Source organism: [Flexibacter] sp. ATCC 35103 (assembly GCF_001975985.1).
In the GTDB taxonomy this organism is placed as follows: domain Bacteria; phylum Bacteroidota; class Bacteroidia; order Flavobacteriales; family Flavobacteriaceae; genus Flavobacterium.
The window spans coordinates 390,780-448,450 of record NZ_MTQF01000001.1; the positions used below are offsets into that span (position 1 = coordinate 390,780).

Consider the following 57,671-nt stretch of genomic DNA (forward strand, 5'->3'; position numbering starts at 1 on the left):
AGTTTAAATTTTATTTTCAAAATCAGATTAAATTCCCTCGAAACCCACAAATTTTGACTTTTCTTACGGAGTTTCTTACGAAGATTTCTCCTTCGTCGAAATGACAATATTGTGTCCGAACTTGCGGAATTAGTAGCAAACAAATATATATACTTCTCAAATAAATATATCTCCTCTATCTTAATTTTTTGCTAAATATTTTCCTCTAGATTGGTATATCGGGAAAAGTCGATATATTTGCGTCATGGAACCAATAGAAATCTTTAAGGCACTCTCTAACAAATCCAGATTGCAAATGCTGGAATGGCTAAAGGAACCTGAAATCAATTTTCCGGATCAACTCCAGCATGCAGGATTTGAACACGGGGTTTGCGTTGGACAAATTCAAGCCAAAGCCGGCTTAACGCAATCGACTGTTTCTGAATACTTGTCTATTTTACAACGTGCGGGTTTTATAGAATCTAAACGTGTAGGACAATGGACTTACTATAAACGCAACGAAGGTGCCTTTGAAGCACTCAGTAACTTAATTCAATCTAATTTGTAAATTACTATGAGTACAAACAACCTGTTTTCGCCATTTAACTTAAAAACGTTAAATCTTAAAAACCGAATCGTAATGGCGCCAATGACGCGTTCATTTTCTCCAAACGGAGTCCCAACTGATGAAGTAGCTTCTTACTATGAAAAAAGAGCTGAAGGCGAAGTTGGATTAATATTATCTGAAGGAACTGTAATCGACAGGGCTTCATCATCTAACGATGCTAATGTGCCGCATTTTTATGGCGAAACAGCATTAAACGGATGGAAAAAAGTGATTGATGAAGTTCACGCTGCCGGAGGTTCAATGGGACCACAAATCTGGCATATGGGTATTATGGATAATCACCATTCAGGATGGGTACCGCCAGTTCCTTTTGAAGGACCATCAGGATTAAACCGTCCGGATTTTAGAAACGGAGTTTCAATGACCGAAAAAGATATTGAAGACACAATTCTTGCTTTTGGTAAAGCTGCTGCTGATGCTAAAAAATTAGGTTTTGATACGATCGAAATTCACGGAGCGCACGGTTATTTAATCGATCAGTTCTTTAGAGCCGAAACAAATTTACGTGAAGATATTTATGGCGGAAAAACGTTACCGGAACGTAATCGTTTTGCTATTGAAGTTGTAAAAGAAATTAGAAAACAAGTTGGTAATGATTTCGCTGTAATCATGCGTTTTTCTCAATTTAAACCTTCTGATTACAATTATAAACTGGCAAAAAATCCACAGGAATTAGAAGCATGGCTTACGCCTCTTGTTGATGCAGGAGTAGATATTTTACATTGTTCTCAACGCAGGTTCTGGGAACCTGAATTCGAAGAATCTGATTTGAATTTTGCCGGATGGGCTAAAAAAGTTACAGGAGCACCAACTATTACAGTAGGTTCTGTTGGACTTTCTGGTGATTTCTTTGGTGCATTTGCAGGAGAAAGTTCTCAACCTACTTCTTTAGAGGAATTAAACAGACGTTTCGACAGAGGCGATTTTGATTTGGTTGCTGTAGGAAGACCTCTTTTATCAGATCCTAATTGGGTTTCAAAAATTAAAGCCGGTAAAACTGATGAGTTAAAAGGTTTTAGTAAAGAAGCTTTGGGAGCATTGGTTTTAGAATAAAAAAAGGTACAAAGATGTAATCCCGAAGCTTCGGGACAGAGGAACAAAGGTTTCTTTAATTGAACTAAATATAAAAAGGATGAAACAAATAATGTTTCATCCTTTTTTTGTTTCATGTATGTTTAAATTTTATATTTTTTACGTAATCTATATGTGTAGAGACGCACAGCAGTGCGTCTTCGCTTATAAAGGCTCAAAGTAAAAAGGTTTCCTTAATTTGAACTAAATATAAAAGGGATGAAACTTTAAAAGTTTCATCCCTTTTTTTGAATAGCTAATAACTAACAAAAATTAGAAATTCAATTTCATTATTCTATTGTAACCGATTTTCTTTTTTGAAATCTATTCTGAAGCCAATTGCGTACAGGTTCATCGTAGAATTTCAAGCATAAAAAAGCAATTGTAATACTGGCAATCAAAACTCCTATTCCGGTAACATACCCATCTTTCAGGGATACTTTATTATCGATAACCCAAGCTGTATACCAATAAATTAATGGATAATGTGTAATATAAATGGGATATGAAATATCTCCCAAAACTTTGCAGATCTTAACAGAAAGTGCATTTTTTATCTCTCCTCCTGCACCAATGGCAACAATTATTGGAAACAAAATAATGATACTAAAAGATTCATACAAACCGTTCATCCAGAGACTGCTTTCACCGCCAATTCTAGGTATAGAAAAAATAACAATGATCAAAATGCTGCAAACCCAAAAAGCACCTTTTATATGAATTAATTTTCCTAATCTGGAAAGTAAAACTCCAGCAAAAAACGGATATAACAAACGTGTAAAACCAACATTGAGTTGTTCAAGATTTAAAGACCAGCCGCCTATAACATCTCCTTTTGGTCCATAAACGGTATAATTAATGAGCATTGCCGCAAAAATAAAAACAAAGATTGCAAGAACCTTGTTCGAAAATTTACGGAAGAATAAAGCGTATAAGATGTTGGCAATATATTCAAAAAACAATGACCATGCAGGTCCGTTAAGAGGATGCATTTCGCCCCAGCCTCTAATTTCTAACGATGGCGGAATTGGAAGTAATGTAAAACCAACAACCATTGTTAAAATCACTTTCCAAACTTCCATTCCTGCAATTTGCGGAAAGATACCCGAAGCCTGAAAATAGTAAAAAATAGCACCAACAATCATTCCCATAACAACCATGGGCTGCAAGCGAATTAAGCGTCGTTTGTAAAACTCCCATTGCGACATTTTTCCCCAGCGATCATCGTAAGCATAAGCTACCACAAATCCTGATAGAAGAAAAAAGAAATCTACGGCGAGATAACCGTGATTGATAATCTGTGCAAATCGGCTTCCGCCGTTATGGGCTTCGAATATGTGAAAAATAACTACTAAAATTGCGGCTACTCCTCTTAAGCCGTCCAGAATTTCATAATGTTTTTTTGGTTTAATATCAATAGAAGTTGAGCTCATAAAAATATTTTTTGGTGGTTAAAGGTTAGTTTTATTCTATTTTTTTGGTTTAATGTAAATGTATTGAATTTATTTTCTAACGTGCAACAGCATAGTTTTCAGAATCGTATAATTTAAGAGGTCTTAAAAAAGCAAAGCTGCAACTTTTTACAATTGCAGCTTTACAACCAACCAATTTAGAAATAATGAAACTATTGAAGTGAGAAACTCACTTTAGATTTTATATCTGTAGAAGATGCTCCAACGATTGCTTCAAAAGCACCCGGTTCAGCAACCCAGTCGTGTTTTTTATCATCAAAAAAGCTTAAAGCTGTTTTATCTACCGTAAAAGTTACAGTTTTTTCTTCTCCCGCTTTAAGCGAAACTTTCTCAAATCCTTTTAATTCTTTTATTGGACGTGGCAATGAAGATTTTAAATCACTGATATAAAGCTGCACTACCTCAGAACCTTCTCTTGATCCTGTATTTTTTACTTTAACAGAGAATGTAATTTGATCTCCGGCTGCTATTTGTTTTTTATCAGCGGTTACTTTTCCGTACTCAAAAGTTGTGTAGCTTAATCCGTGACCGAAAGAAAACAATGGTTTTACTTTTTGTTTGTCAGCCCAACGGTATCCTACAAAAATACCTTCGTTGTATTTTACCTCATCTCCACCAGGAAATTCTCCTAAAGCATGTGCACCGTTATCTTCTAATTTTACCGGGAAAGTAAAGGTTAATTTTCCTGAAGGGTTTACATCTCCAACTAAAACATTAGCTAAAGCATTTCCTGCTTCTGTACCTAAAAACCAACCTTGTAAGATTCCCGGAACTTCTTTTACCCACGGCATTGCCACAGCATTTCCTGAAATATTTACAAAAACTACATTTTTATTTACCTTAACTAAATCTGTGATTAATTTATCCTGACCGTATGGAAGTCCTAATTGTTTACGATCATGTCCTTCGTCATCCTGATTTTCGCTTTTATTCAAACCTCCAATAAAAATAACAATATCAGCATCTTTCGCAACTTTCAAGGCTTCTGCAGTCAATTCAGCAGGAGAACGTTTTTCTTCTAAACTTACTTTTGCTATAACTCCGTTATAATTACTTGTTGGATCTCCAACATAACCACGAGCATAAACAATTTCAGCCTGATTACCAATTCTTTTCTTTAATCCTTCAAGAGGTGTAATTTCATATCTGGCTTTAAGCGAAGAACTTCCTCCGCCTACAGTCATCATTTTGATGGCATTTTCTCCAATAACAGCAATTTTCTTTGTTTTAGAAAGGTTAATTGGCAAAATGTTATTATTGTTTTGAAGCAATACAATTCCTTCTTCGGCAATTTTCAAACCTGCTTTAGCGTGTTCTTCTGTACCAAAAGATCCAAAAGGCCTATTTCTGTCCATTGTAGTCAAAAATGCCAAACGTAAAACACGACGTACTTTTTCGTCTAACTCTTTTGTTCCAACTTCTCCTTTTCTGATCATTTCAGAATAAGGTTTTGCTAAGAAATAATTATCATAAGCATTACTTGTTCCCCATGAAAGTCCGTTTGTCCAGGAACCAAATTCCATATCAAGACCATTATGAATGGCTTGTTTGGTATCATTAACTCCACCCCAATCTGAAACTACAACACCTTTGAAACCCCATTCTCCGCGAAGAATATCATTAAGTAAAAATTCGTTATGACAACATTGCTGACCTTTATATTTATTATAAGATCCCATAATTGACCATACTTCACCTTCCTGAACAGCTGCTTTAAAAGCTGGAAGATAAATTTCGTATAAAGCACGATCATCAACAATTACGTTTACTGAATTACGGTTTGTTTCCTGATTATTTAAAGCAAAGTGTTTAACACAGGCAGCAACTCCATTCGACTGAACTCCTTTAATATAAGGAACAACCATTTTTGCGGCTAAGAAAGGATCTTCGCCCATATATTCGAAATTACGACCATTTAATGGGCTTCTGTAGATGTTAACCCCTGGTCCTAATAATACATTTTTGTTACGGTAACGTGCTTCTTCTCCAATTGATTTACCATATAAAGAAGATAATTCTTTGTTCCAGGTTGCAGAAAGTGCTGTAAGAGCTGGAAATGCGATACAAGAATCGTTTGTCCAGCCTGCCTGATCCCATTCATCCCATTTAACTTCAGTACGAATTCCGTGTGGTCCGTCAGTCATCCAGTTTTCCGGAATTCCAAGACGTTTTACACCCGGAGAACTAAATTTAGATTGCGCATGGATTATCGCAATTTTTTCTTCTGTTGTCATTCTTTTAAGCGCATCTTCGACACGCTCATCCATTGTTTTTTTATCGTCCAGATAAACCGGAACTTTGCTCTGTGCATTTACGCCAATCGAGCTCAACAAAAGTAAAACAAGAATTGTTTTAACGTTTTTAAACATAACTATTAATTTATTAAAGCATTTAATTTAAAATCTAAAAGGCAGTATAAAGTCATAAATACCTTTTAATAATATTGTAAAGCTAAAACGTTATAGTTCGTGTTGAATTTTTAAACGAAAAAAAGTAGTGAAATAAAAAATCAATTTATTAATTATCAATTACTTAATAAAAAATAAAGATCAAAAAAAGTAGTGATTTTAAAATAACTATTTAGACTTTTAAAGAAATTAAACCTATTTTCATGACCATTTCTTCAAAATCATTTCGCGAAACTGCAGCTTTATTTCGAGCCCTGGTTCTGTAATTATAAATCGTACTTAAAGAGTAACGAAGGAACGCTGCAATTTTTACACTGTCAGTAATTCCCAAACGAATCAAAGCAAAAATTCGCAATTCAGTATTGAGTAATTCTCCCTGCTTTAGAACGATTTGTTCTTCCTTGATTAAAAGTGCATTGAAATCTTTGACGAAAGTGGGATATAAATTCAGAAAGATGATATCGAAATTCTTATATAATTCTTCGAGTTCATTATCAACCAGAGTAGTTGATTTTAGCATTTTGTAAATCTCATCAAATTGCTTTGCCGTTGCTTTTTTATTTAAAATAATGCGATAATTTTCTAATTTATTGATATATGTCGAGCAAAGACTGAAAAAATGAGCAATATATTCTTCCTTAATATGGTTCGATTCTGATAATTGTGCATTACGTTCCTGCAATTGATTATTAGTTTCTGTGATGTCTTTGTTTAAGCTGGCTAATTTTTGACTGGTTTCATAAAGTTCTCCACGTATTCTGGATACTTTTTTCATTTGCTTGTATACATAAATAATGGCTACTATCAAAAATGCCGAAAGCAAACTAATGCACAAAAGATAAAGCTGCAATTCGGTTTTACGTTGTGCTTCTCTCTCCAGATAAACGGTATTGATGATCGAATAAACCTCTGACATTAATAAAGTACGAAACTGAACGTTGCAATAAAGTGCATCTTCAATTGCTGATTGCGTTAGCTTATATGCCATATCGACATCGCCAACCTGATAAAAAACCAATGCCAGTTCCTGAAGCGAAGCATTGTCTTTATTCGCATTTTTTATATCTGAAGTAGCAGAAAGTGCATAGTATTTTTTTCTTGATTCTAATTGATGGTTTGCCTCATAGATACTTCCTAAAAGATAGGTAATCATCGCATATTGCGGATTATCTTCTTTAATACTGCCAAATAATTGCAACAACTGTTTCTCTGCAAGTTTTAGCTTTTTTTGAGACATGACTTGCTGAATCTTAGTAATCTGGTAATTTAATGTATTAGGATCTAAAACAGTGAGCAAAGAATCACGATAGCTGCGTATTTGCTGCAGATATTTTATATCATAACTATTCGCGGCATAATGTTCGAAAAACTCCCTGTATGCTACATAATAATTTTGAAGCAATGATTTTGAAAGGCTTTTTTTATCAATACTTTTTAAAAGTGCTTCAGATTCACGGTATTTCCCTGAAGAAGAATAAAGGGTCACCAATTGCAGATTTGCTAAGTTCAGCAATTCCTTATTCTGAAGTTCATCAGCAATTTTCAGGTTCTTTTTTACATAAAATATAGCCGAATCTGAATTGAATTTTTGGTATTCTGTATATAATGTCTTGTTGTAATTGTATTCTTGTTCTTTTGTCAGATCGTCTGATTTTATTTTTTTGAAATTCAGAATACGTTCTTCTTTTAAACGAACATAATGCCCTTTGTTTTTAAGAGCGTCATTTAATTTTGCCAAAATAGTATCTGTACTGTCTGACGAATAAACAGGAATACTTAAAAGAACGAAAACCAAAAACAACAGATAATTTTTCAAACCAATTAAAATATAATGAGACTTACAAATATAAGAAAGTGTAAATAGAAAAATGAATTATTTAATAAGTCTCAAATTTTGAATTTTGTAACAGAAAACGAATAAAAGTTACTGTATTATTTCAGATAAAAAATAAATCTATGTTTCTGTGTTTTAGGCCTATTTATACCCATTTGATTTTTGTAAATTTGATTGTAATTCATTTATTATCTCAACTATTTACAAAATGCCTCACTTTATTATTGATTGTTCCGAAAATGTAATTCGATTAAAATCTGCTGATGATATAATGCAGGAAGTTTTTAATGCAGCATTATCAACAGCTCTTTTTACTGAATCTGAAATTAAGATTCGTATTAATCCGTTTACCTACTATAATAACGGAAATTCATTAGATGATTTTATTCACGTTTTCGGATACATTATGGAAGGTCGAAATACAGATCAAAAAGCCAATTTATCGAAAGCAATTGTAACGAAGTTAAACGAAATTCTTCCGGAAGTTTTTGTAATTTCTATTAATATAAAAGATTTTGAAAAGGCAAGTTATTTTAATAAAACAATGATTTAAAACACTTTATGATATAAAATAAATAATAACAAAAGCTTCTTTGTTATTACAAAAGGTTATTTTTTTTGCCACAGATTAAGAGGATTAAAAAAGATTTTTTTTGAAAATATTTTCATAAATGTCATCTCCAGAGACGACAATCTATACGAAAATACTGTTATGAAAATGATTGCCCTAGCCCCGATAGAAGTGGAAATCCTTTTGTGGCGATCCCGATCGGGAGCCACAAAAGATTGGAACGTCCCGAGGCTTCGGGAGCGGGATTAGCTCCTAAAAAAATAGCCACGAATTCACGAATGATTCTCAACAATAGATCAAGAAAAAATTCGTGAATTCGTGGCTAAAAAGCATAAGGCTAAACCTTTATCTAACCGCAATTGGCGCCGCCAGACAACTTTCCGGAATATCAAAAGCATTTACTAAAGAAACCGCGTCTGGTCGAATATCCCAACAAAGCTGATTGACCATTTTACGGATTGCTTTGGTTTTTACGGCTTCCATATAGCCATCTTCAAGATACCAGGCTTTATTTTTCTCGATTTGCGAAAGCGCATATAAATGATTTAGTCTTGTCAGTATTTCTTTTGACTGAACATCTTCAACTTCTTTTATTGCTAATTGAAATTGTTCCAGAACCACTCTTTCTAAATAAGCCTGAGCGACATCGATCATTTGGTGCTGTACAACATTAAAGGCATCGTATGGCTCTAAACCGCCATCAACGAGTTTTTTAATACGTCGCGCAGCTGAAGCCAGAATTGTTTTTTCTCTATGAATAAAAGCCTGCAAATGAAACTCCTGATCTAACAAATGTTCATCATCAGTTTTGCGTGTTGCTATTGGATTTTTTTCTGTAATTGCTGTTTTTGCATTTTCGTATACATAATTAATGATTCCGAGAGATCCCATTTCACCAAACGTTTTTCTGAATTCCGCCAAACGGTTTTTAGCTACCAATTGCATCAAAACAGTATTATCACCTTCAAAAGTGGTATATATTTCGGTATCATTTTTTAAAGCATCGATTCGGTTTTCAGATAAATATCCTTTTCCGCCACAAGCTTCGCGGCATTCCTGCAGAATATCTCTGGTACTCCAGGTCGAATACGATTTCATTCCTGCTGCAAGAGCTTCAATTTCCTGCATTTCTGCTTCGGTTTTATTCAGGAAACGATTTGTTAAGTATTGCAAGGCAAAGTGCACGGCATATGTTTTGGCCAAAGGCGGAATCAATCTGCGTTGGTGCATTCTATAATTCAAAATTGGAACCTCAGAACCTCCTTCGGGACCAAATTGTCTGCGTTGATCGCTATATCGAATGGCGATTGTTAATCCGGATTTGGCTGCAGCCAATGCTGAACGCGGAATCCCGATTCGTCCTCCTACCAAAGTTCCCAACATAGTAAAAAATCGTCTGTTATCGCTTGGGATCGGACTTTCGAATTCGCCTTTGTCATTTACAGAAGCAAAACGATCCAACATGTTTTCTTTTGGAATCACTACATTATCAAAACTAATAGTTCCGTTATCGACTCCGTTTAAGCCCATTTTATGTCCGCAATCGCCAATCGTGATTCCGTTTAGCGTATTTCCGTTTGTATCTCTTAACGGAACAACAAAGGCATTTACACCATAATCATGATCTTCTATAACCAGTTTTGCGAAAACAGTTGCCATTTGTCCATGAACTGCTGCATTACCAATGTATTCTTTTTGAGCATTCTTATTAGGTGTGTGAATCGTAAATGTTTGATCATTATGATTATACGTTGCTGTAGTTTCTAACCCTTTTACGTTTGAGCCGTGATGAGTTTCTGTCATGGCAAAACAACCGGGGATTTTTAATGTTCCAATATCTCTTAGGTATTTGGCATAATGTTTCTCAGTTCCTAATGACTGAACGCTCATTCCCCAAAGTCCAAACTGAACACCAAATTTTATTACCAGACTCAAATCGTGATAACTTAGGGTTTCCATAATCGCAAAATAATCGGCTATGTTTTCTCCTCCTCCATATTGTTTGGGATACGCCATGTTTCCCAGGTTTTCTTCGGCCAGGATTTTACACCAATTATAAACGGTTTGACGATAAACATTGATATCCGTAGAAGTTTCGTAAGCAAATTCAGGTCTCGAAATAACTGATTTTACCTTATTAATTATAGCTGTTTCTTTACCATTTAAAATAGCGGTTATTTTTTGAATATCGAAATCAGCATTGGTTTGTGAATTTGCGGTAAAAGAACTGGCTTTTGTTTTAAAATTCTGAAGTGCTTCTTCTCCTAAAATACCAAGATCATTTTCTAATTTTATAAAACTGGATTGTAATGTCGAAATATCCACATCTTTTTCAGAAAGTGCCACTGCAATATCAAAAATCGATTTTATATCTGTTTTATTCTGAATGCTTTTTTCAATATCCAGTTTCCATTGCTTAAGTTCATTTCGCGAAGGCGGATTTGAAATATCTAATCTTGAAACCAATTGTAGTTTTTCTTCGGGCGAAAGCCAAGTCAGATCATTAATAAATTTCCGGATGGTTGTAAACTCTTTCTGAGTCAGCAAATCATCAGACCACACTAAATAAAATAACGGAATAAAGGCTTGAAGTTTGGTATTTTTCATATAAAATAGTTGTTCGGTTTGTAATTTTTGCCACAGATTACACCAATTAAAATGATTTTTAATTACTGGATGGGACAACTTTTTTTAAATTTTGTTGTATAAAAAAAGCAAGAATGAAAATAATCATTCCTATTCTAATACGCTGTTAAGATTGTGATAATTTAATTAAAATTATGGGGAAATTGAAAAAAGGGTTGCCACGAATTATCACCAATTAAATTTTTTGCTGAAGCGATAACTGATTTGAAGAAAAAAATAATTCGTAAAAATTCGTGTAATTCGTGGCAAAAAAACTTTAACTATATTATAAAAAAAACAGGAATGAGTATTTTCATTCCTGTTCTAAATATCCTGGTAAGATTCGGGTAATTAATATTTCAAACCAATAAAAAAATAAAAACCTCACGTTATTTTAGAATCTTTGGATATTGTGGTAAACTTTTGCTTCATAGCAAAAATATGATGTGAATTAAAAACAATTACTGCCAGAAAAACAATTCCGTATGCAATGATTTGTATGAGTCCAAATTGTTCCTTATACAGAAACATTGCCAGAAGAAAAGCAATCATTGGGTTAATATTTAAAAGCATTCCTACTGTTGATGAATTAATTCCGGAGAGGGCATATAAATTAAGAAACAATGGGAAAATGGTAAATAATATCGCTATTGTTTCGATACAGAAATAAAACTTAAATTCTGTTGGAATCGTACCGCTGTAAGCCGGATAAAACGGTAGTAAAAACAAAGCTGCTAACGAGATATGAAATGTTAGAATTATAAATTTATCAAATCCTTTATTAACACGCTGACTTACTAAATAAGAGGCGTATGTAAAACCTATAATGATGCTAAAAAACATATCCATAATGTTCGCATAGGATAAAAGCAAACAGCCTGAAATGCTCAATCCAACTGCCATCCATTGTGTTTTGCTCAGTTTTTCATGTAAAATAAAATAAGCCAGTAAGGTGGTTAAAATAGGACAGACCAAATACGCCAGTGAAGTCGCTTTTACGCTTACATGGTTCATTACATAAATAAATGTAAACCAGTTTGCCATAAGAAAAACGCTTCCGCCAATGTTTAATAAAACTGTTTTGCGTTTTTCAAAAGCCGACATTGACTTAAAGGTTTCTATGGCTTCTTTCATTCTTTTTCTTTTGAAAGTAAAAGAAATAAGCAACATTAAAATACTACAGCTAAAAACGCGGTAAAATAAAATATCCAAGGAAGGATAATCGTGTATTGGTCTTAAAACCAAACTGAAAAATCCCCATATTACAAAACAAGTAATGGCAGCGAAGTAGTATTTTGTTGTTTTCACGAAATGTGGTTTTGTTTAGTTTTCTTATTAAAGCAAATTTCTAAAAAATAAAACAGCAATACAGATACAGTTTTTGTAAATTGCACCATAACAGTTTTTTTTATGAAAAATCCAAATTACTTATATCTGCAGTTTGCTGACAGGATCGAAAAGCAAATAAAATCCGGTGTTTTAAGCGTGGGCGACAAGTTACCATCTATACGTGAAGTCTGTGCTGAAACAGGTTACAGCATGAGCACGGTAAGTAAAGCCTATTATGAAATAGAAAGCAGATCACTAATCGAATCCAGGCCTCAATCCGGTTATTATGTGAGTAATATTTCGGCCAGAACAATTCCTGAGCCTTCACCAAGCAGTCCAATTTTAAAATGTGCCAATATTGATCGGGAGGATTTAATCGATCAGGTTTATGGTAATATGACAGATCCTAATATTACGATGCTTTCGTTGGGATTTCCTTCAAATGAGCTTCTTCCTATTGCAAAATTAAATAAGGGAATGGTTCAGGCAATGCGTCAACTTCCTAATAGTGGCACCAGTTATGAGCAGGTAAAAGGAAATCCGAATCTAAGAAGGGAAATTGCCAGATGGTCGTTTACCTGGGGCGGATCACTGACTGAAGAAGATATTATTACGATGCCGGGATGTACAAGTGCCATATCGCATTGTTTGATGACGCTTACGCAACCCGGTGATACGATTATAACCGAAAGTCCCGCTTATTTCGGGATTTTACAACTTGCCAAATCATTGGGATTGTACATCATGGAATTGCCTACTAATATGACAACCGGAATAGAACTGGATGCACTGAAAAAGGCACTTTCGTCTAAAAAAGTAAAACTTTGCCTGCTGATGAGTAATTTTAGTAATCCGTCAGGAAGTATGATGCCGGCAGAACATAAAATAGAAGTGGTTAAGCTGATGGAGTTTTACAATATTCCGCTAATTGAAGATGATATTCACGGGGATTTGTATTTTGGCTCAAGCCGACCAACAAATTGTAAAACTTATGACGAAAGCGGCATTGTTCTTTGTTGCAGCTCTGTATCAAAAACATTAGCGCCTGGTTATCGTGTAGGCTGGGTTTCTCCTGGGAAATTCAAAAAACAAATTCTACGAAATAAAATTTATCATTCGCTCTCCTCTCCTACTATAACACATGAAGTTGTGGGTGATTTTCTAAAAAACGGACGATATGAGAATCATCTTAGAAAAATACGTCAGATTTTGATTCATAACTGTAATAATTATATTAATACCGTTCTGGAATCTTTTCCAAAAGGTACGAAAGTGAGTCAGCCTCAAGGTGGATTTTTTCTGTGGATAGAGCTTGATAAAAGTGTTGATACTGCAGCTTTTTATCATTTGGCCATGCAGCATAATATTAGTATTGCGCCGGGAAGAATTTTCTCTTTTCAGGATCAGTTCTCGAATTGTATGCGATTGAGCTTTGGTTTACCATGGACAAATGAGTTGAGAAATTCGATACAAATATTAGGAAGATTGCTTCATCGATAGTTTTTTATTTACCGGACAAACTATATAAATGCTATTCTTTATCAGTATATCTATCCATAAAAAAAGCCGGACAACGGCATGAAAAGCGTTGTCCAGCTAACAAATTGAGAAACCAAAATCAATTTAATTAAATTATAAAACAAAGTAAGCGTTGTTTTCCGCTTTTTTAGGCTCAGGCTGAAGATGAAACTCATTGATGATATCAAATTCGCTTTGGTATTCGTTCAGCATTTGCATGATATTCTTTTCGATTGTATTGGCAATAGCCGTTACTGGTGTATCTGTAGCTCTGTTTTCGAATGGATCCTGCAAATGAATTGCCATTCTTTCGATCAGGAAGAAAGCTGCAGCAATAGCCGTAATTAATGGAATTGCAAACCAGCTAAGCACACTAATTAATCCAAAAGGCAATAACAAAATAAACAAACACAATGTTAATCTGATGTACATACTGTAAGTCGTTGGGAAAATTGTGTTTTTAATACGCTCACATTTACCCATTTCATCACACAATCTCGATAATGTATTATCAATTTCTACTTGCTGGTACATATTAATACGTTTGTCATTTTTAGCATTTCGCAGATCTCTTGCATGTAGTAATAAAATCGCATTAGGTATGTTTTGATGATTTTTTACAAAACGCATTTCTTCTTCGCTAATCAAGCCTTCAAGTGGTTTTAGGGCATCTTTATTTCGCAGGGATTGTCCTAAACTGTAGCACCATGCAATTTGTCTTTTTGCAAAATTTTCCTTGAATTCGTTTGCTTCTACAGAAAAATGAGGATCTTTATAAAATGTAAGCACTTGCCTGATTAGTGTTCTGGAATCATTTACAATAGCGCCCCAGACAATTCGTGCTTCCCACCATCTGTCATAAGCCTGATTCGACTTAAAAGCTAATAATAAGGATATAATGGTTCCAATCATTGTTGGTATTGCAATTGGAATATCTACAGGAAGATTGATGAAATAATTGTGAAAAACTTCAAATAGTATGGTATACGCCAATACTAAAGTAATTTCGACTTTAATTTTCCCGAGAACGTACTTCATTGGTATTCTTTTCTTTAATAACATATCTTTCGGTTTAAAATTAAACTTGTGTTTGTGTTAGCAGCGATTTGATCTTATGCCATTTCTTCGTAAAGTGACAAAACCGGAAGTCCTAATTTGTCGTTTAGATTTTCTGTTTTCTTTTTCTTGAATTTGATTTTTTCGCCTTTGCGGGTTTCAACTAACAAATCGATATCGTATTTTGAAATAGCTTCTGATAACTGTGGTTCAAAATTTTCGTAGTTATCTTCAAAACTAGCTGTCTGACTTACAATTTCGAATGAAAAATTGGCACTTAAAAATTGCTGCACATCTTTGACATGCATATTACCGCTGGCATTTTCTATATAAAGTGCTTTATTAAAATCGTCTTTATATTGTTCTAAACTTAAATGTAATATTGGACATTTTTGGTTTCCGGCTAATTGTACTACATATTGATGGATTCTTTTTGTTTCCTGTTTATATGAATGTGTAAGAATCATTAATTTTACAGAGAAAACATCGATAATACGTTTAAAAATTGGAGATGAAAGTCCGTATTGATTGTGTACTTTTATTTTGCAGTTTGGTGCATGATCTATTATATAGCGACAAGTATCGAGTACAATTTCCTGACTTGCAGTAAGTCCGGTACGCATTTCGCGTAAATAACCTGACGATGAAAAAGTATCTGGAGCATCCGAAACCATCATTAAAATGATTTCACAACCTGATGATTTTGCCTGACTAATTGCTGATTTTACAGCGCAAATAGTATCATCTTTTAAAGTGGTAGGTATTAGGAAATTTTTCATATGTATAATCGTTTAGTTTATACATACAAAATAACTCCACCAATATTAGAAGAGCCTTAATATAAAATTAGAAGTTTCTAAGATTCAACATTAGAAGTTTTAATGTTGATTTTCTTTATTTTTGATTTATTAAAAACAATCGTTACAATAGTTCCTTTATTTTGCTCTGACTGAACTTGTATTTCTCCATCGTGCATTCGTATAATTTTTGAAGCCAAAGGAAGTCCTAAACCATATCCTATATATTTTGTTGCTATTTTTCCTCTAAAGAAAGGTTCATACAAATGCGGAATATCTTCTGGCGGAATACCAATACCAATATCATTAATCGCAATCTTAATCATTTCCTGATTTGCAGAAAGCGTCACAAACACTTCGTTATTATCAGAATATTTTACACCATTTGTAATAATATTATTAATCGCCAATTCTAAAAGAGGTTTATTACACGGTATTAATAGGAGATTAGAATCTTTTGGAGCAAAATTAAATTTCATACTCACGCGATTATCAGGATAAATTTTATCCAGATCAGATTTTACATCCATCAACAACTCATCTATTCTGGCAATATCCAATACTTGTTTTTTACCATCGTAGCCTGTTTGTGTGAGTTTTAATAAGCTCTCTGTCAGGTTTCCTAATTTTGAAGCCTGATTGTATATATTTTCTAAAGACTGAATATATTCTGAAACATCTCTTTCTTTCAAAAGCATAATTTCAGATTCAGCTATAATAGTTGTTATTGGTGTTTTTAATTCGTGTGAGGCATTGTTTATAAAGTTAGCCTGAATTTCAAAAGAGGTTTCCAGACGATCCAGCATATCATTAAATGTCTCGGTAAGATCTGAAATTTCATCTGAATTTTTTACTTCAGGTAATCTGTTATGCAAATTAGATGCACTGATTCTATTTACTTCCCTGGTAATTCTTGCTACGGGATTAATGACCCTTTTTGCCAAAAATCTTCCTAAAAAGAAAGCTAAAAGGATAAATGCAATACCTCCAAAAATTAATATTTTGGCAATAAAAATAGTCGTCGTTTTTCCTCTGCGGTCTCTTGCACCAACTATTACAATATACCTTTGATTGCTTTCCTTAAAAACCTGACCTAAATAATACTTACTGTTTACTTCAAAATAATCTTCTCCGGTTCTTAAAACATTCGTATAAAACTCGTTTGGTAAATTTAGATTCGTATTATAATCAAAACTGTTGGCGCTGTTTATTTTAAGAACAAACTCTTCCTCTTCAATAAGTTCTTCAAGTCCGTTTTTTTTTAATTCACTGTAATATTTGCTTTTTTCAGGATCATTCTGAAAATGAATCGATGCCACAATTTTAGCTCTGTCTTCTAATCGTTTTAAAAAGTGATATCTGTTATTTTCCCGAAACAGTACAAAAACGATAACACATAATAATAGGGTACTAAACGTAGAAAGTGCTACATAAGTAAAAGTGATTTTTTTTCTTATATCCATTTTAGGGCTTTATGACATAACCCAAACCTTTCATGGTATGAATCAGTTTGGTTGCAAAAGGTTTATCTATTTTTTTTCTTAAATAGGTGATGTAAACATCCACCACATTGGTATTCATATCAAAATTAATATCCCATACATTATCTAAAATCTGATCGCGCGAAACAATTCTTCCAGTATTTTTGGCTAAATAATACAGTAGTTTAAACTCCTTTGCTGTTAAAATTATAGATTCGCCATTTCTTTTTACCGTTTTTGCCCGTGCATTTACTTCTAAATCGCCTACTGTTATGCTATCGATTCTTTCGGTTTCCTGATGTGCTCTTCGGTTTAAAGCGTTGACCCTTGCATCAAGTTCTCCAAATTTAAAGGGTTTAACCAGATAATCATCGGCGCCGGCATTAAGTCCGGTTACAATATTCTCTGAAGTTCCCAGAGCCGTTAAAAGCAAAACGGGAACAAAATTCTTACTGGCACGTAGTCGTCTGCAAATTTCGATTCCGTTAATATCCGGCAGCATTACGTCTAAGATTACAACATCAAAATTATAGTTGTGAAGCATTTCCAGGGCTGTTGTACCATCCATGGCGACACTAACTTCGTTGTTGTTTTCAGCAAATCCTTTGCGTAAAATCGATAAAAGATTTGGTTCGTCTTCGACTATAAGTAATTTCATTTTGATAAATGTATGAATAACAAAAATAAGGATTGCCATTAAAAATATAAATCACAATAGTTATAAATTATGATTTAATTATGAACAATAGCTTTTAGTAACAATAAAAAAAGCATCCACGAGTTACGAATGCTTTTCTATCTTTTAAAATATGATTTGTTGGGGATCTTATATTAATTTTTAAAGTTAAAACTTAATACAGCACCTAATCCAAATTGATAGGTACTTACATAATCCTCTACTCCAACCGGTCCGTAATATGTCCAGTAATAACTATTGCCAACCGCAGCAGACATTGACTGAAGATACGCATTGATATTTACAGAAACTGATGAAGCTGTTTTAATTTTCACCCCACCTTTTATGTTCCAGGCAAAATAAGTTCCGCTGCCGCTTTGTGGGGTTTCAGTAATCCCAACTCCAAGTCCTCCGCCTAAATAAGGCAATAAGTTTGATCCTGTATCGAAATAATGTGTAGCATCAAGAAGTATAAAATTTAATGCTCCTTTATCGTCTCCACTATTCAATTGATTTCCTGCCGGACCATAAAAAGGCAATTTAGTATCTGCTCTTAGATATTTTAATTCAGCTGAATTGTTTGTAGAGAAAAAATATTCAAAACCTGCTCCATATTGAAAACCATCTTCAATAGTTGCAGAATAACCATCATAATCAATCTTGTCTGAAAAATTGTAACTGCCATACAAATTAAGAGAAAAAGATCTGGCATCCTGGGCGTTCATCCCTATTGCCGACAAGAAAACAACTAATAATAAACTGTACTGTTTCATAATGTTTGTTTTTGAAAGTTAATTGAATCTCAAATTTAAGTTTTTTCTTTCTAATATTATGATTTAATTATGATAAAATTCTCACATTTAAAAACATAAATATTTGATAATTAATTTATTAAATTCAAAAACTCTCGCCTGCATTCAAATAGAATCCTTTCGAATTATTTCCCCAGGCATAATCAACAATTAGGTTTGTCCGGGTCTTTTTATCAATTAAAATACGCAAACCTATTCCTGCAGCAGGCTGAACAGATTTAAACAAAGAGGTATTACTATCGTCGTTACTTGCAGTTACAAAATTGGTAAAAACAGTACCGCTAAACATTTTGTCACAGGTAATTGGGAACCTGAATTCTGTTGAAAGATAAATTAAACCGTTTCCTCTAAACAATCCCTGCGTATATCCTTCTCCGCTTCGGCTGCGCTGATCCCAGCCAATTGCAGGCAGGTTTAAGTACGGAACTTTTCCTCTGGTTACAAATTGACCGTAAGTCCAGAATGCTAAAATATAGCCGTTGTTCTTACTGGAAAGTGGTATAAAATGCCGATATTCTGCATACAAAACATTACTATAATCCTGATTGTTAAACAAAACCGGATTAAAACGATAGTTGATATTGGCAAACCATCCGTGAGTTGAATTAACCTGATTGTCACGTGAATCATACACTAAGTTGAGACTTATCCCATTTAAAAAATATTCTAAATCACTAAATCCGTGTTTTTGGCTATAGGTATAATGGTAGGTAAATTTTCCGTTTTTTATATCGAGATCTTTATCCTTTATACTCGAATACCAATCCAGATTTATTCCTCCGCCGATATAAAAATTATTATAAACTTCAAAAGATACCGTCTGGTGAAATTTAAAATAGTCGTAATCCATTGGTTGGGCAATAGAATCAATACTAAAATTATGCTGCTTACTGTGATGTGGTATATTAGTGGTTCCAAGTCCGTAATTAGGCTGTGAAAATATATACAATCGATAATCTCCACTTAAAAAAATCCTGTTGTTTCTAAGCAGAATATTGTTCTTGACGTTTACGAGCCATTGTTTCTTTGCGGTATAAGTAATTCCCAGATTGGCAATAGAATATTTATCCGATTCTTGTTTCCCCTTGAAAGTATATTGTGCTACTCCGCCAAAAAAAAATCCGGTTGCAGGTTGGGAACCAATTGCCGGAATAACTAGGAAAAAATTATTTTTTGTGGGTTTAACAACATAAGCAGAATCCTTTTTTTTAAAGATTTCTAAAATTGTTCTGGGCGGACATATTTCCGGATGAACAGATTCCTGGGCAATAGAATTGAATGTCACAAAAAAGAGTAACCCTAAGATTTTATATTGATTATGAAAATAATTATTTTTTAAAAACTTTATCATTTCAAAATTTTAATTTTTCTAAATAACACGCAACCTTTATGTAAATATATGCCTAATTTTCAATATTTTACATCATAATTATTTTAAAATCAGTACTAAAGCCACAAAAAAAGCCGTCAAAAAATTTAACGGCTTTTAAATTGCAATCAGGTAAATATTTTATTTCGTAATAAACTTAGGATTGATTAAGTTGTCTAAAGAATAAATTTCATCCCATTTTTCCTGAGTGATTAATTTTCTTTCGACTACTACAATATCATGAACACTTTTATTCATTTGCAAAGCTTCACCGGCAATACTGGCGCTAACTTCATAACCTAAAATTGGATTAAGCTGAGTAACAATACCAATACTGTTCATTACCATATTGTAACAATGATCTGCATTTGCAGTAATTCCTGTAATACATTTATCGATTAAGGTTTGAATTGCGTTCGACAGGTAATCTAATGATGTAAACATAGCAAAAGCAATTACGGGCTCCATTACATTCAATTGCAATTGTCCTGCTTCAGCTGCCATAGTAACCGTAAGATCCTGACCAATAACATAAAAGCAAGTTTGATTCACTACTTCTGGAATTACTGGATTTACTTTTCCCGGCATTATTGATGATCCGGGCTGACGTGCTGGTAAATTGATTTCGTTAAGACCTGTTCTGGGACCTGAGCTTAATAATCTTAAATCATTACAGATTTTAGAAATTTTTACTGCAGTCCTTTTTAATGTTCCCATAATCTGAACGTAAGCTCCGGTATCAACTGTAGCTTCAATTAAATCCGGAGAAAGCGTTAACGGTATTCCTACTTCTTTGGCTAGATAATTTACACAAATCTCAGGATATCCTTCTGGTGCATTTACTCTTGTACCAATTGCGGTTGCACCCATATTGATTTCCAGAACCAGACTTTGAGCATCCTTTAATCTTTTAACATCCTCACCTATTGTAGTCGCATATGATTTAAACTCCTGTCCTAAAGTCATAGGAACGGCATCTTGCAATTGCGTTCTTCCCATTTTCAGGACAGTTTTGAATTCTTCTCCTTTTGCAGCAAAAGCAACTTCTAATCCTTCTAATGTTTTAATAAAACTTTCCATTTTCATGTAAAGTGCAATTCTAAAAGCTGAAGGATATGCATCATTTGTAGATTGAGAACAATTGACATGATTGTTAGGATGCAGAAAATTATATTCTCCTTTTTTATGCCCCAGATATTCAAGACCAATATTGGCAATAACTTCGTTAGCATTCATATTTACAGATGTTCCGGCTCCTCCCTGAATTAAATCACTTACAAATTCCTGATCGAATTTACCTGCAATAACCTGATCGCTTCCGTAACATATTGCTTCGGCTATTTTAGGATCAAGAGCTCCACAATCTTTATTCGCTAAAGCAGCTGCTTTCTTAACATATCCTAATGCTTTGATAAACAGAGGCTCCTTTGAAATTGGAATTCCTGTAATGTTAAAATTTTCTACAGCCCTGAAAGTTTGGATACCATAATATAAATGATTGGGAATGTCTAATTCTCCCAGAAAATCATGTTCTTTTCTTGTTGATCCCATATAATATAAAAGTTATGTTTTAACTAAAAATCAGTGTAAAGCTACAGCAAATTAATAGTATAATAAAGTAATTCTAAATTTAAAAATCAATAAAATTTTAGAAAATTAAAGCCTTAAAATTAAACACTTATCAGTTTAACACTCTTAAAATGTCATATTCACAAAAACAAAACATAAAGAAAGTATCATAACTTATACAAATAGCAAAAAAACCTTCCTATTCTTAGAAAAATCAATACTGCTGAACTTAAAAAATAATACAATTTACTGCTCAATTAATACCTTGTAATTATTATCTTTTGGACCTTAAAATAATCCTTAATAATTACCTTGAAAAAAGAATCTGAATATTTCCTTGATAAAGAATACGATACCATTATTTATGGTAGAGATGATGCCAATTTCAAGGATTTTGAATGTTGCATTTTTAATAATTGTAATTTTTCTGCCTGTACTTTTTTAGCCGTTACATTTATTGATTGCATTTTTAATGATTGTATTTTTAATGAAGCAAAAATCAATTACGTAGCTTTTAGAACTGCTACTTTTAATCGTTGTGAAATCAAAGAAGTTAATTTTGCAATGTGCGACAAACTTATTTTTGAAATTCATTTTTATGATTGCATTCTTGATTTTTCTAAGTTTTATACTTTAAAAATAAAAGGAACCACATTTACTAATTGTAGTTTAATTGCCGTAGATTTTATGGCAACAGATCTTACAAGTGTGCTTTTTGATAATTGCGACTTATATCGTTCAGAGTTTGATAAAGCCATCGCCAATAAAGCCGATTTTAAAACAAGTTATAATTATACGATTGATCCCTCAAAAACGAAACTAAAGAAAGCTGTTTTTGCTTTAAAAGAAGTAAAAGGTTTGTTGTTTAAGCATGATATTGTGGTAAGCTAAGAAAAACATTATCTATCTAAAAGTTTGTATTAGATAAGTTTTAATAAACATTTCCTTTTCTATAAAATTGTTTACCAATTCTATTTATGTGATCTATTAATTCAGGATTATCAATTTTATCAAAGATTATCAAGTCAATAAAATTAGGTATATATAATTCTTCTAATTTATTTTCAATCTCTTGCAAAATGGATAAATTGAGAGCTTGTCCTTTTATGACCAAATCTATATCAGAATTATCCCTGTAATTACCTTTAGCTCTGGAGCCAAAAATTATAACTTCATCTATATTAGAATATTGATCAAATACTGAATTAATTTTATTTATGTAAATCGAAGAAAGTCCAAAACTCATAACATTAGATTAGTTTGTTCGCCACTTCTTTTTTCTTCCATAGTTGCTTGAAAATTTAAAAATAATTGAAAATAGTCATTAATTATTTTGCTAAATATTTCATTTGCAATTTCCTCATTATAAGTATGAGAAGTTCTATTACGACTTTGAATCATATCCATCCATATATCAGCATTTTCAATTAATTGCAAATTAAAAGCTTCCCTGGTTGCATCTCTCGATCCTCCAACTGTTGAATTACCTTGAAAAAAAGCATAGTCTTTCATAACATTCCAAGCTAATTCATGAGTATATTCAAATCTCTGAATCAATCCCTCCTTTATTAATTCTTCAACTACATGCTCTAAATCTTCAGTATGTAATTCCTCTTCCTCATTTAAATACTTATGTTTTATATAATTTACAGATTCCTCTAACTTTGATATTGCTTTATTAAAATTTGAAAATCTTTGTTCCCACCTTATATCTTCCATAATTTATTTTTATTCAAAGTTACTTTTAAAATTTCTTCTCCATCACAAAATCTTCCATCAAATAACCGTTTCCAATTTCGATATTTACCTCTTCAGCAACTTCAAAACCTATCTTTTTATAGAAACCTAAAGCGGAGTTGAATCGGTTTACATTTAACAATAATGCTTTTGAATTATTTTCTAAAGCTAATTTCCCAATTTCGTCAATAACTTTTTTACCAATTCCTTTTCCTTGTGTTTCCGGTAAAAGATAGATTTTATGAATTTTCGTTACTGCTTCTCTATTATAATTATGTTCAATTCCGATAAAACCTATATTAGTTTCATCTTCATCAATCATATAAAATAATTGTATTTTTTTATTATACTGTTCGTTTAATGCTTCAGTAGAATAAAAAAGCCCCAACATATAATCCAATTGTTCTTTTGATAGAATTTCGCCGTAAGTAATGGGCCAAGTAATATTTACTATATTCTGAATTTGCTTAATATCGTTTATTGTTGCTGCTGTAATCGTAATCATAATTCTATTTAAAATGCTTTTATTACTTAGTAAAAATTTGATTTTCCTGTTCGCTTACGCGGATAAAAGTCGTTCGTTTTGTTAATTCTTTTAATTTTGAAGCACCTACATAAGTACAAGTACTTCGTAAACCGCCTAAAATGTCCAAAACCGTATTGATAGCCTGACCTTTAAAAGGCACCTGAACTGTTTTGCCCTCGCTGGCTCTGTATTCTGCAACTCCTCCAACATATTTATCCATTGCAGTTGTAGAACTCATTCCGTAAAATTGTTTGAATTTTTCGCCGTTTATTTCAATCAGCTCTCCTCCGCTTTCAGTATGTCCTGCTAGCATTCCGCCCAACATGACAAAATCTGAGCCTGCGCCAAAAGCTTTCGCTACATCTCCGGGAGTTTTACATCCGCCATCGCTTATAATATGTCCGCCCAAACCGTGCGCAGCATCTGCACATTCGATAATAGCCGAAAGTTGCGGATATCCTACACCTGTTTTTACGCGAGTGGTACAAACTGACCCCGGACCAATACCCACTTTTACAATATCGGCTCCGGCAAGTAATAATTCTTCGACCATCTCACCCGTAACTACATTTCCGGCAATAATAACTTTATCAGGATATTGCTTTCGGGTTTGTTTTAAAAACTGAACAAAATGCTCTGAATAGCCGTTTGCAACATCGATACAAATAAATTTAAGTAACGGATTTGCTGTTATCACTTCACCAATTTTCGCAAAATCTTCTTTTCCTGTTCCGGTGCTTATCGCAATATAATCGTAAAAATCCGGTGTAACATTTTTTAGAAAATCATTCCATTCTGCTAACGAATAATGTTTGTGAATGGCTGTAAAAAGTTTCTCTTTTGCTAAAACCTGAGCCATCTCAAAAGTACCAACGGTATCCATATTGGCTGCCATAATCGGAATTCCTGTCCAGATTGTAGTAGAATGCAAAAATTTAAAATTCCGCTCAAGCGAAACTTCTGATCTGCTTTTTAATGTAGATCTTTTTGGACGAATCATTACATCTTTAAATCCTAATTTCAAATCAGTTTCTATTCTCATGGCTTTAAATTTTCGTTACTCTCAAATATAGGAATTTTAGAATTCAGATATTAGATTTTAGATTGCCAAACTTTGTGTTAATTTTTGAACGCGGATGACGCGGATTCGCTAAAGCGAAAACGCGGATTAAAACGGATTTTTTTTATTGAAATGTTTTTATTGGAGCGTGTTTCGACTTCGCTCAACGTGACAAACGCAAACTAGACTGAAAACTTTTTAATTTTATTGCATTTTCGCTCAACGTGACAAGCACAGACCGAAAACTGAGACTGAAAACTGAGACTAGAAAAAACTTACCCGTGAATCGTTTCGCCTTTTCCGTAATTAGTGATAATTGATTCTTCGAATGCAAGCCATTCTCTCCAGCGTTTTTCTACGTCGATTCCTACTCCGTATTTTCTGGCGTATGTAATAAAAGTGGTGTAATGTCCGGCTTCACTTTCCATCAAATCTCTATAGAAAACAGCTAATTCTTCGTCCTGAATATTTTCAGATAAAACTTTAAAACGCTCGCAGCTTCTGGCTTCGATCATGGCAGAAAATAATAATCTTTCTACAAGACCTGAAACCCGGCTTCCGTCGCCGCTTTTCTTCATATATAAATACAATTCGTTTACATAATCGTCTTTGCGTTCGCGTCCTAGTTTTAATCCTCTTTTGATAATGATATTATGAACTTGCTCAAAATGATCGATTTCTTCTTTGGCTAAAGCCAATAAATCTTTGACCAAATCCTGATGTTCTGAGTTATTCGTAATAATTGTTATTGCGTTTGTTGCTGCTTTTTGCTCACACCAAGCGTGATCTGTCAAGATTTCTTCAATATTTTTTTCTACAATATTTACCCATCTTGGATCTGTTGGTAATTGTAATCTTAGTACGCCCATGATCTTTTTGTTTTTGTTTATTATGTTTCAAGTTTCAGGTTTCACGTTCTTTTAGGAACGAAAAAAGTTTAAAGTTTTGTTTCTACGTATTTTTTACGTGCCACAAAACTTTAAACTTGAAACTTTAAACCTGAAACTCTTTAATATACGAAAATTGGTCTTTCGCTCATCATTTCGTTTACTTCGTTTGCTACTTCTTCGATAACTGCTTCATTTGTATGATCAGCTAATACTTTATCGATAAGTGCTACGATAGTTTCCATGTCTTCTTCAACTAAACCACGAGTTGTGATTGCAGCTGTTCCTACACGAATTCCTGAAGTTACAAATGGTGATTTATCATCAAATGGAACCATATTTTTATTTACAGTGATTTCTGCTTTTACTAATGCGTTTTCAGCTTCTTTACCCGAAATGTTTTTATTTCTTAAGTCAATAAGCATCATGTGGTTATCAGTTCCTCCAGAAATAATTTTGTATCCTCTTTTTACAAAAGCATCTGCCATAGCATTTGCGTTTTTTTGCAATTGCATTGCATAAGTAAAGAATTCATCTTTTAATGCTTCACCAAAAGCAACAGCTTTAGCAGCGATAATGTGCATTAATGGTCCACCTTGATTTCCTGGGAAAACAGCAAGATCTAATAAAGATGACATCATTCTGATTTCTCCTTTTGGAGTTTTCAATCCTTGTGGGTTTTCAAAATCTTTCCCCATTAAGATCAAACCTCCGCGTGGTCCACGTAAAGTTTTGTGTGTTGTTGTAGAAACAATATGACAATGAGGAATTGGATCATTCATCAATCCTTTTGCAATAAGACCTGCAGGGTGAGAAATATCAGCAAATAAAATAGCTCCAACACTATCAGCAATTTCTCTGAAACGTGCAAAATCCATATCACGAGAATAAGCTGATGCTCCTGCGATAATTAATTTTGGTTGCTCTTTTGTTGCAATTTCCTGAATTTTATCATAGTCTAAACGACCAGTTTCAGCATCTACACCGTAAAAAACAGGTTTGTATAAACGACCTGAAAAGTTTACCGGAGAACCGTGAGTCAAGTGACCACCGTGAGACAAATCGAAACCTAAGATTGTATCACCAGGATTTAAACATGCATGGTAAACTGCTGTGTTTGCCTGAGATCCTGAGTGTGGCTGTACGTTTGCATATTCAGCACCAAACAATTCTTTAGCTCTGTCGATCGCAATTTGCTCAATAACGTCAACTACTTCGCAACCGCCGTAGTATCTTTTGCCAGGATATCCTTCTGCATATTTGTTAGTTAAAACAGACCCAGCTGCTTCCATTACCTCATCACTTACAAAATTCTCTGAAGCGATAAGTTCTAATCCGTGAATTTGTCTGTCTTGTTCCTCTAGTATAAGGTCAAAAATTTGTTCGTCGCGTTGCATTTTTTCGTTTTTCGTTAATTTCCTGCAAAAATACAAAAAAACGTTTGTCAAACTGCTAGATTATGATATATTTGACATACAATTTTTCAACAAATAATTAACATTCACATGCCAATAACCGCTAACGATACCAAAAGAAAATCATGGTTAGAAGTGCCAGAAAATAGCGACTTCCCTATTCAAAATATTCCTTTCGGTGTATTTCTTACCAAAGAAAATGTCGTTACAGTAGGAACACGAATTGGCGATTACGCTATAGATTTAGGGGCTCTACAACAATTAAACTATTTTGCAGGAATAGATCTAACCGATGATATGTTCATGCAGGACACGCTTAATGATTTTATTTCTGATGGAAAAAAAACATGGCGTTTAGTTCGAAATCGCATTGCCGATATTTTCGACGAAACCAACCCACAACTAAGAGATTCAACAAAAGATCGAGATATTGTTATTTTTAAAATTGACGATGTAGAGATGCAATTGCCTGTTTTAATTGGTGATTACACTGACTTTTACTCGAGTAAAGAGCACGCTACAAACGTTGGAAAAATGTTCCGCGATCCTGAAAATGCTTTATTGCCAAACTGGCTGCATATACCTGTAGGATATCATGGAAGAAGTTCTACTATTGTTCCGTCCGGAATTCCGGTTCACAGACCAATGGGACAAACTTTACCGGCAGGAGAAAAATATCCTGTTTTTGGTCCGTCCCGTTTGGTAGATTTTGAATTGGAAACAGCTTTTATCACAACCGATGTGAATATAATGGGAGAAAACATCCCAACTTATGAAGCTGAAGATTATATTTTTGGAATGGTATTATTGAATGACTGGAGCGCTCGCGATATCCAGAAATGGGAATATGTGCCACTAGGACCATTCTTAGCGAAAAACTTTGCAACATCAATTTCTCCGTGGATTGTAACTATGGATGCCCTTGAACCGTTTAGAACTAAAGGTCCTAAACAAGATCCGTCTCCGTTACCTTATTTACAAACCAAAGGGAAAAAAGCGTTTGATATTCATCTTGAAGTTTCTATTAAACCAGAAGATGCTGAAGAAACTGTGGTTTCAAAATCAAACTTTAAATATTTATATTGGTCAATGAGCCAGCAATTAGCACATCATACTTCTAATGGTTGTCGTGTAAATTCTGGTGATATGATGGGTTCAGGAACCATTTCTGGTCCTACTCCGGATAGTTTTGGTTCGATGTTGGAATTGACTTGGGGAGGAAAAAATCCTTTGAAATTAAATGATGGCACTGAACGTAAATTCATCGAAGATAATGATACTGTAATTATTAGAGGCTTTTGCGAAAATGCTGAAGTACGACTTGGATTTGGAGAAGTTGCCAGTCAGCTTTTACCTCCATTTATCAGACCATGAAGAGCAGATAAAGTATCTGAAGAGATATAAAAACACAAAACCTTGGTTCTCACCAAGGTTTTTTTATGTTTTATTGCCACAGATTAAAAGAATTAAAATGATTTTTTTTCACATTCTATATATAATGTTTTTAAATCCTGAAAATTCGCCAAGGCACAAAGTTCTTTTCTCATTTTATGTTATTCGACGTAAGGAGAAATCATCAAGAGAAGCTCTACAAAGATTGGATTTCTGTTGCGGAGTTACTCCAAAACCACCTTTACCCAAACCAAACGATGATCCGAACTTGATTCCCGTTTTTCAACCAATTCTGACATTGGTTCGCCTTTGGCAGGCCAGAACACGCCACTGTTAATAAATTTAAAACCAAGTTTGGAAGGCAATACATAATCAGCACGCATTCTCCAAAAAGCAGTATGATTAATTCCGAAAGGATTTTCAGGAGTATATTCAGCACCACCTTTACTAGCAGGTGTAAAATCACTATTAACTTTTGGACTGGTAAGTAATGACTGTATACCTTCTTTGATAGCGTTTCCTTCAACCGGCGAAGCATTTTGATCTCCCATAATAACAAATTGAGAATTTGCAGCTAACCCGCCTTTTACACCTTTGTCATCATAAATATACGAAGCGGAATTGTCTGAAATGTAGTCCTTCCAGAACCTAATTTCATCATGATTTCTTTTTCCATTACGATCTTCATCACCATCAAAAGAAGGAGGAGTTGGATGGCTGGCTAAAATATGAACTGTTTTCTCTCCAACCTGAACAGGAACGTCCCAGTGAGATTTAGAAGATAATGGAAATTGCGCCCATGCCTCCTTGCTATACCAATCTGATCCATCCGCCTTTTTAGTAAGCAGTGGTTCCGGCATATCTTTCCATTTAAAATTTTGAAAAGTACGAACTGCCTTAACATCAATAGGATATTTTGACAAAAGTACCATCGCATATTGACCGGGATACATACCAAATCCCCAGGCATCACTTCCGAAATTTTCCAACTTTCCGTCATTGTTCAAATCGTAAGGACTTGGCTGACCGGTATTCACGGTTGAGTAATAGTAATAAGGATAATCAATTGCTTTTGCTCCGCCTTGAGCCACTTTTAAATAATTTTTGACAAACGCCTTTACACCTAGTTTAGGATTTTTAATGTAGTCAAACTCGTTTAGCAGAATAACGTCAGGCCTTACGGTCTGAATAATCTGGGCGATATTTTTGATTTGAGCATTATTTCCTGAATTAAGCTCATGGATCAATATCTGTTCCGAATTTCCCTTTGTACCTCTTGGAGAATAATTTTCAGATTCCATACTTACATTATAGGTCGCAAATGTAAGTTCCGTTTTTTTTTGTGAATGGGACTGTGAGAAAAGAAATCCTGCGGAAAGCATGGAGAGGGTAAAAAATATTTTATTCATATAAAATTAAATCTGCATTTCTGCATTATTGAATATACGAATATAAGAATGTTGCTCTGGACACCCGGCAGTCTGCATGTTAAATATATGTCAATAAAAAAGGCTTTAGCCAAATATAAATTTTGACTAAAGCCCTAATGATGACTTATTTTTCTCTATTTAAAACTGGAGGCTATCTGTGTAATCTGTGGCCAATATTAAGCAGGAATCTGTTGACTCAAACAGTGTAAAGTTCCAAATCCCCAGATAAAATCGATACAGCTTATTCCGATTACTTCTCTGTCCGGAAAACATTCTGCTAATATATTCAAAGCAACACGATCATTGCTATCATTAAAAGTAGGAACCAAAACACAATTATTCAATATCAAGAAGTTAGCATAACTCGCCGGCAATCTTAAAGTTTCAAAATCTACTCGTTTTGGCATTGGCAATGCTACAATTGTTGGCGATTTTCCGTCTTCTAATTTTGCATTTTGCAAACGTTTCAGATTGTCTTGTAACGGTTTGTAATTCGCATCATTTTTATCTGTTTCAACAATTGTTACAATAGTATCTTCATTTACAAATCGGCATAAATCATCGATGTGACCGTGAGTATCATCTCCTTCTATTCCATCTCCAAGCCAAATTACATTGGTAACTCCAAGATATTCCTTGAAAACTGCTTCGTAATCTTCTTTGGTAAAATTTTTATTTCTAACCTGAATTGTTGGATGCATCAAACATTCTTCAGAGGTTAATAAAGTACCTCTTCCGTTTACATCAATTGCTCCTCCTTCTACAATTACCGGTTTCCCTTTATACATTACCTGTGTTAAGGGAACATCAATAAAATCCGCTATTTTACCCGGAACAAATTTATCTAATTGATAATTTTTATATTTTGCCCAACCATTAAAATTGAAATTTAATGCTTCTCTTTTCGAACCATTTTTTACAATAATTGGCCCTGAATCACGCATCCAGCTTCTGTTGGTTTTATGAATGATGAAATATACATTCGCAATATTAACGCGTGCTCTTTCTAGCATTTCTGTTACTTTTTCTTTTAGTTTTTCATCGGCTACGACCAAAAAAACAGTTTCAAAAGTGGCTACTTTTTTAATAAATTCTACAAAAGCCCATTGAACAGCTTCGTATTTTCCTGGCCAGTCGTTACCATTGTGCGGAAAACACAATACAATTCCTTGTTGTTTCTCCCATTCTGCTGGAAATCTTCTATTATTTGTTGACATAAAGAGGTTCTAAATTTGAAAGTGTACAAAGATAATCATTCAAAAGGATTATAAAATACTACAATTGAAATCATATTCTATTTAGATTAAATATCTGATAAAATTTAAGTTAAAGATTAAATAATACAGCCTTAATATACGACGGGACTATGCTAATTACTTTTGGAAAAACTAAAAAAAAACACAAAATGAAAAAACTACCTATCTTATTATTAGCAACTTTATCTATTATGGTAAGTTGTAATAATGATGAAAACTCAAACAGTCAGGAACCTGAAGTTGTTGTAAATGAAAATCCGGGAACTTTTAAAGAAATTGGTTCTGTAACTATTGGAGGCGAAGGTGCAGCAGAAATAACGGCTTATGACGAAAAAACAAAAAAACTTTTTACAGTAAATAATAGCGGAACTAATCAGATCGATGTTATTGATTTATCTGATCCAACAAAACCAACCAAAATTGGCAAAATAGATTTAACTCCATATGAAGGAGCTTCAAACAGCGTTTCTGTTTTTGATGGAAAACTGGCAGTTGCCCTGGAATCAACCGTAAACAAACAAGGAAACGGAAAAGTAGCCATCTTTAATACTACAGATTATAGTTTAATCAAGCAAGTTACTGTTGGTGCATTACCTGATATGGTTACTTTTTCGCCTGACGGAAAATATATTATGACGGCGAACGAAGGAGAACCAAATACAGATTACACACAAGATCCAAACGGAACAATTTCTATTATTGAAGTAGCAAATAATTATGCTGTTACTACTTTAGATTTTAGTTCTTTTAGCAGTCAGGCAGTAGCTTTGCAAAAGGATGGTTTCAGAATTTCAAAATTTGCCAAAAGTTTTGCTCAGGATATCGAGCCTGAATATGTGACTATTTCAGATGATTCTAAAACTGCTTGGGTAACATTGCAGGAAAATAATGGTGTTGCAAAAGTAGATTTAACTTCTAAAACAATTACAGCTATTTATCCTTTAGGTTTTAAAGATTTTAATACTGCTGAGAATGCAATTGATGTTTCTGATAAAGATGATAAAGTAGCTTTTAATCCATGGAAAGTAAAGGGAATGTTTATGCCTGATGGTATTAGCCATTTTTCTGCAAATAATACGCCGTACTTTGTTACCGCAAATGAAGGTGATTCGAGAGAATACGCAGCGTATTCAGATATTAAAAGGATGAAAGACATGAAACTTGATGCAACTGTTTTTCCTGATGCTGCAACTTTAAAATTAGAAACCAACTTAGGCAGATTAAATCTTATTGCTGATATGGGTGATACTGACGGCGATGGTGATCTTGATGAAATGGTAGCTTTTGGAGCACGTTCTTTTTCGATCTGGAACGGAAATACTGGAAAAATTGTTTACGATAGTAAAAATGATGCCGATAAAAAAACAAATGAATTAGGAACTTATGATGATAAACGCAGCGATGATAAAGGTTCAGAACCTGAAGCTGTAGTTGCAGTTAAGATGGGAAGTCAGAATATTCTGTTTGTTGGACTAGAAAGATCAGATTCTTTCATGACTTATGATATTACAAATCCTGCTTCGCCTCAATATTTACAAACGGTAAAAACCGGAGACGCTCCGGAAGGAATATTATTTATTCCGGCGTCTAAAAGTCCAACTAAAAGAAGTTTGTTAGTAGTTAGTAGTGAGGGAGATGGAACTATAAAAATTTACCAGCCGGATTTAAAATAAACCTAATATTTACAATTTTCAAAAAGAGCTAAAAAATAAATTTAGCTCTTTTTTTTGCTCTAATATTTCGATTCTTTTAACGTATTTACATAAATAAAACCCAAAAGGTGGGAATTATGTAAGAGCGAATAGAACACATTCTAAAACTCGTAGTATAATTTTGTCCAGAGTTTAAAAAGAAAAACTCTTAATAATCACAATTAAATTAAAATTTGGATATCATGAAAAAGAAATTAGCTTCAGTATCGCTCTTACTATTAGCATTTGCTGCAAATGCACAAAATATGGCAACAACGTCAACTCAACCATCTATTGAAAAACCGGGTTATAACAGATGGTCGATCGAATTGAATGGTGGTTTAAATAAACCAACAAGAACAATGACATCTGGTTACTCTACTGAAACTGTAAGTCCGTTTCACGCAGATTTAGGTGTAAGATATATGTTTAACCCAAAATTTGGTTTAAAATTTGATGTTGGTTATGATCAATTTCAGGAACGTGATAACACACCTGATTTCGAAAGTAAATATTATAGAGCAAGTGTACAAGGGGTTATTAACCTTGGTAGAGCTTTAAACTTTGAGACCTGGACAAATACATTTGGTTTATTAGCACACGGTGGTTTTGGTGTTTCTCAATTAAGTTCTGATAAAGGTTTTGACGGAAAAGATTACATGGGTCATGGAATCATGGGTTTAACAGGACAAGTTAGATTAAGCAACAGAATTGCTTTAACCGGAGATCTTACAGGTATTGTTAACGGAAGACAAAACCATAACTTTGATGGGCGAGGTCTTACTTCAACTGGTTCATTTGATGGTGTTTTACTAAACGCTTCTGTTGGTTTGACTTTCTACTTAGGTAAAAACGAGAAACATGCTGACTGGTATTCTGAAGAAAACGAAAGATTAAACAAATTAGAAGACAGAGTTACAACAATCGAAACTGGTCTTATTGATACTGATAAAGATGGTGTTGCTGATTTGTATGACTTAGAACCTAATACTGTTTCAGGAGTTGCTGTAAATACTAAAGGACAATCTATTGATACCAATCAAAATGGTGTTCCGGATGAATTAGAAAGCTACTTAGACAAAACTTATGTTAAACAAGGAAGTCAAACTGCAACAAACAATACTGTTGAAGAGTTGATTAACGGAGGTTATGTTAATGTTTATTTTGACTTTAACTCTTCTAAACCAACAAATGCTTCATTATCTGGTGTTGACTTCTTAGTGAAATACTTGAAAAACAACCCAGGAAAATCTGCAGATATCATTGGATATTCTGACGAAATTGGAAGTTCAGATTACAATACTGAATTATCTAGAAAAAGAGCTGAATCTGTGAAAAAAGTAGCAGAAAATGCTGGAATCGATGCTTCAAGATTGAATGTAATTGCTAACGGTGAAGATACTTCTGTGAATAAAAATTCTAAAGAAGCTCGTCAAATCGTAAGAAGAGTTACTTTCAAAGTAAAATAATCTAATTATATATTTTTAAAAATCCGCTTCGGAATATTCTGAAGCGGATTTTTTTTTGTTTTAAAGAAAATAAAAAAGGACGAAATATAAATTTCGTCCTTTTTCTATTTATAAATTGACTTAATTAGTCAATCGCTCTTTTTGTAATATCACCAAAAGCATCGATTCTTCTGTCTCTGAAAAATGGCCAGTTCTGACGTACATTTTCCTGCAGATCCAAATCAACTTCAGCAATTAGTATTTCTTCCTGATCGTGAGAAGCCTGAGCTAAGATCTCGCCTTGTGGCCCAGCAATAAATGATGCTCCCCAAAACTGAATTCCTTCTGTTCCTTCGATATATTTTTCTAAACCAATTCTGTTTGCAGCAGCAACAAAAACTCCGTTTGCAACAGCATGACCTTTCATAACGTTCATCCAAGCTCCATACTGGTTTTCTCCATATTGTTCTTTTTCTTTTGGATGCCATCCTATTGCAGTTGGGTAAAACAATACTTCGGCTCCTTTTAAAGCTGTTATACGAGCAGCTTCCGGATACCATTGATCCCAACAAATAAGGGTTCCAATTTTTCCTTTTTTAGTTTCAATCGCCTGAAAACCTAAATCACCTGGAGTAAAATAGAATTTCTCATAGAAATGTGGATCATCCGGAATGTGCATTTTACGGTATAAACCAGCTTCTGTTCCGTCGGTATCAATAATATAAGCACTATTGTGGTAAATTCCAGCCATTCTTTTTTCGAAGAAAGGAACAATAATTACAACTCCTAATTCTTTTGCTAATTCGCTAAAAGCAATAAACGAAGTACTGTAAAGTGGTTCTGCTAATGCAAAATTGTCTACATCTTCGCTTTGGCAAAAATAATGACTGCTATATAATTCAGGTAATAAGATAACTTCTGCACCTTTATTAGCAGCATCTTTTACCCAGCTGATACATTTTTTAAGATTATTTTCGGCAACGTCATTTAGATTTAACTGTATAACGGCAATTTTATATTTTCTTTTCGGCATGACATAAATTTTAGAGTGCAAAAATAGTAATTTTTAAAAGGATTTCTGAAAATCTGATTTAGAAAAGTTTTAAATCAAAATTATTTTAAGTTGGTAAATTCTTCTAATTGTAAATTTACTTTTTCAATAACTTCCTGAAGTTTATAATAATCTGTTTTAAAAATAAATCCTAAGTGATAATTCACGTTTTCTTCTGGAATTTGATATAGAAAATTAACTTTAGAGAATTCATTTTTTTGAGTTTTTATATACCACTTATCAAATAACTTTTTTCTAAAGTCTTGCTTAAAATCGACGCTATCGCAGACATAATATAAAATGAGATTGGGATTTGTAAGAAGATAATCATTTATAATTGCCGTAATCGTAACTTCTATTTCAGGATCATTAAAAAACTTTTGATTATTAGTTTCGCCAAAATCGACAGAATATAAATTTTCAAAAAAATCATTATCAAAGTTCATCTTTCGAAAACTGACAAAATACTTTAAACTGTATTTTGTGGTAAAATAAAAAAGAGGGTCACGACCCTCTTCTAAAATATATTGATACATAAAGTTTATATTCTATTTTTTTCCTAATTTTAATATAATCTCTTTACGATGTTCTTCTTTTAAATCAACCAATTTTTTTAAAACAGAAACTGTTTTAGTATTTGGTTTTATGATTATTGTTTTTTCCATTGTGTTTTGAATTAAAGACAAATGTAAGAAAATATTTTTACATGTGTTTATTTTTGAATAATTTGCTTTTTAAATAACCATATTTTATCTTACAAAATCATACAATTTAAAAAACCATTCTGCATCAATTTAAAAAATTAATTCTTTGCAAAATGGTTTCTAACCTAAAATTTATCTATAAATAACCTAATTATTCAATAACCACTTTTGTAGTTACGAATTCCTTATCTGACTTTTTGAATTTGATTTCGAAAGTTCCTTTTGTAGTTGATTTAAACTTATAAACTGTTTTCTTAGGATCCGGAACTTGTTGTGTACAAACTTCTGATGGGTACTTTGCTTCTACCTGTAAACCTTTATCTGTTCCAATTGTTGCCTCTGTAATTCTATTAAATTCACCACAAGCATTATCTACAATAAAGGTTACATCATAACTCAATTCTTCATTGACTTTTCCGGTTGCGGGACCTTTTACTTCTGTTACAAATGCAATTTTTGTAGTGGGCTCAGGTGTAAATTTATCATCATCATTGCTGCATGAAATCAATACTATTGATAAAAATAATACTACAAAAACTGATTTAAATTTAAAATTTTTCATATAAAATAATAATTAATTGTTAATTACTATGAAGATGTTGATGAGTTGCTTTGGTTGCTTTGGGAAAATGTTAAATAATTCAGTTAAATAGCTAAACAACTATGAATCAAAAACTTATTATCATAATAAAAATTAAACATCAACAGTTATTTCTTATAAAAAATTAAATCCAGTGTATAGGTTTGGCAATTATTACGATCGGAACAATTGATCTTTAAATAAGGAATTGGTTTTCACAAAAAAAAACACTAGCCTTTCGACTAGTGTTTTTTGATATTTGTATGTGAGAACAGTTTATGCTATTTCTTTCTTTTTAAATATTTTTTTGATTAGGTTTACAATAGCTAAAACCGCAAATCCTAACACAATACCTACTACAAATTCTTTTATTATTACAGGTATATTAATTTTAGGTGATAGATGATGAAAAAATGGGATATAATGCACAAAGATTCCACCTGCAACCAAAATTAATGCTATTGTACCAATCACCGTTAAACTTTTAATTACTATAGGAAGGGCTTTCACTAATATATTCCCTATAAATTTTGACAGACTTTTTTCCTTTTTGCTAAATTTAATAAGTTTATAACCTGCTTCATCCATTCTAACAATAAGTGCAACAATACCGTAAACACCAATAGTTGCAATTAATGCAATTATCGAAGTTACAATAATCTGTTGTATAAGTGGTTCATCAATTACGGTACCTAGAGCAATAATTACGATTTCTACAGATAAAATAAAATCGGTTACTATGGCTGATTTTACTTTTCCTTTTTCGGCTTCTAGAATTTCTTCTTCTGTTAAATTTTCTGCTGTTATTCCTGCAGATTCTTCGTGGCTGTGTGGAAATACAAATTCATAGATTTTTTCGGCTCCTTCATAGGCCAAAAATAATCCTCCAAGTACAAGGATTACAATGATTGCAACTGGTAAAAATGCACTTAATAAAAAGGCTATTGGTAAAATAATTATTTTATTAAGGAGCGAACCTTTACTGATTGCCCATAATACAGGAAGTTCTCTCGATGAAGCAAATCCTGAAGCTTTTTCAGCATTTACAGCCAAATCATCGCCTAAAATTCCAGCTGTTTTTTTTGCTGCAATTTTACTCATTACTGCAACATCATCCATAATTGCTGCGATATCATCTAATAGAACGAAAAAACCTGATGCCATTATTCTTGCTTTTTTTTGAAGAAACAACGTAATTAATTGATAATGTGTATCAAATAAAATTAAGGTGTTTTATGATTTATTTTTGCTAAACTAATACTTTTTGATCAAATCTATCCTTACAATTTTATCCTAATTGTATTTTTATTTTTGTTAAAATAAAACATACTGAATAGATTGTTCTATTTTAGAATAAGCTTCTTTTTACTCAACAAAGCTTAACTGCATTGTCCTAAAAGTACCCAAATAATAATAAAAACGAAGATGGTACCAAAACATCCTCCACCTAGTTTTTTTGCTCCGTAACCTGCCAGTAATCCTCTAAAAATATTATTCATAATGTCTTTGTTTTTAAGTTATTATTCAATTGATTATTGTGTAAACACACTCATGTAAAGTTGATAACTTAATCTTAAAATCTTTTTATATGACTTTTAAAAAAAGTTTCATGATTTACGGATTTGAAATTTCTAACAAAAAAGCATCAGTTGTTTAACTGATGCTTTTTTGTTTAATAATTATTAAAAGGAATAATAATTTAATCAGTAGTAACACTATAACCTCTGTTTATTAAAGTTGTCTTATCTATAATACCTTGTCCTGTAGGAGGAGCTGGAGGATTTTGATTCTGCAGATTAATACCAGCTGAATTGAAAGTAACATTTAACATTTTGCTTAAAATCAAATTAACCTGTGAACTTGGAAGTGCATTCCTGGTAAAATTTAAACTTGGACTGCTATTATAAGTAGAAGATAATGATGGTAAATCAATAGAACTAAGAATAGGATTATTACTAAAATAAATGTCTTTTGTTTTAGCCAACAAAGGGAAAGAAGCAGAAACTAAAATTGGATTACCAAAAATATTCAAGTCATATCCATTTATTGTTTTTAATAAAGGAAATGTAATCGAACTTACTTTTTTATTCCCTGAAACGCTTAAACCATCATAAACTTCAGTAAGATTATTTAGATTTATATTTGCTAAATTTATATTATCAACGATTTCCAAATTTATAAGTTTCTTTACTACACTTAAATCTAACGTTGTCAAATTTGTTGTTCCATTTACATAAATATTTTCTGTGTAAGGTCCCAACTCAGCTGCTATTTGTGCTGCTGCCTGCTGATCTGTAATATCTCCGGTTATTACGATACTTGTTTTTCCTTGATTTTGGCTGCTTCCGGAATATAAAGCATAAGGAACACTTAAAAGCTGGCTTGTACCACTAATTGTGTAATTAGTTCCTCCAGTTGGGTCAATTTCAGTTTTGATAAAGTGTGATCCTGCACCCCAACCTATCCCTGCAAAAGTTCCGGTAACAGGTGTTCCTCCACCTATTTCTATGGTAGCTAATCCGTTATTGTTTGTTGTTGCTGTTTGGGTTTCTACATAACTTGCTGTGCCACTTGCTGATCCTAATAAAATACTTGTTTTTATATTTACTAAAATGTTCGCAACCAATGTTCCATCTGTTTTACGAATAACAGATTGGTAACTCATTTTTTGTGGAGCCTGTGCTAATAAAATTGTAAATGAACTTAATAAGAATGATAATACTAGAGTAATTTTTTTCATATGTTTCTGCTATTTTGATATTATTTTTTAATGATTTTAAAAGTTTTTATTGTTTTGTTACGATCATTTATTGTCAGAAAATAAATTCCCTGATTCAATTTTTGCATGGATATGCTTGTTTCAGAACTGGTTATTTTTGAATTTCCGGAGATTATTTTTCCATTTATGTCAAATAAATTATACGATAAATCATTTAATTTGTCATTTACAACTACTAAATTCAGTATATCAGTCGTTGGGTTTGGATATGCAGACATTACAAGATTGATTCCAGTAAATTCATCATTACCTAACGTAGCGATCTCATAAGGTTGTTGTATACCTTGCAATATATATTCACTAGCTCCCGTTAAACTGGTATAAACCGTCTGCCCAATAGAATAACTGGATGAACCTCCGGCTCCGGTAGCATTTCCTCCTGAAACTACAACAGTTTGCTGTGCATAAGTATTTGTTATAAATGAAATATAGGTAATAAATAAGATTAAAAGAGTTTGTTGGTTTCTTTTCATATAATTGTTTTAATTGTTAGTACTTCAAATATATATCAATTCTTACATAAAAGCAGTATTGCAAATGAGGTAATCATAAAAATGACATAAAAAAAACACCAGCCTTTCAGCTGGTGTTTGTCTCAAAAAAATAAAAACCAAAAAAATAATTATTTTTCAATATGGGTTTGGTTTCTAAATACCAATTGACCATCAAAGGCATCTATTAAAATGATGCTGTCTGTTGTAATATTTCCTGCCAAAATTTCTTTAGACAATTGATTCAGTACTTCTCTTTGTACGACGCGTTTTACCGGTCTTGCACCAAACTGCGGATCGTAACCTTTATCAGATAAATATTTAATCGCTTCCGGAGTTGCATCCATTACAATACCTTGTAAAGCAAGCATTTTTGTAACACTCTTAAGCTGTAAACTCACAATTCTTGAAATGTTTTCTACTGTTAAAGGTGTAAACATTACAATTTCGTCTATACGGTTTATAAATTCCGGACGAACAGTTTGCTTCAACAATCCCAAAACTTCAACTTTTGCTGATTCTGTAGCTGATTCAATACTTCCTTTCAGGTTTTCAAATTTATCTTGTATGATCTGACTTCCCATGTTGGATGTCATGATGATAATTGTATTTTTAAAATCTGCCAGACGTCCTTTGTTATCTGTTAATCGGCCTTCATCAAGAACCTGCAATAAAATATTAAAAGTATCCGGATGTGCTTTTTCGATCTCGTCCAGCAAAATCACAGAATATGGTTTTCTACGTACTGCTTCCGTCAATTGGCCACCTTCGTCATAACCAACATATCCCGGAGGCGCACCTACTAAACGGCTCACACTGTGACGTTCCTGATACTCACTCATATCGATACGCGTCATGGCATTTTCGTCATCAAAAAGATATTCGGCCAAAGCTTTTGCCAATTCGGTTTTACCAACTCCGGTTGTTCCTAAAAACAAGAAGGTACCAACTGGTTTTTTCATGTCCTGTAAACCGGCACGGCTTCTGCGAACAGCATCACTTACAGCTTCTATCGCTTCTTCCTGACCTACAACACGCTTGTGCAATTCGTCTTCTAAATGCAATAGTTTTTCACGTTCTGTCTGAAGCATTTTCATTACCGGGATTCCGGTCCATTTTGCTACGACTTCTGCAATATCTTCTCGCGTCACTTCTTCTTTGATCAAAGAATTTCCTGATTGATATTCCTGCAACTGTTTTAATAAAACATCAAGACGTTCTTGCGCTTCTTTTATTTTTCCGTAACGAATTTCGGCTACTTTTCCGTAGTCTCCATCACGCTCTGCACGCTCTGCTTCGTATTTAAAATCTTCAATTTCTTGTTTTACAGTCTGAATTCCGTCAACAACATCTTTTTCTGATTTCCATTTTGCATAAATTTCATTGCGTTCTTCTTTAAGATTCGCCAAATCCATGTGCAGGATTTTCAGTTTACTTTCTTCTTTTTCACGTTTAATGGCTTCAATCTCAATTTCAAGCTGCATGATTTTTCGATCCAGAACATCTAATTCTTCTGGTTTTGAATTGATTTCCATACGCAGTTTTGAAGCTGCCTCATCCATCAAATCGATCGCTTTATCCGGTAGAAAACGGTTTGTAATATAGCGTTGCGAAAGTTCTACTGCGGCAATAATTGCCTCATCTTTTATCTGAACTTTATGATGCGTTTCATATTTTTCCTTGATTCCGCGTAAAATAGAAATTGCACTTTCAGTATCCGGTTCATCAATCAAAACCTTTTGAAAACGACGCTCCAAGGCTTTATCTTTTTCAAAATATTTTTGATATTCATCTAAAGTCGTTGCTCCAATGGCTCTTAACTCACCGCGAGCCAAAGCTGGTTTCAGTATATTGGCTGCATCCATTGCACCTTCTCCTCCACCTGCACCTACAAGTGTATGAATCTCGTCGATAAATAAAACAATATCACCTTCTGCAGCTGTAACTTCTTTTACAACCGCTTTTAAACGTTCTTCAAATTCTCCTTTAAATTTAGCACCGGCAATAAGGGCTCCCATATCCAGTGAGAAAACAATTTTATCTTTTAAGTTTTCCGGCACATCACCATCAACAATTCTGTGTGCCAAACCTTCTGCAATAGCAGTTTTACCAACTCCGGGCTCTCCCACTAACATTGGGTTATTTTTTGTTCTGCGCGTCAAAATCTGCAAAACACGACGTATTTCTTCGTCACGGCCAATTACCGGATCAAGTTTTCCGTCACGCGCTAATTCGTTTAGGTTTTTAGCGTATTTATTTAATGAATTATACGTTTCTTCAGCTGAAGCCGATGTTACTCTTTCTCCTTTACGAAGTTCTTCAATGGCTGCTTTTAAGCCTTTTCCTGTAACTCCCTGATCTTTTAAAATCTGTGAAACTTTACTTTTTGAATCGAAAATTGCTAAAATTAAATGTTCGATAGAAACATATTCATCGTTCATTTTTTGAGCAATAATCTCAGCTTCATTCAATGCTTTATTGGCATCTCTGGAAAGTAAAATATCTCCTCCGGAAACTTTTGGAAAGCTTTGAATAGTACTGTCTAATATTTGTAAAAACAACGGAACATTTACATTTAGTTTTTTTAAAATAAACGGTGCTACATTTTCGTCTACTTCAAAAATAGCTTTAAAAATGTGTTCGTTTTCTATTTGCTGCTGCCCGTTGCGTTGCGCCAATTGCTGTGATAGCTGAATGGCTTCCTGCGACTTAATTGTAAATTTATTTATGTTCATATGTATACGATTTAGGTTTGATTTTTGACTATAAAGTTCGATATCATTAAAATTACAATTTATTGGATTAAATTTTAACTTTAAATATTATAACTTTGCTAACGATCAGTCAAATTATATTCCACACTAAAAATACAGACAAAATGACGCTAAAAAAGTGATTTTCATCATTTTTAAACGCCAAAAAGTCATAAAACAAGTCAAATATGAGTTTTTTTAATTCAATCTTCGGAAATTCAGATAATACAGATACCCCAAAAAGTAATGTAAATTGGACAGAATTGACCGATGTAGCACAATTATTAGAAGTTACAGCAATCTCAAATGAAAAGCCGGTTGTAATTTTTAAACACAGCACAAGATGCAGTATTAGCCGTATGGCTTTGAAACAATTTGAGCGTGAATACGATTTAAATGAAAGTGTTGATGCTTATTTTTTAGATCTGATTGCGCACAGAGATATCTCTAACGAAATTGCAAGCAGGTTTAATGTATATCACGAATCTCCACAACTTATCCTAATCAGAAACGGAAAAGCAATTTATGACGTTTCTCACAGCGATATTGATGCCGTAGCTTTGAAAGAGAAAATATAGTTTCAGGTAAAATGATTTTTGTAAAATGTGAGATGTGAATTAAATAAATTTACATCTCACATTTTTATTTACAATTAATCAATGACATTGACAAATAGCTAAAAGCTTCCTTTTGAACCTCCGCCACTAAATCCTCCTCCTCCAAAATCCATTGGAGAATCCGGAGCTTTTATTTCTGGTTTTATTCCAAAAGTTGAAGCAACTATTAAAGCTTCCGCATTTAAAATTGCATTTGAGTTATTGATTCTATCCGGCTTGAAAGTTAAACCTGTTTCGTTATCTTTTAGTTTTCTAATCGAAAAATAAGCTATAGTAAACAACACGAGTCCGCCAAGAGTTAGCGCTACTTCTATTGGTAAAACCGAGTAATAAAATCGAATGGTATAGATAGAAAATGCGATGGCCAAAAAACTAATCCAAAGCATAATTCTGTCTTTTGTTTTTAAGGCCTGAACCAAATAAAGAACAGGAACGATAAAAGTGAAAGCATAAAAGAAAATTGCAAACGGAATATCTTGTCCCGGAAGTACTTCATTACCCAAAAGTTCAGCCGAAAGCTCTCTAACAACCAAATAATTGCAAGAAAGGTAAAACAATACCAAACAAAAACTATTGGCTAATAATAAACCATTATAGTAATAACTTACTTTTAGATTCTTAATTAATCTTTTTGTAAAAAAGTAAAATGCGGCTGAAACCAGCATGGCTGCAAATGGTAAAATCGTTTTTCCGACATCTCCAAACTCAAACATTGCAAAAAATAAAACTGCCGCTGCTGCCAAACAAAAAACCAATAAAGAAAGTAAATGTAAATATCTTCTGTACATAAAAAAAGAAGCTACTGCTACAAAAAGTGCTATTTGTATCTCATAACCTTCCGACGTTATGGCAATCGCAAATCCTACATTTAAAAGTGCCCCTAAAATAAAAGCATCGTCTAAACCGTGTCCATAATACTTTTGACTAGCGAAAAACTCAGCTCCGGCAAAACCAATTGCTGCAAAAATATAACAGCAAATATTAAAAAATGTACGTTCAGAATTAGAGCCTGTCAATCCTAATAATGCGATTACACCACAGAGCGACAAATATAAAAATGCTCCCAATAAAAAGAATCCCAATCGTACCAAAATGTTACTTTGTCTCTTAAAAGCCGGTAATTCTTTTTTAATTATATTTTTTTGCTCCTTACTAATAAATCCAGCAGATTCTAAAGAATTAGCTTCTTCAACTAAAGCCAAATTGTTTAATAAATTTTTATCGTATATTATCATGCTGCAATTTCTTTATTGAAGGTTTTAATCAATTTTATAAACATTATTATAGAGCCAATAAAATATATTGGAAGGATCATAATAAATAAAACCCATACATCAGAAAAATTAATGTTCTCCATAATCCTGACAAAAAATATATTAATTCCAATATAGGCGTATATAATCATAAAAACATATAATGAAATTGCCTTAAGTTCATGGCTGATTCTGTAAAAATAAAAAGAAGAAGCTGCTAAGACAATTAGAAACAAAAACCATATTCCGTCCTCAAAATACTCAAGCAAACTGCTTATTGATGCAATGCTGATGATATGCAACGCAAAAGTGAGATAGATAATATTAAAATGAGTTTTTAATTGAATTCTTGAGCTGTAAATTGTCCATAAAACAAGTAGTATTCCTAAAATTATGGCTGAATAACTTAAACTCTGATCTCCATAAAAATTACTGTTATTTAGCAAATCCTGAGGTGTTACAGAAAGTCCAATATAGGCCGCCAATCCTGTAATAGCAATCGTAAGAACACTTTTATTATCAAAATAGTATGCGCAAAAGAAACTAACCAAGGTTGGAATTAAAGTTGCAAACCTATAATTTGTGCCAAATGGTTGATATTGAAATTGCAAATATCCTATAAAAATACACGTCAAAATACTGGCGGCTAAAACCAGATATTCTAAAACAGGATGTTCAAATTTAGTTTCGTGTTTTTGAAATCCACTTGAATTTTTAAAACAGTAATAAAAGCAAACTCCAATAACGATTAACAAGAGCGAAAGAATTGCAATATGCCCAATAGTATCAATATTGTTATAAATCAAAATACCAATTCCGGATGTAAATAATAACACAGATAGATAGAGAAATAATTTAAGCTCTGCATTTAACGAAAAAATATTTAAACTGCGATATGAACTAATTTCCTGGTATTGATTTTCAGTTATTAGATTTTTCTCCAACAGTGCTTTAGTTGCTTGGTCATCAAACTTATTCATATTTTAATTTTATAAACATACAAATCAAAAATAGTCTTTTTTGTTTGAATAAATCTTTGACAGTAAAAATAAACCTACTAAACCTGTGTTTTATCTACCATTAATTATAATATTTTGACAAAATATTAGTTTATAAATTTTATTAAACTAAATTCGTGTAATCGATTACATTGAACTATCTAAACAAAAACCACAAAAAAAAACTTACTCTAAAAATGAAAAAAAATCTTATAGTGCTCTTTCTCTTATGGAGCATATCGAATGTTTTTGCACAAAATTATTATATGGAATCTCCAGAAGGATTTGGTGCTACAGCTACCGGAGGTAAAAATGCTACTCCTGTTATAGTAAAAACTTACGAAGATTTACTGGCAAAAATTAAATCAAATTCTCCCGAAGTAATTTTAATATCCGGAACCATTACAATTCCTAATGGAAAGCCCATACAGCAAATCGTTTCTAATAAATCTATAATAGGATTGCCGGGTGCCAAACTTGTTAATGAAAACCAATCAAATCCAGGAGCCGGTATTTTATATTTAAAATCAGGATCTGATAATGTGATTATAAGAAATTTAATTTTTGTTGGTCCGGGATCTTATGATATCGACGGTCAGGATAATTTAACAGCAGATTGCACCAATCTTTGGGTAGATCACTGCGAGTTTCAGGACGGTCAGGATGGCAATTTTGACAATAAAGGCAAAACAGATAACGTCACTATTTCATGGTGCAAATTTACCTACTTAAAAGAACCAAAATCAGGAGGTTCCGGCGGAGCTGATGATCATAGTTTTAGCAATTTAATTGGTTCCGGTAAGAATGATTTTCCTGCTGATGGACATTATAGCATAACTTTTAAAAATTGTTATTGGGCAAAAGGATGTAAACAAAGAATGCCCCGAGCCAGAAATGCCGAAATTCATATTCTGAATTGTTATTACAACACATCAGAATCCGGTTCTTTGGCCATTGGTTTGGGCGGAGGAATTAAAAACTCTACGTGTTATGTTGAAGGTACTGATTTTGCCAAAGTCGAAAAAGTTTTTAAAGAATACATTAGCACAGATGGGGGAACTGTTGGAATTGCTTTTGATAATTGTCGCAAAGGTCCAATGGATTTTGGTACACCGGTAAAAAAACCTTCTTACAGCTACACGACAATTCCGTTAGGAAAAGTTGAAGAATATGTAGCTAATTCATCGTGTGGTGCCGGAGCAACACTTCAGGTAACTTCAAATGGAGTAATCTCTAGAACTTGCACTACTAAAAGCTAATCATAATACTATTACATAAAAAAGCCGATTTGCATTGAATACAAATCGGCTTTTTTTATTGTGAGAAAGCTTTAAAAAGCGGCTTTCATTTTATCTTTAATCGCTTCTAAGCATAAATTATTGATACTGCCTTCGTGCGTGTGTTTTGTTTCTTTAGGAGATTGATAGGTTCCTGCTTCTAATTGTTCTGCAACAGCTTTGTATGCATCTCTAAAAGGCATTCCTGCAACTACCATTTCGTTTAAAGTATCTACTGTAAATAGGTAATCGTATTTTTTATCTTTTAAGATATTGTCTTTTACGGTAATGTCTTTTACAGAGAAAATCGCAATATCTAAACATGCTTTTAGGTTTTGAAGTGCCGGAAATAATCCTTCTTTCAAAAGTTGTAAATCCCTGTGATAACCACTTGGTAGATTATTCGTAATTAAAGTTATTTCGTAAGGAAGTGCCTGAATCTTGTTGCATTTTCCTCTGATTAATTCGAATACATCAGGATTTTTCTTGTGAGGCATAATGCTTGATCCTGTTGTAAGATGTGCTGGAAGACCAATAAAATCAAAGTTTTGACTCATGTACAAACAAACATCCATGGCGAATTTTGATAAAGTTCCGGCAACACTTGCCATTGCAAATGCAACAGTTTTTTCTGCTTTTCCGCGGCTCATTTGTGCTGCAACGGCGTTGAATTTTAAGGTTTCAAATCCTAATTCTTGCGTTGTAAATGTTCTGTTGATTGGGAATGAACTTCCATAACCTGCAGCAGATCCTAACGGGTTTTGATCAACGATTTTTGAAGCTGCATTTAACATCGTAACATCATCAATAAAACTTTCGGCGTAGGCAGAAAACCACATTCCGAATGAGGATGGCATGGCGATTTGTAAATGCGTATATCCTGGCAATAAAACGTTTTGGTGTTTTTCTGCCGATTCCATCAACAAGTCGAATAATGTTTTTACTTGTTCTTTTAAGGCTTTTAATTCGTCTTTCAAGTACAAATGAACGTCTACTAAAACCTGATCGTTACGAGAACGCGCAGTGTGGATTTTCTTACCGGCATCGCCAAGTTTTACGGTTAGAAGATATTCGATTTTAGAATGTACGTCTTCGAAACTGTCTTCGATTACGAAGTTTCCTTTTGCAACGTCAGCAATGATTTCGTTTAAGGCATCAACCAAAGAAGTGGTTTCTTCCTGAGTTAATAAACCAATTTGGCCCAACATTTTAGCGTGTGCAATAGAACCTAAAGCATCGTATTTTGCCAAAACTAAATCTAGTTCACGATCGTTACCAACGGTGAAATGTTCGATTTGTTTATCTGTTGGTATTCCTTTTTCCCAAAGTTTCATAGGTTCTATTTTTTTTTCGCCACGAATTCACGAATTATTTTTTGAAAATCTTTGAATTTAAAATTCGTGAATTCGTGGCGGTTTTTCTTTTCTTATAATTTAAAGAAATCAGTTAGTATTTTGATATACAGGTCGACTCCTTCTTCTATTTCATTTAAAAAAATAAATTCGTCTGCTGAATGCGAACGTAAAGTTTCTCCTGGCCCTAATTTTAAAGACTGACAGCTTAAAACGGATTGATCTGAAAGTGTTGGCGAGCCATAAGTTGTTCTTCCTAAAGCAATTCCGGCTTGTACTAAACCATGCTCAACCGGAATAGACGATGCGTTTAAATGCATTGATCTTGGTGTTACTTCGGCATTTACATTTGCTTTTACTACTTCGAGAATCTCTGCATTTGTATAACGATCTGTTACCCGAATATCTATCACCAAATCACATTCTGAAGGCACTACATTATGTTGTTTTCCGGCACTAATTTGCGTTACGGTCATTTTTACGGGACCTAAAACGTCTGAAATTTTGTCGAATTTATAGTTTTTAAACCATTCCATTACAGGAATTGATTTGTATAATGAATTATCATCGTTTTGATGTGCGGCGTGGCTTGCGGTTCCTTTTACTTTTACATCCAGAACTAACAAACCTTTCTCAGCAACAGCAAGTTGCATTAATGTTGGTTCGCCTACAATGGCGCAATCTAATTCTGGCAAATGTTTTAAAACGCTGTTTAAACCGTTTTTTCCGCTGCTTTCTTCTTCGGCCGAAGCTACGATTACAAGGTTATGAGACAGATTTTGATTCTCATAAAAATAAACAAAAGTGGCTAATAATGAAACCAGACATCCTCCTGCATCGTTGCTTCCTAATCCGAATAATTTACCGTCTTTTTCGATGGCTTTAAACGGATCGTTTGTGTAGGCTTGATTTGGTTTTACAGTATCGTGGTGTGAATTTAGTAAAAGTGTTGGTTTATTTTCGTCGAAATATTTATTGAAAGCCCAAACATTATTATTTTCTCTTTTAAAAGGAATTTCGTTTTGATTGAACCAATTTTCTATTAAAAGTGCCGTTTGATCTTCTTCGCTTGAAAAAGAAGGGGTTTCGATAAGGCTTTTTAATAAATTAATTGCTTCCTGGGTAAGCGTTGCAATATTTTTCATAGTTATGGTTTCTTTGCCGTTATCCCGATAGCTATCGGGACAAAGTCACGAAGTTTTAATTAAATCTGTGACATTTTTAATTTGCGCAAATTTCTTAAATTAAAATTTAAAAGTACTGCGAAGCTCTGTTTTTTTGCCACTAATTGCACTGATTTTCACAAATTATCTTTTTGTCACAGATTTAAAATCAAAATAACTTTTTTATGTACGTCTAAAATTATTTTGTCTTTAAACAGAAAAAATTAGTGTCAATTTATGTAATTCGTAGCAATCTCTCTATAAAGTAATCGTTGTATGCAGAACGTCAGGGTTTTGAAGCATTTTATGATGCCCAATTTTGATTTTCTGAACGCCTCTTGACAAACTATTGAAGCAATTGTCCAGTTTTGGAATCATTCCGGAATGGATAACTTTTTCTTCTTTTAGTTTATTATAAAGTTCTTCATTGATTTGGGTTATTACAGATGAATCGTCTTTTGAATCTTGCAAAACGCCTTGTTTTTCGAAACAATAAGTTAGTGTAACATCAAAAACTTCAGACAATGCGATTGATAGTTCGCTCGCAATAGTATCGGCATTTGTGTTTAGTAATTGTCCGCTTTTATCGTGAGTGATGGCGCAGAAAACGGGAACGATTCCTGTTTCTAATAAAGTGGCTAATAATTTGGTATTAACCTGTTTTACATCGCCTACAAATCCGTAATCGATTGTTGGGTGATTTCGTTTTGTAGATTGAATTAAATTTCCGTCAGCTCCAGAAAAACCAATTGCGTTATTGTCTTTGGCTTGCAATTGCGTTACAATATGTTTGTTGATTTGTCCTGCGTAAATCATCACGACAACATCCAACATTGGCGCATCGGTGATTCGGCGTCCGTCGATCATCTGCGGAACCAAGCCAATACTTTGAGCCATTTTCGTAGCCGATTTTCCTCCACCGTGAACTAAAACTTTATGTCCTTCGATTTTAGAAAAATCGGTTAAGAATTGTTCTAACTCGGTTGGATTATCGATGATGTTTCCGCCAATTTTTATTAAAGTAACTTTTTTCATGAGGTTCAAAGGTTCAGAGAGACAAAGGGACAAAGTTTAGATTCAGTACGTAAAAACCTCTGAACCTTTGCAGCTTTGCGCCTTTGCACCTTCATTTACATTTTTTTAAGAATCTTTTGTAAAACTAATTGTGCCGAATACGTTCTGTTATTCGCCTGCTCGATTACAATTGAATTTTCTCCGTCTAAAACTTCGTCGCTTACAATTACGTTACGACGAACCGGAAGACAGTGCATAAATTTTCCGTTGTTGGTTAATGCCATTTTTTCGGCTGTAACGGTCCAATTTGGATCTGTGTTGGTTACTTTTCCGTAATCATTGAAGTTACTCCAGTTTTTTACGTAAACAAAATCGGCGTTCTCGAAAGCTTTATCCTGATCGTATTCGATTTTACAATCTTTTGTGATTTCAGGGCTTAATTCGTAACCTTCAGGATGTGTGATTACAAAATCCATGTCTTTTTGCATTTGCATCATTTCTACGAATGAATTGGCAACGGCTTGCGGTAAAGCTTTTGGATGCGGCGCCCACGACAAAACTACTTTTGGTTTGTGTTTTGTTTTGTATTCTTCCATTGTAATGGCGTCTGCCAAAGATTGCATTGGATGACGAACAGCGCTTTCCATATTTACGATTGGCACGGTTGCATATTTCAAAAATCCTGAAATAACGGTTTCTTGATAATCTTTTTCTTTGTCTACTAAACCTGCAAAAGCACGGATAGCGATAATATCGCAATACTGAGAAACTACTTCTGCAGCTTCTTTGATGTGTTCTGAAGCGCCAGAATTCATTATTGCTCCGTCTTCGAATTCTAATGTCCAGCCTTCGTTGGTAAAATTCATTACCATAACGTTCATTCCTAAGTTTATCGCGGCTTTTTGAGTACTCAAACGCGTTCTTAAACTTGGGTTGAAGAATAACATTCCTAAGGTTTTATTTTTACCTAATTTTTGATTTTTAAGTGGATTCTTTTTGATTTTTAATGCACTTTTTACCCATTTTGATAATGAGTCGATGTCTTTTATTGAAATATAATTCATGCCTTTTTTTTTGAGTTTGTTTTTTTTCGCCACGAATTCACGAATTAGTTTTGATAATCTTTGAATATTAATTCGTGAATTCGTGGCTATATAAACTATTAAATAATCTTGGTAAAAGGAATTTCGCCTTTTAAAGCCTTTAAAATAAAATTATCATTTAATCCGTTGACGATCCAGGTTTCGATGTTGGCTGCTTTTGCAATTGCGGCTGCTTCTATTTTAGACAGCATTCCACCTGTTCCGTGTGATGATTTTGATTCGCCGATTTCTTTTTCCAATGTTTTTAAATCATTTACTAATTTAATCGTTTCAGGATTTACATCGTGAATAGAATCTTTAGTATAAATTCCGTTCGTATTGGTGGCAATAATCAGAATATCAACATTTAAGAGAACTGCGGTTAAAGCTGCTAATTTATCGTTATCTCCAAACCGAATCTCATCTGTGGCAACGGTATCATTTTCATTAATAATCGGGATGTAATTGTTCTCAACCAAAACGTTTATTGTGTTGACAATATTTACTTTTGACTGGTCTTTTTCAAAATCTGAATAAGACAATAAACATTGTGATGTCAATAAACCTAAATCACTGAAATTTTCGTGAAAAATACGCATTAAATGTGGCTGACCAATTGAAGCTAAAGCTTGTTTTAATGCAATTTCTTTGCCTTTGCTTTCTAGTTTTACGAATTGTTTAGCGGCTGCAATGGCTCCGGAACTTACAATTACAAATTCGTAATCTTTGTTTAGAGCAGCAATTTGCATACCTATATCTTCGATCTTTCCCCGCGAAATATGATTGGTTTCTTTGGTTAAAGTATTACTTCCTATTTTTAATAAAATCCTTTTTTTTGACATGCTGTATTTTTTTTACCGCAAAGGGCGCAAGGTTTTTTATTCTGTTTGTGCTTACAAACGCTATCCCGAAGCCTCGGGACGCAAAGCTTTGTCTACAATTAAATTGCAATTATCTAATTGACAAATTATCTCAATTACCTAATTTGCCCTTCTCCGTAAACGTACCATTTGTTTGTTACCAAATGTTGCAAACCAATTGGTCCTCTTTGGTGCAATTTATCGGTGCTTATCGCTAATTCTCCTCCTAAACCAAATTGTCCTCCGTCTGTGAAACGGGTTGAGGCATTTTGGTAAACTGCGGCTGTATCAACGGCATCCATAAATTCTTGAGCTGCTTTATCGTCTCTGGTAATAATTACTGCCGAATGTCCGCCACAATATTTATTTATTTTTTCGATCGCATTTTCTTCAGAATCAATGGTACCGATTACGATTTTATAATCTAAAAACTCTTCGTACCAGATATCTTCGTTCTGAAGTGTTTCTGTGTCTTCAAAGCTTTTTAAAGATTCATCAACGATTACTTCAACATTAGATTCTTTTAAAGTCTCGATTAAAATAGCTGTAAAACCTTCAAAATTTGGCAATTTAGAATCTATTAAAACCTTATCAACTGCATTACAAGCCGAGATTTTAGAAGTTTTAGCATTCAAAATTATTTTTAAAGCCAAATCTGTATCTGCTTTTTCATGAACGTAAACAAAATTGTTTCCGCGTCCACTTACAATAACCGGACAAGTGGCGTGGGCTTTTACAAACTCAATTAATTTTTCTCCTCCTCTCGGAACTATTAAATCTACTTTTTGAGTTGGTTTTTCTAAAAAAGCTTGTGTTTCTGCACGATTATAATTGAGATATTCTACCCAATCTTTCGAAACTCTATTTTCTTCTAAAGCCTGATGCCATAAATCAACAATTTTCAGGTTTGATTTTAAAGCTTCTTTTCCTCCTTTTAATAAAATCTTATTTCCGGATTTAAAGGCAATTCCTCCTGCTTCGATTGTAACATCTGGGCGAGATTCATAAATGATTAAAATCGTACCAAAAGCGGCTGTTTTATTTATGACTTTTATTCCATTATCATGAACAAAATGAAAACGCTCTACTCCAACCGGATCTTCCTGAGAAGCTAATTGGTTTAAGGACAAAATCATCTCGTCGACTTTTTTATCATCTACTTTTAGGCGTTCTTCCATTGCTAAATCTGAGCCGTCGTAAGCGAGTAAATCTTCCTGATTAGTCAAGATAATCTGACTCCGCTCCTGCTCAACTAGCTTTGCCATAGAGCGCAAAACCAGATTGCGTTTTTCAATTGATAATGGATTCATTTTTTTGGTTTAATTGGTTAGTTGGTTTAATCGTTTAACTGGTTAATCGTTAATTTGCTTAACCATTAATTTGTTTAATCGATTAACCAGTTAAACGATTAAACAAATTACATTATAACTCTTCTAAACTTTCTTTTAAAGCTACGATAAAAGTATCAATATCAGCTTTTTTCACTGTCAATGGTGGCAAAATTCTTAATAGATTTTTGTTGTTTGCACTTCCTGTAAAAATGTGTTTTTCGATGATTAGTTTTTTTCTTAAAGCTGCTACATCAAAATCAAATTCTACTCCAAGCATTAAACCTTTTCCTTTTACTTGTTTGATTCCCGGAACTTCTTTGATTTTTTCTAAGAAATATTCGTAAACTTCGTTTACATTTTTCTGTAAATCTAGCTTTTCAATTACATCCAAAACCGCAATTCCTGCTGCACAAGATAAATGGCTTCCGCCGAAAGTAGTTCCTAATAATCCGAAACTTGCTTCAAATTTTGGAGAGATTAAAATAGCTCCAACCGGAAATCCGTTCCCCATTCCTTTTGCAACTGAAATAATATCAGCGTTGATTCCGTGATGTTGAAACGCGAAGAATTTTCCGCTTCTTCCGTATCCTGATTGAACTTCATCTAAAATTAAAACAACATCATGTTTTTTACACGCTTTTTCTAAAGCCTGAAAAAACTCTGTTGTTCCTTGGTCTAAACCTCCAACTCCTTGAATTCCTTCGATAATTACTGCTGTAACATCTCCTTTTTCAAGTTCTGCTTCAACTAATTCGATTTGATTTAGAGGTAAAAAAGTAACTTCTTGTTGCGCATTAATTGGCGCTACAATTTTTTTGTTATCTGTAACGGCAACGGCTGCAGAAGTTCTTCCGTGGAAAGAATTATCAAAAGCTACAACTCTTGATTTTCCGTTATGGAAAGAAGCTAATTTTAAAGCATTTTCATTTGCTTCAGCTCCAGAACTGCATAAAAACAATTCGTAATCTTCTAATCCTGAAAGTTTTCCTAATTTCTGCGCCAATTCTACCTGCAAAGGATTCTGAATCGCATTCGAATAAAATCCTAAATGATCTAATTGATTCTTTAGTTTTTCTACATAATCAGGTTGCGTATGACCAATTGAGATTACACCATGTCCGCTATATAAGTCTAAATATTCCACTCCGTTATTGTCTGTAATTGTGCAATCTAGGGCTTTTACAGGAGTTATATCATAAAGTGGGTATACGTTAAATAAATTCATGTCTTTTTGTTTTTTTTGTTTCAGGTTTCATGTTTCAAGTTATATAGAGAACGTGAAACTTTAAACTTGAAACTATTGTTAAGCTTCATATTTCAGGTTTCAAGTTATGCACAGAACGTGAAACTTGAAACTTCAAACCTGAAACAAATTTTTCTAAAATCCGCTTGGTTTCAAATGTAAACCTGTGGTTTCTTCTAATCCGAACATTAAATTCATGTTTTGAATCGCTTGTCCTGAAGCACCTTTGGTTAAGTTATCAATGATTGAAGTGATTAAAATCCGGTTTCCTTTTTTCAATAAACTAATAATACATTTGTTGGTTTGAACGACTTGTTTCATATTGATGTTTGTCGTTGTAACGGTTACAAAAGGTTCGTTTTTATAGAAATCTTGGTATTTTGCTACTAAATCTTCTAAGCTTTCTTCAGAAGTTGTGTATAATGTCGCAAAAATTCCTCTTGTAAAATCTCCTCTATTCGGAACAAAAATTAACTCATCTGAATAATCTGCTTGCAATTGATTCACACTTTGGTTGATTTCTCCCAAATGTTGGTGTTCAAAAGCTTTATAATGCGACATATTATTGTTTCTCCAACTAAAGTGCGAAGTTTCAGCAAGACTTACTCCTGCTCCTGTACTTCCTGTTGTTGCATTAATATGAACGTCATCTTTAAGAAGATTATTTTTTGCTAATGGCAACAAAGCCAATTGAATCGCCGTAGCAAAACAACCTGGATTTGCAATAAAATTTGCTTTTTTAATTGCCGCTTTATTTAATTCAGGCAATCCGTAAACGAATTCTTTTCCGTCAAAATTAGCGTCTTTCGTTAATCTGAAATCATTTCCTAAGTCGATGATTTTAGTGTGACCAGCGAATTTATTTTCTTGTAAAAATGAAATCGATTTACCGTGACCCAGACATAAAAAAACAACATTTACGTCAGGATTTACAACATCAGTAAAATTCATTTCAATATCTCCCATCAAATCATGGTGCGCCACAGAAAGTGGTTTTCCAGCATTTGTCGTACTGTAAACAAAATCGATGTTTACATTGGGGTGATACATCAATATTCTGATAAGTTCTCCGGCCGTGTAACCTGAACCACCAATTATTCCGACATTAATCATGATCTAAATGATTTACAGATGAAAATATGTTTTGTGCATTTCCTAAAATCTTAATAAACCCTTTTGCATCGTCTGATGTCCATGCATTGTTCATTTCTCCGTATTGACCAAATCCTGTATTCATTAAATCATTATCTGATTCAATTCCGTCAAGCGAAAAATGATATGGTTTTAAAGAAACGGTTACAACACCATTTACTGTTTTTTGTGTGTCTTGCAAGAATGTTTCGATGTTTCTCATTACCGGATCTAAAAACTGACCTTCGTGAAATAACATTCCGTACCAGTTTCCTAATTGTTCTTTCCAGTATTGTTGCCATTTACCAAGAGTATGTTTCTCTAATAAATGGTGTGCTTTTATGATGATTAATGGCGCAGCAGCTTCAAAACCAACTCTTCCTTTAATACCAATAATAGTATCACCTACGTGAATATCTCTACCAATCGCAAAGGCATTTGCCAATTTTTCAAGGGCTACAATATTGTTTGATGGTTTGTCAAACTGACCATTTAAACCCACTAATTCTCCTTGTTCAAAATGCAATCTTACTTTTTCTTCTTCTTCTTTTTTCAATTGCGAAGGGTAAGCGTCACTTGGTAAGGGCTGGCTTGAAGTTAACGTTTCTTTTCCTCCAACACTTGTTCCCCAAAGTCCTTTATTGATCGAATATTGTGCTTTTTCCCAAGAATAATGAACTCCGTTTTTAGCCAAATAATCTACTTCTTCTTGTCTTGAAAGTTTTAAATCTCTAATTGGAGTAATAATTTCAATTTCAGGAGCAATGGTTTGGAAAATTAAATCGAAACGAATCTGATCATTTCCTGCACCTGTACTTCCGTGTGCGATCGCGCTTGCTCCTACTTTTTTAGCATATTTAATGGCTTCAATTGCCTGAAAAACACGTTCTGCACTTACTGATAATGGATATGTATTGTTTTTTAATACGTTTCCAAAAATCAAATATTTTATAGCTTTATCATAATATTTATCAACGATTGTTAGATTGGCGTGTTGTGCGCTTCCTAATTCGTAGGCTCTTTTTTCGATTGCTGATAATTCTTCAGCATCAAATCCTCCTGTATCTACAAGTACGGTGTGAACTTCGTATCCTTTTTCATTTTTTAAATATTTCAAACAATACGAGGTATCTAATCCTCCACTATAAGCTAATACAACTTTTTTCATTTTTTATAATTTAGGCTAATACTTTCGTATGTAGCAAGTTTGAGATTTCTTTTTAATTTATATTCTTAAGATAAAAAGCCAAAAGACATTATTTTATTTAAGAATAAAGCTTGTTTTATTTTCTTTAATCTTTTTAAGACAGCTTCGTTAAAAGGATGTCTTGGCGGATTTTTTTGCTTTTCTTTAGGATCATACAACATTCCGGTACAAAGGCACATTTTGTTTTCTTTGCTTTTTAGAATTTCGTAATTGGTACAGGTTTTACATCCTGACCAAAAACTTGGATCTGTTGTAAGTTCAGAGAAAGGCACTGGTTTATATCCCAGGTCAGAGTTGATTTTCATTACAGCCAAACCGGTTGTAATACCAAATATCTTAGCGTCCGGATATCTTTCTAAAGAATAATCAAACACTTTTGACTTGATCTTTTTCGCCAATCCTAAACTTCTGTAATCCGGATGTACAATTAAGCCGGAATGGGCCACGAATTTTCCGTGTTGCCAACTTTCGATATAACAAAAACCTGCAAATTTTCCGTCTGCCAGAGCAATCATCGCATCACCATTCGACATTTTTTTCTGAATGTATTCAGGAGTTCTTTTAGCAATCCCTGTACCTCTTAACAAGGCAGATGATTCTATTGTATCGCAAATTTCCTGTGCGAATTTGAAGTGTTCTTCCTGAGTAACAACAATAGAGATTTTCATTTCAATAGTTGAAGTTAGAGTTAAAAATTAAAACGTATTGTTTAGTTTGAAAAGAAGAAATCAATCCAATAAAAATAGAC

General features: G+C 33.4%; 49 protein-coding genes. 10 read left to right on the top strand and 39 right to left on the bottom strand.

The window, feature by feature from the left end:
- Positions 1 to 244 precede the first annotated feature (244 nt).
- Together BXU01_RS01605 and BXU01_RS01610 are read left to right on the top strand one after the other, a co-directional pair.
- Positions 245 to 547, top strand: a complete 303-nt coding sequence (locus BXU01_RS01605) for a helix-turn-helix transcriptional regulator (protein WP_055097872.1) — start codon at positions 245 to 247, stop codon at positions 545 to 547.
- A 6-nt stretch (positions 548 to 553) separates the two neighbouring features.
- Positions 554 to 1,660, top strand: a complete 1,107-nt coding sequence (locus BXU01_RS01610; RefSeq protein ID WP_083691403.1) for an NADH:flavin oxidoreductase — start codon at positions 554 to 556, stop codon at positions 1,658 to 1,660.
- A gap of 308 nt (positions 1,661 to 1,968) precedes the next feature.
- Here the strand turns inward: BXU01_RS01610 and BXU01_RS01615 are convergent, their stop codons facing one another.
- From BXU01_RS01615 to BXU01_RS01625, 3 genes are all read right to left on the bottom strand, one after another.
- Positions 1,969 to 3,111, bottom strand: a complete 1,143-nt coding sequence (locus BXU01_RS01615; RefSeq protein ID WP_083691404.1) for an acyltransferase — start codon at positions 3,109 to 3,111, stop codon at positions 1,969 to 1,971.
- A gap of 191 nt (positions 3,112 to 3,302) precedes the next feature.
- The gene (locus tag BXU01_RS01620) at positions 3,303 to 5,519 is read right to left on the bottom strand and encodes a glycoside hydrolase family 3 C-terminal domain-containing protein (RefSeq protein ID WP_083691405.1); all 2,217 of its coding nucleotides are present in this window, start codon (positions 5,517 to 5,519) and stop codon (positions 3,303 to 3,305) included.
- Between the two features lie 211 nt (positions 5,520 to 5,730).
- A complete protein-coding gene (locus BXU01_RS01625; protein ID WP_083691406.1) occupies positions 5,731 to 7,374 on the bottom strand; it encodes a DUF6377 domain-containing protein in 1,644 nt (547 codons plus the stop codon).
- Between the two features lie 226 nt (positions 7,375 to 7,600).
- On the opposite strand from BXU01_RS01625, the gene BXU01_RS01630 reads away from it, so the two are divergent.
- Complete coding sequence (locus BXU01_RS01630; protein WP_083691407.1) at positions 7,601 to 7,945, top strand: 5-carboxymethyl-2-hydroxymuconate Delta-isomerase; 345 nt, start codon at positions 7,601 to 7,603, stop codon at positions 7,943 to 7,945.
- Positions 7,946 to 8,308: 363 nt separating this feature from the next.
- Here the strand turns inward: BXU01_RS01630 and BXU01_RS01635 are convergent, their stop codons facing one another.
- Both BXU01_RS01635 and BXU01_RS01640 read right to left on the bottom strand, forming a co-directional pair.
- On the bottom strand, positions 8,309 to 10,570 hold the full coding sequence (locus BXU01_RS01635; RefSeq protein WP_083691408.1) for an acyl-CoA dehydrogenase: 2,262 nt from the start codon (positions 10,568 to 10,570) through the stop codon (positions 8,309 to 8,311).
- Positions 10,571 to 10,972: 402 nt separating this feature from the next.
- Entirely contained in the window at positions 10,973 to 11,896 is a 924-nt protein-coding gene (locus BXU01_RS01640) for an EamA family transporter (protein WP_083691409.1), read from the bottom strand.
- A 102-nt stretch (positions 11,897 to 11,998) separates the two neighbouring features.
- Here BXU01_RS01640 and BXU01_RS01645 point away from each other — a divergent pair, with 102 nt between their 5' ends.
- The gene (locus BXU01_RS01645) at positions 11,999 to 13,417 is read left to right on the top strand and encodes a PLP-dependent aminotransferase family protein (protein WP_083691410.1); all 1,419 of its coding nucleotides are present in this window, start codon (positions 11,999 to 12,001) and stop codon (positions 13,415 to 13,417) included.
- Between the two features lie 132 nt (positions 13,418 to 13,549).
- Here the strand turns inward: BXU01_RS01645 and BXU01_RS01650 are convergent, their stop codons facing one another.
- The 7 genes from BXU01_RS01650 to aspA all read right to left on the bottom strand — a co-directional run bounded on the left by BXU01_RS01650 (position 13,550) and on the right by aspA (position 21,177).
- Positions 13,550 to 14,497 carry a bestrophin family protein gene (locus BXU01_RS01650; protein ID WP_083691411.1) on the bottom strand — a complete coding sequence of 316 codons (948 nt, stop codon included), beginning with the start codon at positions 14,495 to 14,497 and terminating at the stop codon, positions 13,550 to 13,552.
- 50 nt (positions 14,498 to 14,547) lie between these two features.
- Complete coding sequence (locus BXU01_RS01655) at positions 14,548 to 15,270, bottom strand: hypothetical protein (protein ID WP_083691412.1); 723 nt, start codon at positions 15,268 to 15,270, stop codon at positions 14,548 to 14,550.
- 77 nt (positions 15,271 to 15,347) lie between these two features.
- Complete coding sequence (locus BXU01_RS01660; protein ID WP_083691413.1) at positions 15,348 to 16,751, bottom strand: HAMP domain-containing sensor histidine kinase; 1,404 nt, start codon at positions 16,749 to 16,751, stop codon at positions 15,348 to 15,350.
- Position 16,752: 1 nt separating this feature from the next.
- A complete protein-coding gene (locus BXU01_RS01665; RefSeq protein WP_083691859.1) occupies positions 16,753 to 17,427 on the bottom strand; it encodes a response regulator transcription factor in 675 nt (224 codons plus the stop codon).
- 173 nt (positions 17,428 to 17,600) lie between these two features.
- Complete coding sequence (locus BXU01_RS01670; RefSeq protein WP_083691414.1) at positions 17,601 to 18,218, bottom strand: outer membrane beta-barrel protein; 618 nt, start codon at positions 18,216 to 18,218, stop codon at positions 17,601 to 17,603.
- 124 nt (positions 18,219 to 18,342) lie between these two features.
- Positions 18,343 to 19,608, bottom strand: coding sequence for a BamA/TamA family outer membrane protein (locus tag BXU01_RS01675; protein WP_083691415.1), 1,266 nt, complete (start codon positions 19,606 to 19,608; stop codon positions 18,343 to 18,345).
- A gap of 159 nt (positions 19,609 to 19,767) precedes the next feature.
- A complete protein-coding gene (gene aspA, locus BXU01_RS01680; protein ID WP_083691416.1) occupies positions 19,768 to 21,177 on the bottom strand; it encodes an aspartate ammonia-lyase in 1,410 nt (469 codons plus the stop codon).
- 330 nt (positions 21,178 to 21,507) lie between these two features.
- On the opposite strand from aspA, the gene BXU01_RS01685 reads away from it, so the two are divergent.
- Entirely contained in the window at positions 21,508 to 22,086 is a 579-nt protein-coding gene (locus tag BXU01_RS01685; RefSeq protein WP_083691417.1) for a pentapeptide repeat-containing protein, read from the top strand.
- A 40-nt stretch (positions 22,087 to 22,126) separates the two neighbouring features.
- Here the strand turns inward: BXU01_RS01685 and BXU01_RS01690 are convergent, their stop codons facing one another.
- The 6 genes from BXU01_RS01690 to glyA form a co-directional block, all read right to left on the bottom strand.
- Positions 22,127 to 22,441, bottom strand: a complete 315-nt coding sequence (locus BXU01_RS01690) for a nucleotidyltransferase domain-containing protein (protein WP_083691418.1) — start codon at positions 22,439 to 22,441, stop codon at positions 22,127 to 22,129.
- The gene (locus tag BXU01_RS01695) at positions 22,438 to 22,914 is read right to left on the bottom strand and encodes a nucleotidyltransferase substrate binding protein (protein ID WP_083691419.1); all 477 of its coding nucleotides are present in this window, start codon (positions 22,912 to 22,914) and stop codon (positions 22,438 to 22,440) included. The genes BXU01_RS01690 and BXU01_RS01695 overlap by 4 nt, the downstream gene beginning before the upstream one ends.
- A 25-nt stretch (positions 22,915 to 22,939) precedes the next feature.
- Positions 22,940 to 23,437: a GNAT family N-acetyltransferase gene (locus BXU01_RS01700; RefSeq protein WP_083691420.1), complete on the bottom strand. Its 498-nt coding sequence runs from the start codon at positions 23,435 to 23,437 to the stop codon at positions 22,940 to 22,942.
- A gap of 22 nt (positions 23,438 to 23,459) precedes the next feature.
- Positions 23,460 to 24,500 carry a GMP reductase gene (locus tag BXU01_RS01705; RefSeq protein ID WP_083691421.1) on the bottom strand — a complete coding sequence of 347 codons (1,041 nt, stop codon included), beginning with the start codon at positions 24,498 to 24,500 and terminating at the stop codon, positions 23,460 to 23,462.
- Positions 24,501 to 24,793: 293 nt separating this feature from the next.
- A complete protein-coding gene (locus BXU01_RS01710; RefSeq protein WP_059117297.1) occupies positions 24,794 to 25,387 on the bottom strand; it encodes a tRNA-(ms[2]io[6]A)-hydroxylase in 594 nt (197 codons plus the stop codon).
- A gap of 140 nt (positions 25,388 to 25,527) precedes the next feature.
- Positions 25,528 to 26,802, bottom strand: coding sequence for a serine hydroxymethyltransferase (glyA, locus tag BXU01_RS01715; RefSeq protein WP_041518753.1), 1,275 nt, complete (start codon positions 26,800 to 26,802; stop codon positions 25,528 to 25,530).
- Between the two features lie 108 nt (positions 26,803 to 26,910).
- Between glyA and fahA the strand changes: the two genes are divergently transcribed.
- Positions 26,911 to 28,194 (top strand): fumarylacetoacetase, encoded by a 1,284-nt coding sequence (gene fahA / locus BXU01_RS01720; RefSeq protein ID WP_083691422.1) that lies wholly within the window; start codon positions 26,911 to 26,913, stop codon positions 28,192 to 28,194.
- A gap of 242 nt (positions 28,195 to 28,436) precedes the next feature.
- Here fahA and BXU01_RS01725 read toward each other — a convergent pair whose 3' ends face one another.
- Both BXU01_RS01725 and BXU01_RS01730 read right to left on the bottom strand, forming a co-directional pair.
- The gene (locus tag BXU01_RS01725) at positions 28,437 to 29,621 is read right to left on the bottom strand and encodes an endonuclease/exonuclease/phosphatase family protein (RefSeq protein WP_083691423.1); all 1,185 of its coding nucleotides are present in this window, start codon (positions 29,619 to 29,621) and stop codon (positions 28,437 to 28,439) included.
- Positions 29,622 to 29,818: 197 nt separating this feature from the next.
- Entirely contained in the window at positions 29,819 to 30,859 is a 1,041-nt protein-coding gene (locus BXU01_RS01730; protein WP_083691424.1) for an agmatine/peptidylarginine deiminase, read from the bottom strand.
- 188 nt (positions 30,860 to 31,047) lie between these two features.
- Between BXU01_RS01730 and BXU01_RS01735 the strand changes: the two genes are divergently transcribed.
- On the top strand, positions 31,048 to 32,571 hold the full coding sequence (locus tag BXU01_RS01735) for a choice-of-anchor I family protein (RefSeq protein WP_083691860.1): 1,524 nt from the start codon (positions 31,048 to 31,050) through the stop codon (positions 32,569 to 32,571).
- A 221-nt stretch (positions 32,572 to 32,792) separates the two neighbouring features.
- A complete protein-coding gene (locus BXU01_RS01740) occupies positions 32,793 to 34,058 on the top strand; it encodes an OmpA family protein (RefSeq protein WP_055097897.1) in 1,266 nt (421 codons plus the stop codon).
- Positions 34,059 to 34,182: 124 nt separating this feature from the next.
- On the opposite strand, the gene BXU01_RS01745 is transcribed toward BXU01_RS01740, so the two are convergent.
- The 7 genes from BXU01_RS01745 to clpB all read right to left on the bottom strand — a co-directional run bounded on the left by BXU01_RS01745 (position 34,183) and on the right by clpB (position 42,377).
- The gene (locus BXU01_RS01745) at positions 34,183 to 35,070 is read right to left on the bottom strand and encodes a carbon-nitrogen hydrolase (protein ID WP_056251458.1); all 888 of its coding nucleotides are present in this window, start codon (positions 35,068 to 35,070) and stop codon (positions 34,183 to 34,185) included.
- An 80-nt stretch (positions 35,071 to 35,150) separates the two neighbouring features.
- Positions 35,151 to 35,534: a DUF6169 family protein gene (locus BXU01_RS01750; protein WP_083691425.1), complete on the bottom strand. Its 384-nt coding sequence runs from the start codon at positions 35,532 to 35,534 to the stop codon at positions 35,151 to 35,153.
- 409 nt (positions 35,535 to 35,943) lie between these two features.
- Positions 35,944 to 36,354, bottom strand: a complete 411-nt coding sequence (locus BXU01_RS01755) for a hypothetical protein (protein WP_083691426.1) — start codon at positions 36,352 to 36,354, stop codon at positions 35,944 to 35,946.
- A 294-nt stretch (positions 36,355 to 36,648) separates the two neighbouring features.
- Complete coding sequence (locus BXU01_RS01760; RefSeq protein WP_083691861.1) at positions 36,649 to 37,536, bottom strand: DUF808 domain-containing protein; 888 nt, start codon at positions 37,534 to 37,536, stop codon at positions 36,649 to 36,651.
- 535 nt (positions 37,537 to 38,071) lie between these two features.
- Positions 38,072 to 39,112 carry a hypothetical protein gene (locus tag BXU01_RS01765; RefSeq protein ID WP_083691427.1) on the bottom strand — a complete coding sequence of 347 codons (1,041 nt, stop codon included), beginning with the start codon at positions 39,110 to 39,112 and terminating at the stop codon, positions 38,072 to 38,074.
- Between the two features lie 20 nt (positions 39,113 to 39,132).
- Positions 39,133 to 39,624 (bottom strand): T9SS type A sorting domain-containing protein, encoded by a 492-nt coding sequence (locus tag BXU01_RS01770; protein WP_083691428.1) that lies wholly within the window; start codon positions 39,622 to 39,624, stop codon positions 39,133 to 39,135.
- Positions 39,625 to 39,773: 149 nt separating this feature from the next.
- Positions 39,774 to 42,377 (bottom strand): ATP-dependent chaperone ClpB, encoded by a 2,604-nt coding sequence (gene clpB / locus BXU01_RS01775; protein WP_083691429.1) that lies wholly within the window; start codon positions 42,375 to 42,377, stop codon positions 39,774 to 39,776.
- 206 nt (positions 42,378 to 42,583) lie between these two features.
- Here clpB and ytxJ point away from each other — a divergent pair, with 206 nt between their 5' ends.
- Positions 42,584 to 42,973 (top strand): bacillithiol system redox-active protein YtxJ, encoded by a 390-nt coding sequence (ytxJ, locus tag BXU01_RS01780; protein ID WP_083691430.1) that lies wholly within the window; start codon positions 42,584 to 42,586, stop codon positions 42,971 to 42,973.
- Between the two features lie 98 nt (positions 42,974 to 43,071).
- Here ytxJ and BXU01_RS01785 read toward each other — a convergent pair whose 3' ends face one another.
- Positions 43,072 to 44,247, bottom strand: coding sequence for a hypothetical protein (locus BXU01_RS01785; protein ID WP_083691431.1), 1,176 nt, complete (start codon positions 44,245 to 44,247; stop codon positions 43,072 to 43,074).
- The gene (locus BXU01_RS01790) at positions 44,244 to 45,245 is read right to left on the bottom strand and encodes a DUF2157 domain-containing protein (protein ID WP_083691432.1); all 1,002 of its coding nucleotides are present in this window, start codon (positions 45,243 to 45,245) and stop codon (positions 44,244 to 44,246) included. Before BXU01_RS01790 ends, BXU01_RS01785 begins: the two co-directional genes overlap by 4 nt.
- A gap of 215 nt (positions 45,246 to 45,460) precedes the next feature.
- Between BXU01_RS01790 and BXU01_RS01795 the strand changes: the two genes are divergently transcribed.
- On the top strand, positions 45,461 to 46,522 hold the full coding sequence (locus BXU01_RS01795; protein ID WP_083691433.1) for a polysaccharide lyase family 1 protein: 1,062 nt from the start codon (positions 45,461 to 45,463) through the stop codon (positions 46,520 to 46,522).
- Between the two features lie 71 nt (positions 46,523 to 46,593).
- On the opposite strand, the gene argH is transcribed toward BXU01_RS01795, so the two are convergent.
- From argH to BXU01_RS01845, 10 genes are all read right to left on the bottom strand, one after another.
- Entirely contained in the window at positions 46,594 to 47,874 is a 1,281-nt protein-coding gene (gene argH / locus BXU01_RS01800; RefSeq protein WP_083691434.1) for an argininosuccinate lyase, read from the bottom strand.
- A 92-nt stretch (positions 47,875 to 47,966) separates the two neighbouring features.
- Positions 47,967 to 49,037: a M20 family metallo-hydrolase gene (locus BXU01_RS01805; RefSeq protein WP_083691435.1), complete on the bottom strand. Its 1,071-nt coding sequence runs from the start codon at positions 49,035 to 49,037 to the stop codon at positions 47,967 to 47,969.
- A gap of 276 nt (positions 49,038 to 49,313) precedes the next feature.
- A complete protein-coding gene (argB, locus tag BXU01_RS01810; RefSeq protein ID WP_083691436.1) occupies positions 49,314 to 50,090 on the bottom strand; it encodes an acetylglutamate kinase in 777 nt (258 codons plus the stop codon).
- 95 nt (positions 50,091 to 50,185) lie between these two features.
- Positions 50,186 to 51,133, bottom strand: coding sequence for an N-acetylornithine carbamoyltransferase (locus tag BXU01_RS01815; protein WP_083691862.1), 948 nt, complete (start codon positions 51,131 to 51,133; stop codon positions 50,186 to 50,188).
- Positions 51,134 to 51,231: 98 nt separating this feature from the next.
- A complete protein-coding gene (proB, locus tag BXU01_RS01820; protein ID WP_083691437.1) occupies positions 51,232 to 51,993 on the bottom strand; it encodes a glutamate 5-kinase in 762 nt (253 codons plus the stop codon).
- A 134-nt stretch (positions 51,994 to 52,127) separates the two neighbouring features.
- Positions 52,128 to 53,321 (bottom strand): glutamate-5-semialdehyde dehydrogenase, encoded by a 1,194-nt coding sequence (locus tag BXU01_RS01825; RefSeq protein WP_083691438.1) that lies wholly within the window; start codon positions 53,319 to 53,321, stop codon positions 52,128 to 52,130.
- Positions 53,322 to 53,433: 112 nt separating this feature from the next.
- Complete coding sequence (locus BXU01_RS01830) at positions 53,434 to 54,567, bottom strand: aspartate aminotransferase family protein (protein WP_083691439.1); 1,134 nt, start codon at positions 54,565 to 54,567, stop codon at positions 53,434 to 53,436.
- Positions 54,568 to 54,720: 153 nt separating this feature from the next.
- The gene (gene argC / locus BXU01_RS01835) at positions 54,721 to 55,698 is read right to left on the bottom strand and encodes an N-acetyl-gamma-glutamyl-phosphate reductase (RefSeq protein WP_083691440.1); all 978 of its coding nucleotides are present in this window, start codon (positions 55,696 to 55,698) and stop codon (positions 54,721 to 54,723) included.
- Positions 55,691 to 56,884 carry an argininosuccinate synthase gene (locus BXU01_RS01840; protein ID WP_083691441.1) on the bottom strand — a complete coding sequence of 398 codons (1,194 nt, stop codon included), beginning with the start codon at positions 56,882 to 56,884 and terminating at the stop codon, positions 55,691 to 55,693. The genes argC and BXU01_RS01840 overlap by 8 nt, the downstream gene beginning before the upstream one ends.
- Positions 56,885 to 56,949: 65 nt before the next feature.
- Positions 56,950 to 57,591: a GNAT family N-acetyltransferase gene (locus BXU01_RS01845; RefSeq protein ID WP_055097918.1), complete on the bottom strand. Its 642-nt coding sequence runs from the start codon at positions 57,589 to 57,591 to the stop codon at positions 56,950 to 56,952.
- Positions 57,592 to 57,671: the final 80 nt, after the last annotated feature.

Bases quoted from the DNA above. Each gene is read 5' to 3' on its own strand.
- BXU01_RS01610 (WP_083691403.1), top strand. From the start codon at position 554: ATGAGTACAAACAACCTGTTTTCGCCATTTAACTTAAAAACGTTAAAT.
- BXU01_RS01705 (WP_083691421.1), bottom strand. From the start codon at position 24,500: ATGAGAATAGAAACTGATTTGAAATTAGGATTTAAAGATGTAATGATT.
- BXU01_RS01725 (WP_083691423.1), bottom strand. From the start codon at position 29,621: ATGAATAAAATATTTTTTACCCTCTCCATGCTTTCCGCAGGATTTCTT.
- clpB (WP_083691429.1), bottom strand. From the start codon at position 42,377: ATGAACATAAATAAATTTACAATTAAGTCGCAGGAAGCCATTCAGCTA.
- BXU01_RS01660 (WP_083691413.1), bottom strand. From the start codon at position 16,751: ATGGATATAAGAAAAAAAATCACTTTTACTTATGTAGCACTTTCTACG.
- BXU01_RS01815 (WP_083691862.1), bottom strand. From the start codon at position 51,133: ATGAATTATATTTCAATAAAAGACATCGACTCATTATCAAAATGGGTA.
- BXU01_RS01760 (WP_083691861.1), bottom strand. From the start codon at position 37,536: ATGGCATCAGGTTTTTTCGTTCTATTAGATGATATCGCAGCAATTATG.
- BXU01_RS01805 (WP_083691435.1), bottom strand. From the start codon at position 49,037: ATGAAAAATATTGCAACGCTTACCCAGGAAGCAATTAATTTATTAAAA.
- glyA (WP_041518753.1), bottom strand. From the start codon at position 26,802: ATGCAACGCGACGAACAAATTTTTGACCTTATACTAGAGGAACAAGAC.
- BXU01_RS01730 (WP_083691424.1), bottom strand. From the start codon at position 30,859: ATGTCAACAAATAATAGAAGATTTCCAGCAGAATGGGAGAAACAACAA.
- aspA (WP_083691416.1), bottom strand. From the start codon at position 21,177: ATGGGATCAACAAGAAAAGAACATGATTTTCTGGGAGAATTAGACATT.
- BXU01_RS01750 (WP_083691425.1), bottom strand. From the start codon at position 35,534: ATGAACTTTGATAATGATTTTTTTGAAAATTTATATTCTGTCGATTTT.
- BXU01_RS01845 (WP_055097918.1), bottom strand. From the start codon at position 57,591: ATGAAAATCTCTATTGTTGTTACTCAGGAAGAACACTTCAAATTCGCA.
- BXU01_RS01825 (WP_083691438.1), bottom strand. From the start codon at position 53,321: ATGAATCCATTATCAATTGAAAAACGCAATCTGGTTTTGCGCTCTATG.
- BXU01_RS01755 (WP_083691426.1), bottom strand. From the start codon at position 36,354: ATGAAAAATTTTAAATTTAAATCAGTTTTTGTAGTATTATTTTTATCA.
- BXU01_RS01795 (WP_083691433.1), top strand. From the start codon at position 45,461: ATGAAAAAAAATCTTATAGTGCTCTTTCTCTTATGGAGCATATCGAAT.
- BXU01_RS01665 (WP_083691859.1), bottom strand. From the start codon at position 17,427: ATGAAATTACTTATAGTCGAAGACGAACCAAATCTTTTATCGATTTTA.
- BXU01_RS01630 (WP_083691407.1), top strand. From the start codon at position 7,601: ATGCCTCACTTTATTATTGATTGTTCCGAAAATGTAATTCGATTAAAA.
- proB (WP_083691437.1), bottom strand. From the start codon at position 51,993: ATGTCAAAAAAAAGGATTTTATTAAAAATAGGAAGTAATACTTTAACC.
- BXU01_RS01740 (WP_055097897.1), top strand. From the start codon at position 32,793: ATGAAAAAGAAATTAGCTTCAGTATCGCTCTTACTATTAGCATTTGCT.
- BXU01_RS01670 (WP_083691414.1), bottom strand. From the start codon at position 18,218: ATGAAACAGTACAGTTTATTATTAGTTGTTTTCTTGTCGGCAATAGGG.
- ytxJ (WP_083691430.1), top strand. From the start codon at position 42,584: ATGAGTTTTTTTAATTCAATCTTCGGAAATTCAGATAATACAGATACC.
- BXU01_RS01770 (WP_083691428.1), bottom strand. From the start codon at position 39,624: ATGAAAAGAAACCAACAAACTCTTTTAATCTTATTTATTACCTATATT.
- fahA (WP_083691422.1), top strand. From the start codon at position 26,911: ATGCCAATAACCGCTAACGATACCAAAAGAAAATCATGGTTAGAAGTG.
- BXU01_RS01840 (WP_083691441.1), bottom strand. From the start codon at position 56,884: ATGAAAAAAGTTGTATTAGCTTATAGTGGAGGATTAGATACCTCGTAT.
- BXU01_RS01695 (WP_083691419.1), bottom strand. From the start codon at position 22,914: ATGGAAGATATAAGGTGGGAACAAAGATTTTCAAATTTTAATAAAGCA.
- BXU01_RS01645 (WP_083691410.1), top strand. From the start codon at position 11,999: ATGAAAAATCCAAATTACTTATATCTGCAGTTTGCTGACAGGATCGAA.
- BXU01_RS01745 (WP_056251458.1), bottom strand. From the start codon at position 35,070: ATGCCGAAAAGAAAATATAAAATTGCCGTTATACAGTTAAATCTAAAT.
- BXU01_RS01790 (WP_083691432.1), bottom strand. From the start codon at position 45,245: ATGAATAAGTTTGATGACCAAGCAACTAAAGCACTGTTGGAGAAAAAT.
- BXU01_RS01710 (WP_059117297.1), bottom strand. From the start codon at position 25,387: ATGGGCGTACTAAGATTACAATTACCAACAGATCCAAGATGGGTAAAT.
- BXU01_RS01785 (WP_083691431.1), bottom strand. From the start codon at position 44,247: ATGATAATATACGATAAAAATTTATTAAACAATTTGGCTTTAGTTGAA.
- BXU01_RS01620 (WP_083691405.1), bottom strand. From the start codon at position 5,519: ATGTTTAAAAACGTTAAAACAATTCTTGTTTTACTTTTGTTGAGCTCG.
- BXU01_RS01635 (WP_083691408.1), bottom strand. From the start codon at position 10,570: ATGAAAAATACCAAACTTCAAGCCTTTATTCCGTTATTTTATTTAGTG.
- BXU01_RS01690 (WP_083691418.1), bottom strand. From the start codon at position 22,441: ATGAGTTTTGGACTTTCTTCGATTTACATAAATAAAATTAATTCAGTA.
- BXU01_RS01700 (WP_083691420.1), bottom strand. From the start codon at position 23,437: ATGATTACGATTACAGCAGCAACAATAAACGATATTAAGCAAATTCAG.
- argB (WP_083691436.1), bottom strand. From the start codon at position 50,090: ATGAAAAAAGTTACTTTAATAAAAATTGGCGGAAACATCATCGATAAT.
- BXU01_RS01675 (WP_083691415.1), bottom strand. From the start codon at position 19,608: ATGATAAAGTTTTTAAAAAATAATTATTTTCATAATCAATATAAAATC.
- BXU01_RS01655 (WP_083691412.1), bottom strand. From the start codon at position 15,270: ATGAAAAATTTCCTAATACCTACCACTTTAAAAGATGATACTATTTGC.
- BXU01_RS01605 (WP_055097872.1), top strand. From the start codon at position 245: ATGGAACCAATAGAAATCTTTAAGGCACTCTCTAACAAATCCAGATTG.
- BXU01_RS01765 (WP_083691427.1), bottom strand. From the start codon at position 39,112: ATGAAAAAAATTACTCTAGTATTATCATTCTTATTAAGTTCATTTACA.
- BXU01_RS01650 (WP_083691411.1), bottom strand. From the start codon at position 14,497: ATGTTATTAAAGAAAAGAATACCAATGAAGTACGTTCTCGGGAAAATT.
- BXU01_RS01830 (WP_083691439.1), bottom strand. From the start codon at position 54,567: ATGAATTTATTTAACGTATACCCACTTTATGATATAACTCCTGTAAAA.
- argH (WP_083691434.1), bottom strand. From the start codon at position 47,874: ATGAAACTTTGGGAAAAAGGAATACCAACAGATAAACAAATCGAACAT.
- BXU01_RS01735 (WP_083691860.1), top strand. From the start codon at position 31,048: ATGAAAAAACTACCTATCTTATTATTAGCAACTTTATCTATTATGGTA.
- argC (WP_083691440.1), bottom strand. From the start codon at position 55,698: ATGATTAATGTCGGAATAATTGGTGGTTCAGGTTACACGGCCGGAGAA.
- BXU01_RS01615 (WP_083691404.1), bottom strand. From the start codon at position 3,111: ATGAGCTCAACTTCTATTGATATTAAACCAAAAAAACATTATGAAATT.